We start from the raw sequence: 57,671 nt of genomic DNA on the forward strand, positions 1-57,671 counted from the left end.
AGGCCGCGCGACCTACACAATGGAATTCCATCATTTCGCGGAAGCACCGCGTAATGTTGCGGATGAAATTATTGCACGGCGCGCGAAGTAATTTAAAAGCCCTTTCCCTCGCGGAGAGGGCTTTTTTTATAGGCTATTTTTCCAGCGCCTTTACCATTTTCCCACTGGTCACAAACGTCCCGGCCCCCAGATGATGCAGGGTGTTCAGCTTATCGCCGTCAAACTGCCAGCGTCCGGCGACAAACGCGCGTTCATCTGCGGCTGCCGAAACAACCTCACCAAACAGCGTATCGTATTTTTCTGCGGCTGCGGTAACCGGGAGTAAACGACACTCCATCCACGCCAGGCATTTCTCTTCAATTACCGGCAGGCCGAGTACCGGACCTTGTACAACCGGGATCCCGTAGCAGTTGAACTTGTCTTCGTCGCGCCCGCTCACGCTGCCGACGGCGTAAGTCCAGTTAGCCGCTGCCGCACCGGGGATGACGATGCCGAACTTCCCGCTGCGCTCAATCAGTTCGCGCGACCAGGTGCTTTTGTCCACCACAATTGCGATACGCGGTGGCTCAAACTCCACCGGCATCGACCAGGCCGCGGCCATGACGTTACGACGGTCGATAGACTCATCGCGGCTGGTAATCAGCACCGTAGGACCATGGTTCAGCAGACGGCTGGCATGCTTTAATTCAACGGGACGAAACGCGCTCATGAACATTCCTCGCAGCAGGTATGCTGGCATTAAACGTCTGATGGGTAGCCGAAATCAAGATGCACCCGCAAAAAGCACTTTTGCGCATATGGAGGCCGGAAAATAGTTTATAAACAGGGAACATCACATCATGGAAGCGAATCATGTCCCCATTTCTGAGTGCTTATTTTGCCCGTACGGGCTGGCAACAGCCTGTTCAGGTTGACATCGACACCCTGCGGGCGCTGCATCTACACCACAACTGCGCGATCCCCTTCGAGAATATTGACGTCGTGATGCCGCGCGAAATCCATCTGGAAGATCAGTGCCTGGTCGACAAACTGGTGACGGCGCGTCGTGGAGGCTATTGCTTTGAGCAGAACGGCCTGTTCGAACGCGTTTTGCGTGAAGTGGGCTTTACGGTTCGCAGCGTGCTGGGCCGCGTGGTCTTAGCCAGTCCGCCACAGATGCCGCCGCGTACGCATCGTCTGCTGCTGGTTGAACTCAACGGCGAGCGCTGGATTGCCGACGTCGGTTTTGGCGGACAGACGCTGACGGCGCCGATTCGTTTGCTCGCCAACGAGGTGCAGGAGACACCCCACGGGCTGTACCGTTTGCTGAGCGAGGGCAACGACTGGATCCTGCAGTTCAGCCACCACGATCACTGGCAGTCGATGTACCATTTTGATCTGACAACACAGTATTTCAGCGATTACGTGATGGGCAACTTCTGGTCTGCGCACTGGCCGCAATCCCATTTTCGCCACCATCTGTTGATGTGTCGCCATCTGCCTGACGGCGGAAAGCTGACCCTGACCAACTTTAACTTTACCCACTGGCAGAAGGGGCATGCGGAAGAGCAGGTCCATCTTCCCGACGCGAACGCGCTGTATCAGGTGATGCAGTCACGGTTTGGACTGGGCGTTGACGATCCAAAACACGGGTTTTCGCTGGACGCGCTGACGGCGGTGATGGCCGGGTTTGATACACATCCTCAGGCCGGGAAATAGACCGGTGGCGCTGCGCTCAGGCGTAGCGCCACCCGGTAACACTCAGCGGCGCGATCTCACCACCTGATACCTGCGCGTTAAATACTCCACCGGCGCGCTCCAGACGTGCACCAGTCGGGTGAAGGGGAAGATCAGGAAAATGGTCATGCCCAGCACCAGATGGACACGGAAGATAAACGCCACGCCCGCCAGATGTTCGGACGAGCCACCGCGGAAGGTCACTATCGACTGCGCCCAGTCCACCAGCTTGAGCATCTCGCTGCCGTCGGGATATTTCGCGGAGAACGGAATGGTGGTGAGCCCAAGAATACACTGCACCAGCAAAATGCAGAGGATCAGGATATCTGCCGTGGAGGAGGTCGCCCGGATACGCGGGTTCGTCAGCCGGCGAATCAATAATCCCGCACCGCCCACCAGCGTGAGCACGCCGCAAACGCCGCCCAGAATCATCGCCATCAGCTGCTTCTGCGACATCGGCAGAAACCACGAATAAACCCAGTGCGGCGTCAGCATCCCGAAAAGATGTCCGAAGAAGATCCCCAGGATCCCGATATGGAACAGATTTGACCACAGCACCATGCCGCGCTTATCCAGCATCTGGCTGGAGGAGGCGCGCCAGGTATACTGCCCGTAGTCATAACGCAGCCAGCTTCCCACCAGAAAAACCGTGCCGCACAGATAGGGGTAAATATCGTAGAAAAAGACGTTCAGAAACTGGATCATTTTGGGCCTCCCGCACTGACGTCGACATACTGCGGGGCAACGTCCTGGCTAAAGCGTCGTTGATATTGCTGCATCGGTGAGGTATCACACGATGTGGCGTTGTCCTCGATAAACTTGACCTGTTCCTCTTCCCAGACGGCGTCCAGCGCCTGGCGGGTATCATCCCGTTTCTCGGTGGAAACCTGTTTCGCCACGCTGTCGCTGGTCAGACGCGTGCCTGCGAGCGTCAGGAGCGCATCGAACAGCTGATAATGCGCTACGCCGCGCTGCTTCAGGCGACCGCCAATCAGCGCCAGGATCGGCGCAACGTTTTGTAGCCCTTCGCGGGCCTCGTCGTCGGTGACGAGGCTGAGATACTCCAGGTAGAGCGGCAGATAGTCCGGCAGCTCACGACAGTCCAGCTGCAGGCCGGCTTTTTCGTACTGGCTCATCAGGTCGACCATCGCCTGGCCGCGATCGCGGGATTCAGCATGAACGTGCTCAAACAGCAGCAGCGAGGTCGCACGACCCCGCTCAAACACCTCGCACCATTCGGCCTGCTTATCCAGCAGCTCGGTATCCAGATGCTGGCGGGCAAAGGGCAGTAACGCAGGGAGATTCTGTTCTATCAGGAAAAGTGCTTCCTCGCGATTTTCCCATAATGTTTCATCGGGATACTCAATCAGCAGGGCGATGATTTTGAGGATCTGCATCACTCTCCCTCCCCGTGGTCGCGCACTTCGGTGATGTTGATGGCATCAATGCGGCTACTGTTAAAGAGGTTGAATTTGGTGTCGGAACCGTGGCACCCGTCGCCAAAGGAGAAGCCGCAGCCGTTGCGTTCCGGGAAGGCGTCGCGCGCCATTTCGCGGTGGCTGGTGGGGATCACGAAACGATCTTCGTAGTTGGCAATCGCCAGATAGCGGTACATCTCTTCGACCTGCTCGACGCTAAGGCCCACTTCTTCGATGGCGCGGGTATCGGTCACGCCTTCAACGGTCTGAGAGCGTTTGTAATGACGCATGGCCATCATGCGTTTCAGGGCGCGCAGCACCGGAGCAGGATCGCCCGCGCTGAGCATGTTGGCCAGATACTGCACCGGTATGCGCAGGCTTTCGACCGCCGGTAACACGCCGTCGTTGAGCGGCAGGCCACCCGCGTCTGCGTAAGACTGGATCGGTGACAGCGGCGGAACGTACCAGACCATCGGCAGGGTGCGGTATTCCGGATGCAGCGGCAGGGCCAGCTTCCAGTCCATCGCCATCTTGTAAACCGGGGAACGCTGGGCGGCGTCAATCACGTTCTGCGGAATACCTTGCTTGAAGGCTTCTTCAATGACCGCCGGGTCATGCGGATCAAGGAATACGTCACACTGGCGTTCATAGAGGTCGGTTTCATGTTCGGTGCTGGCCGCTTCTTCAATGCGATCCGCGTCATACAGCAGCACGCCCAGATAGCGAATACGCCCGACGCAGGTCTCCGAACAGACGGTTGGCTGGCCAGACTCAATGCGCGGGTAGCAGAAGATGCATTTCTCCGACTTTCCGCTTTTCCAGTTGAAGTAGATTTTCTTGTACGGGCAACCGCTGATGCACATGCGCCAGCCACGGCATTTGTCCTGGTCAATCAGCACAATGCCGTCTTCTTCACGCTTGTAGATGGCACCGCTCGGGCAGGTGGCCACGCAGCTCGGGTTCAGGCAGTGTTCACACAGGCGCGGCAGGTACATCATGAAGGTGTTTTCAAACTGTCCGTACATCTCCTTCTGGATCTTGTCGAAGTTGCGGTCGCGGGCGCGTTTTTCGAACTCACCGCCAAGCAGTTCTTCCCAGTTCGGGCCGTCAACAATTTTGTCCATCCGTTTGCCGCTAATCAGCGAGCGCGGGCGGGCCGTCGGGAGGTGATCGCCTTGTGGAGCACGGTGCAGATCCTGGTAATCAAACGTGAAGGGCTCGTAGTAATCATCAATGCCGGGCAGGGACGGGTTGGCAAAAATTTTTGACAGCACGCCCACGCGCCCGCCGAGACGCGGCGTCAGCTTGCCGGTGATCCCGCGTACCCAGCCGCCTTGCCACTCCTCCTGATCTTCCCAGTTTTTCGGGTAGCCAATCCCCGGTTTGGTTTCGACGTTGTTGAACCACGCATATTCCATACCTTCACGCCCGGTCCAGACGTTTTTACAGGTGACCGAGCAGGTGTGACAGCCAATGCATTTGTCGAGATTCAGCACCATTCCAACCTGTGAGCGTATTTTCATTTTTTCGCCTCCTGTACCTGATCCCGACCTTCGCCATCCAGCCAGTTAATGTTTTTCATTTTGCGGATCATGATGAACTCGTCGCGGTTAGAGCCGACTGTGCCGTAATAGTTGAAGCTGTACGCCAGCTGGGCGTAGCCGCCAATCATGTGTGTCGGTTTGGGACAGACGCGCGTCACCGAGTTATGGATCCCGCCGCGACGACCGGTGACTTCTGAACCCGGAATATTCAGGATACGTTCCTGCGCGTGGTACATCATGGTCATGCCCGGCGGGACGCGCTGGCTCACCACTGCCCGGGCGGTCAGGGCCCCGTTGGCGTTGAAGGCTTCGATCCAGTCGTTGTCTTCTATGCCTAACTCTCTGGCATCGGTTTCGCTGATCCAGACGATAGGCCCCCCGCGTGACAGCGTCTGCATCAGCAGGTTTTCACTGTAGGTCGAGTGAATGCCCCATTTCTGGTGTGGCGTCAGGAAGTTCAGCGCCTTCTCCGGGAAGCCGTTCGGCGGGATTTCGCGCATATGGCTAACGCTTCGGGTATCAATCGGTGGGCGATAGGCCACCAGACTCTCCCCGAACGCGCGCATCCACGGATGGTCCTGATACAGCTGCTGACGACCGGAAAGGGTGCGCCAGGGAATAAGCTCGTGAACGTTGGTATAACCGGCGTTATAGGAGACATGCTCACTTTCAAGGCCCGACCAGGTGGGGCTGGAGATAATTTTCCGCGGCTGGGCCTGAATATCGCGGAAGCGGATTTTCTCATCTTCTTTGTTCAGCGCCAGATGGGTGTGATCGCGACCGGTCAGTTCGCCCAGCGCTTGCCAGGCTCGCACTGCCACCTGGCCATTCGTTTCAGGGGCGAGGGCGAGGATCACTTCAGAGGCGTCAATCGCCGTTTCAATACGCGGGCGTCCTTTTGCCGGGCCATCAAGCTTGACGTAGTTCAGCTTGCCAAGGAAATCGACCTCGCTCTGGGTATTCCATGAAATGCCTTTCCCGCCGTTGCCGAGTTTGTCCATCAGCGGGCCGAGTGATGTAAAGCGCTCGTAGGTTTCCGGATAATGCCGTTCGACCACCGCAATCGTCGGCGCCGTTTTACCCGGAATGAGATCGCATTCGCCTTTGCGCCAGTCCTGAATATCAAACGGCTGTGACAGTTCCCCCGGGGAGTCGTGCTGCAGCGGCTGCAGTACCACGTCCGTTTCGGTGCCAAGATGGCCGACGCACACCTCTGAGAAAACGTTGGCAATACCTTTGTAGATCTCCCAGTCGCTGCGGGATTCCCAGGCCGGGTCGACGGCAGCTGAAAGCGGATGAATAAACGGATGCATATCCGACGTATTCATGTCGTCTTTTTCATACCATGTCGCGGTGGGCAGCACGATATCGGAGAACAGGCAGGTGCTGGACATGCGGAAATCGAGCGTCACCAGCAGGTCAAGCTTGCCCTCGATGGCCTGAGTTTGCCACTCCACCTCTTCGGGCTTCACGTCATCCGTCGACCCTAAATCCTCGCCCTGGATGCCGCTTTCGGTACCGAGCAGGTATTTGAGCATGTACTCGTGACCTTTCCCCGAAGAGCCGAGCAGGTTAGACCGCCAGACAAACAGATTGCGCGGGTGGTTTTTACCGTTGTCAGGCTGTTCGCAGGCGAAACGTATATCGCCCGATTTTAATGCCTGCACGGTGTACTCCTGCGGGGTCATGCCGGCGGCGTCGGCCCGGGCTTTAATGTGCAACGGATTGAGGTTTAGCTGCGGTGCCGAGGGAAGCCAGCCCATACGCTCTGCCCGGACGTTAAAATCGATCAGGTGACCGGTGAATTTTGTCGCGTCCGCCAGCGGAGAGAGTAACTCCTGCGCGGTCAGTTTCTCATAACGCCACTGGCAGGCGTGGTTGTAGAAGTACGACGTACTGTTCATCTGGCGCGGGGGACGGTTCCAGTCCAGCGCAAACGCCAGCGGCAGCCAGCCGGTTTGCGGACGCAACTTCTCCTGACCCACATAGTGTGACCAGCCGCCGCCGCTTTGACCCACGCAGCCGCAGAACACCAGCATGTTGATCATCCCGCGGTAGTTCATGTCCATGTGGTACCAGTGGTTCACCCCGGCACCGAGGATAATCATCGACCTACCGTGCGTTTTGTGCGCCGTGTCGGCAAACTCACGGGCAATTTTCTCTATCAGGTAAGCAGGAACGCCGGTGATCTGCTCGCCCCAGGCGGGAGTATAAGCTTTGATCTGGTCATAGCTGCCCGCCGCGTTGCTGTCTTCCAGACCACGATCGAGGCCGTAGTTAGCGAGAATCAGATCGTAAACGCTGACCACCCGTTTCTGGCTGCCATCGGCCAGCGTCAGGGTTTTACTCGGTACACGGCGCGTCAGGACCGGCTCCTGCTTGACGCTACGGAAGTGTGGATTTTCATTGCCGCCAAAATAGGGGAATGCCACCTCTGCCACGCTGTCGTGGGTAATCAGCAGTGAGAGGGTGAGCTCAGTTTCATGTTCTGCTGCCAGCGGCGCCAAGTTCCATTTGCCTTTTTCGCCCCAGCGGAAACCAATGGAACCGTTCGGCACCACCAGATCGCCGGCGATATCAAAGGCGACGGTTTTCCACTCAGCATTATTGGCTTCACCCAGCCCGTCCGTGAGATCAGAAGCCCGCAGCATCCGCCCCGGCACCACGCGGCCATCGGCCTGTTCATCCAGCAGCACCAGCATCGGCATGTCGGTGTAGCGGCGACAGTAGTTGAGGAAGTACTCGCTGGGGTTGTCGAGATGGAACTCTTTGAGGATCACGTGGCCCATTGCCATCGCCAGCGCGCTGTCGGTGCCTTGCTTGGGTGCCAGCCACTGATCGCTCAGTTTGGCGACCTCGGAAAAGTCCGGGGTGATGGCCACGGTTTTGGTGCCTTTGTAGCGGACCTCGGTAAAGAAGTGGGCATCTGGCGTACGCGTCTGCGGAACGTTAGACCCCCAGGCAATGATGTAGCTGGAGTTGTACCAGTCTGCGGATTCCGGCACGTCGGTCTGCTCGCCCCACGTCATGGGCGAGGCGGGCGGTAAATCACAATACCAGTCATAAAAGCTGAGACAGGTGCCGCCCAGCAGAGAGAGATAACGCGTCCCGGCGGCATACGAGACCATCGACATTGCCGGAATCGGTGAAAAACCGGCCACGCGATCCGGGCCGTAGTGTTTAATGGTCCAGACGTTGGCGGCAGCAATCAGCTGGTTCAGCTCTTTCCAGCTGGAGCGGATAAATCCGCCGTGTCCGCGAGCCTGCTTGTAGCTCCGGCTCTTCTGCGGATCGTTCTGAATGGCATCCCAGGCCAGCACCGGATCGCTGTGTTGCGCCAGCGCGTCACGCCACAGTTCGATCAGCGTGCGGCGCACCAGCGGGTATTTCAGCCGGTTGGCGCTGTATAGGTACCAGGAATAACTTGCACCGCGCGGGCAGCCGCGCGGCTCGTGGTTAGGCAGGTCGGGGCGGGTACGCGGGTAGTCGGTCTGCTGGGTTTCCCAGGTAACCAGGCCGTTTTTGACGTAGATTTTCCAGCTACAGGAGCCCGTGCAGTTCACGCCGTGGGTGGACCGCACAATCTTGTCGAACTGCCATCGCTGTCGGTAGCTGTCCTCCCAGTCACGGTTGGTGTTGTACACCTGCCCGTGTCCATTGGCGAAGCTGTCGCCTTTTTGTTTGAAATAGCGAAAGCGATCCAACAGTTTACTCATGACATTTCTCCTGCTTCGATAGCCTTTTTGGAGAGGGCTGCCCACTCTCAGGCGAATGTGTAATTGTTATTGTTGTGAAGATTTGCGGCCATAAACCAGCCAGGTCACCAGGACGCAGACGATGTAAAACACGAGGAAAACTTTCATGGCACCCACAGGCGAGCCGGTCATGGCCAGCGACGTGCCGAAGGCTTTCGGAATGAAGAACCCGCCGACGGCACCGATGGCGGAGATAAAGCCCAGCGCTGCCGCGGTTTCGGTGACTGCTTCATGCTGCGCCTGCTCGTCACTTCCCCCTTGTTGCTTCACGCGGGTGAGGGTGATTTGGCGGAAAATGATGGCAATCATCTGAAACGTTGACCCGCTGCCCAGTCCGGCGGTGAGGAACAGGCCCATAAAGACCAGATAGAAGGCGAGAAAACTGCCCGATCCGGAACCGGGAAGCGTCAGGAAAAGCAGGGCGCTGAAAAGCGCCATAAAGACGAAGTTAATCAGGGTGACGCGTACGCCGCCGAGTTTGTCTGAGATCATCCCGCCCGCAGAACGGGCCAGCGCGCCAATCAGTGGACCAAAGAAAGCCAGATGGAGGATATTGACGTCAGGAAACTGGGTTTTCGACAGCATGGCGAAGCCTGCTGAAAAACCGATAAACGAACCGAAGGTTGCCAGGTAGAGGAGGCTCAGGAGCCACAGGTGAAAACGTTTTAACACCGGTAGCTGGCTGGCAATCGTGGCCTTAGAGCTCGCGATGTCATTCATGCCGAAAAACGCCGCAATCGTGGCCAGCAAAAGAAGGGGCGCCCAAATCCACGCGGCATTGGCCAGCCACATCGTTGAGCCGTCATCCTGCGGCACGCCGTTTACGCCGAGAAAGGTGAACATGGGCAGGAAGATCACCAGCGGCGCGACCAGCTGCATTACGCTCACGCCCAAGTTCCCCAGCCCGCCGTTAATCCCCAGGGCGCTACCCTGTTTCGTTTTCGGGAAGAAGAAGCTGATATTGCCCATGCTGGAGGCGAAGTTAGCGCCGGCAAAACCACACAGCAGCGCGATGACGATAAAGATCCAGTAGGGAGTGGCAGTGTCCTGAATCGCGATCCCTAACCAGACGCAGGGAACAATCAGGATCACCGTGCTTAACACCGTCCAGTAGCGTCCACCAAAGAGAGGAACCATAAACGAATAGGGGACGCGCAATATCGCACCGGACAGGGAGGGTAAGGCTGTTAGCATAAAAAGCTGGTCGGTGGAAAAATTAAATCCAACTTTATTCAGATTGACCGCAATGGCACTAAATAACATCCATACGCAAAACGCTAATAACAGGCAAGCCACAGAAATTAAAAGATTTCTTCGGGCAATATGTTTTCCTTTATTTTCCCAGAATTGCGCGTTTTCGGGTTTCCAGTTGCTCAGCAGATAAGGATTATTCTTCTCACTTTGTTGTGACATGTCGCCCTCTTGCTTAACCATAAAAAGAAAAAATGGAGTAAAAACAGGTGGATGTCTGACAGTGTGTTTCTGGAATTATTGGATGGTTTGGGATACATCTGAAAGGATAGATAAAAAAGCGAATCCCTGAGCCGGGAGGGGAAATAAGGGTTCGCTTAATGTGTTACGAATTGTAAGTGAGGGCTGTTAATACTCATAAGTGAGTATTAACACAATTCCAGAGAGATTAATTTATCAAGATGGTTATTAAAGGCAGCGTCGTCCATCTCTGGGATATCTAATATATAAATGCCGTCCAGGCCACACACCAGACCAATTAAACGCCAGGCAATATTTTCTGGCCGATCGCCCGGGGTAAAATCTCCCGCGTCAGTGCCTGCTTTGATAAGGGCGACGGTCTCCTGGTGCCACATCTCCATGGTCAGTACATATGCACCCCTGATGTCCGTATCCCGGCTTGCCAGGATCTGCGCCTCACGCCACAGGCGAATATAGGGCTCAAACCGGCCATCATCGCTGCCGAGCATGGCATGTAGCTGCTGTCGCCAGCTGGCCTGCTTGCCGACCACATCCGCATCCAGCAGTTCACGGATCAACCGCACAAAAGCCAGCGATTTTAGCTCCCCGCCAGAGGTGAAATGATGGTGGACCTGTCCGGTGGCGACGCCAGCTTCGGCGGCAATTCGCCGTACCGTCATTGCGGAAAGTCCGTCAGAGAGCGCCACGCGCATAGCGGCCTGTAAAATCTCTTCCCGCCTTTCATCCTTGCTCAGATATCGCATTTTCACTCACTCTTAATGGGACTGAAACAAGTGTAACAAAAAGCTGGACACTCGTTCAACTTTACGTAGGATCGCAAGCTGGACATGTGTCCATGATTTAAAAGAAAAGGAAATTTATGTTTCGTCAGTGGTTAGCGTTAGTCATTATCGTGCTGGTGTATATCCCGGTGGCGATCGACGCGACGGTACTGCACGTAGCGGCGCCGACGTTGAGTATGACGCTGGGTGCCAGCGGTAACGAATTATTGTGGATCATCGATATATACTCGCTGGTGATGGCGGGGATGGTGCTGCCGATGGGCGCGCTGGGTGACCGCATTGGTTTTAAACGGTTGTTGATAATTGGCAGTACGCTGTTTGGCTTGTCATCGCTGGCAGCCGCGTTTGCGCCTTCAGCAGGATGGCTGATTGCTGCCCGCGCCTCGCTGGCGATTGGGGCGGCGATGATCATCCCGGCCACGCTTGCGGGTATCCGCACGTTATTCGTTAATGCGCGCGATCGCAACATCGCGCTTGGGGTCTGGGCCGCGGTCGGTTCAGGCGGTGCGGCGTTTGGTCCGCTGATTGGCGGTATGTTGCTGGAGCATTTTTACTGGGGATCGGTCTTTTTGATCAACGTGCCGATCGTGGTCATCGTTGTTTCCCTTGCCGCGCGTCTGGTGCCTCGTCAACAGGGACGCCCGGAACAGCCGCTGAATATTGCCCATGCAATCATGCTGATTGTGGCGATATTGCTGCTGGTCTACAGCGCGAAAACCGCGCTCAAAGGGGTGCTTTCTCCCTGGCTGGTGGCAATGACGCTGCTCACCGGAGCGGTGATGCTGATGATCTTTGTGCGGATCCAGCTTCGCGCCCGCGTGCCGATGATCGACATGCGCCTGTTCTGTCATCGCATTATTTTAAGCGGTGTCGTGATGGCGATGACCGCCATGATCGCGCTCGTGGGGTTTGAGCTGTTGATGGCCCAGGAGCTGCAGTTTGTGCATGGCTTTACGCCGTTTGAAGCGGGGATGTTTATGCTGCCGCTGATGGTCGCCAGCGGGTTTAGCGGGCCGATTGCCGGTGTGCTGGTCGGTCGTCTGGGGCTGCGGCTGGTGGCGACAGGCGGAATGGGGCTGAGTGCCGTCAGCTTTATCGGTCTGTCGATGCTCGACTTCAGCACGCAGCACTGGCAGGCATGGAGTCTGATGGTGCTGCTGGGCTTCAGTGCCGCCAGTGCGCTGTTGGCCTCAACCTCGGCAATTATGGCGGCTGCGGCAAAAGAGAAAGCGGCTGCCGCAGGGGCGATTGAAACTATGTCCTATGAGCTGGGCGCAGGGTTGGGTATTGCCATTTTTGGTCTGCTGTTAACCCGCAGCTTCTCGGCGTCAATTGTCCTGCCGCAGGGACTGAGCGCGACGCTGGCCGATAAGGCCTCGTCATCGATTGGCGAAGCGGTAAACGTGGCGCAGAGCCTGACTCCAGGGCTGGCGGAGTCGTTAATTGCGGCGGCAAAAACGGCCTTTATCACGTCACACAGCGTGGCGTTAGGCAGTGCCGGCGCAATGTTACTGGTGCTGGCGGTCGGGATTTGGTTTAGCCTGGCAAACGTACCGAAACAGTAAAAAACAGGCCCGGTGGCGCGATGCTTACCGGGCAACCCTCAGTGTGCGTCATGGGGAGTCAGCAGGCAGCGCTTGTCGTGTGCTTCAATTTCGGTGCCGCTAAAGCGCGCGTATTGCCCGGTCAGGCCGAAGAATGCGGGTTGCGTTTCTGTATAGATTTCAGCGGCAAGTATCAGACGGCGACGTTCGTCTTCGCTCATCTCAAGCTGCGTCCAGGGAATGAAATAGCGCGTCGTTGAGCGTGCGGTCAATGTGAACCACAGCGGGCAACCACATCCGGGACAAAACCAGCGTTCGCCGCGCGCAGATGACGTGAAATGAGAAGGGGCTATCGACTCTTCTTCCACAAGCGGTTGACCCTGCGCTTCCAGATACATGGCCATTCCCCCCGACCATTTCTGGCACTGGGTACAGTGGCAGGCATAGACGTCGAAGTTGTTGAGGGAAACGCTGAATTGGCTCATCCCACACAGGCAGCGTCCTTTGAAAATATGCATGGCGTGCTCCTTTATTACGCCAGTCAAACCGAATAAAAAAAGCCAGCCACGAAGGCTGGCTTTTTTATACTAACAAATCTTAGAACTGGTAGGTCAGACCAACAGCAACGATGTTGTCGGTAGAAACGCCAGCTGCTTTAGTGAAGCTGCTGTCGTCAACCAGGTTGATTTTGTAATCAACGTAGGTAGACATGTTTTTGTTGAAGTAGTAGCTCGCGCCAACGTCAACGTATTCAACCAGATCCTGGTCGCCGTAAGTACCAATGTCTTTACCTTTGGATTTCAGGTAAGCAATGGATGGACGCAGACCGAAGTCGAACTGGTACTGAGCAACCACTTCGAAGTTCTGCGCTTTGTTAGCGATGAAACCGCTACCGAAGTTGGTCATGTTACGGGTTTCAGAGTAGGTGGTTGCCAGGTAGATGTTGTTGGCATCGTATTTCAGACCCGCAGCCCATACTTCCGCGTTTTCGCCGCCTGCATTCAGATTGCTTGCAGCAGCAACCTGACGGTCAGTACGGTCAGATTTCGCGTAGGTAGCACCTACACCGAAGCCTTCGAATTCATAAGTAGAAGACAGACCCCAGCCGTCACCGTTCGCTTCGGTGATGTCGTTACGGTCGTTTTTACCCTGGTACTGAGCAGCCACGTTCAGGCCATCAACCAGACCGAAGAAGTCGGTGTTACGGTAAGTTGCAACGCCAGTCGTACGGCCAGTCATAAAGCCATCAGTCTGAGTCCAGGTATCACCACCGAATTCTGGCAGAACGTCAGTCCATGCGCCGATGTCGTAAGCAACACCGTAGTTACGACCGTAGTCGAAAGAACCGAATTCGTTGAATTTCAGGCCCGCGAATGCCAGACGGGTTTTGTTGCCGTCAGAACCCTGAGATTCAGAGCGGTTGCCTTTGAACTCGTATTCCCACTGGCCGTAACCGGTCATCTGGTCGTTGATCTGAGTTTCACCTTTGAAGCCCAGACGAACATAGGTTTTGTCGCCGTCGTTGCTAGCGTCATCAGAGAAATAGTGCAGACCTGTTACTTTGCCGTACAGATCCAGTTTGTTACCGTCTTTGTTAAAAACTTCAGCCGCGTTTACAACGCCTGCTGCCAACATGGAAGTCACTGCCACTGCAACTAATTTAAGTTTCATCTTAAATATTCCTTATAATTTTCTTCAGTATTTCCTGAGCCACTTTGAACGATTTCTAAACGAGGCTAATCATCAATGGCATGCTATTTTTAAGAATCTTGTAGTAGGGTTTCAATAATAAGTTTCAAAATATTAGCAATAATTTCAATTAGTGTGATCCGGATCGGATAAATTGCGGCTGTAACGAATGAGATGGTGGGGATTTGTGCATTTTTTGATGAATTATTCAACAAAACCATTGGCCGCAATATAGTTTTCGGCCGTTTTAGTTTCTTTTGTTAATTGTCGGTATTTTCTGTCTTTTTGCTCGTTTGATATAAATGTCAGTTGTTTAAAATCAATGGGTTAACTATTCCATTGTACGGGATAATCGTTGTTGGATATGAAACACACAGAAACACACTATTGCACTTTGTGCTATATACATTGTTAATATTCGCAAGGGATTAATAACGTAACGGTGTCAAGTTATGTCAATAAAAGACGACAGGGATTTACGAAAGGGCGGTAATATAAACAGAATCTAAACGGCTTTTCTAACGCGCCGATCATTATTTTGACGCGCGATCACATATTAAATTTATGTTAATTTCCGCCGGGCGATTATGGACCCGGCAGAAGATAGCGATATTATTTTCGCGTGGCGTACCAGCACAACAATGACCCGGCACAAACCATTAATGCGCCTTGCCAGAAAGAAAACGAGAGGGGGGAATTCAGCAATACGGCAGCAAGTGCTGCTGAGAGTACAGGCGTGAAATAGGATACCGCTGCGAGTACCGTGACGTTGCCATGAAGAATACCGATATTCCATGCCGCATAGCCAAACCCCAGTGCGACGCTGCACATGATGAGCTTTACGACCACCGGGAGAGTAAACACCATTTGCGGCTGTTCGCTGAACGCATATTTCACCCACAGACTGAGCGCGGTGAGCAGCACGAAAAGCGTTATCCCGTTTTGCCCGTTGGCAAACTTACTGGTGACGGTGCAGTAAGCCGCCCAGATAAAAGCCCCGGCGAACGCCAGCGCGTAGCTGAGCGGGCTTGAGATGACATTACGCATGATGTCATCAAGATGTAGCCCTTGTTCTCCGCCTAATACCCAACAGACGCCCAACAATGAGACGGCTAAGCCCGGGATCACCCACAGGGTGGACCGTTGGCCGTTAAATAAAATGGCAAACACTATCGTCAGGCTTGGCCAGAGATAATTGACCATTCCCACTTCGATAGCCTGGGAGCGCGTTGCGGCATAGCCTAACGACAGGGCGAGGCAAATTTCATAGCTGACAAACAGCACGCTGCCGGCAATAAGATACCGGGGTGAAAACCGTCTGATATCAGGAAATCCTACCGTCACCAGGCACAGTAATCCGCTGAGGGTGTATATCATTGCGGCGCCTCCCACCGGTCCCAGCCCCTCACTGACGCTACGAATGAGGCCAACCATGGTGCTCCACAACAGTATCGCCGCCAGTCCCGTGAGCGTTGCTCTCTTTCTGTCCATAACCCTGCCACCGCTATAAAAATCAAAGGAAAAATTTATAGCATTAATCCTCCTGCCATCGCGAATTATTCTCTTAAGTCTTTAATCAAAAAGAGGTATTTAAATTCCGTGGGGGTGACTATTAAGGGGGTGAAGACAAGTGACCTTGATTTGACGCAAAAAAATCAGGGGCTTTACTGCTAGTTTGCGGCGCGAAGTCTTATATGAAAACGAGGACAACAATGGACGTCAGCCGCAGACAATTTTTTAAAATCTGCGCGGGCGGTATGGCCGGAACAACAGCCGCAATGCTGGGATTTGCACCCAAAATGGCGCTGGCTCAGGCACGCAACTATAAACTGCTGCGCGCGAAAGAGATCCGTAACACCTGCACATACTGTTCCGTAGGTTGTGGGCTTTTAATGTATAGCCTGGGCGATGGCGCGAAGAACGCCAAAGAAGCGATTTATCATATTGAAGGGGACCCGGATCATCCGGTGAGCCGTGGCGCACTTTGTCCGAAAGGGGCGGGTCTGCTGGATTATGTCCACAGCGAAAACCGTCTGCGCTATCCGGAATACCGTGCGCCAGGATCTGACAAATGGCAGCGTATCTCCTGGGATGAGGCGTTTTCCCGAATCGCAAAACTGATGAAAGCTGACCGCGACGCCAACTTTATCGAAAAGAACGCGCAGGGCGTTACGGTGAACCGCTGGCTGTCGACCGGCATGCTGTGCGCGTCCGCGGCAAGTAATGAAACCGGCATGCTGACGCAAAAATTTGTGCGTTCCCTCGGCATGCTGGCGGTAGATAACCAGGCGCGCGTCTGACACGGACCAACGGTAGCAAGTCTTGCTCCAACATTTGGTCGCGGTGCGATGACCAACCACTGGGTTGATATCAAAAACGCCAACGTCGTGATGGTGATGGGCGGTAATGCCGCTGAAGCCCATCCGGTGGGTTTCCGCTGGGCGATGGAAGCGAAAAACAATAACGATGCGACGCTGATCGTTGTCGATCCGCGCTTTACGCGTACGGCATCGGTGGCGGATATCTATGCGCCTATTCGCTCCGGTACGGACATTACGTTCCTCTCGGGCGTTCTGCTGTATCTGATTGAAAACAAAAAAATTAACGCTGAATACGTTAAGCATTACACCAACGCCAGCCTCCTGGTACGGGATGATTTTGCCTTTGAAGAGGGGTTGTTCAGCGGTTATGACGCGGAAAAACGGCAGTACGATAAATCGTCCTGGAACTACCAGTTCGATGAAAACGGCTACGCCAGACGCGATGAGACCCTGAGCCATCCGCGCTGCGTATGGAATTTGCTGAAACAGCATGTTTCCCGCTATACGCCGGACGTCGTGGAGAATATCTGCGGTACGCCAAAAGCAGATTTCCTCAAGGTGTGTGATGTACTGGCGTCAACCAGCGCCGCCGACAGAACCACGACGTTCCTGTATGCGCTCGGCTGGACGCAGCATACCGTCGGTGCGCAAAACATCCGCACCATGGCAATGATTCAGCTGTTGCTCGGAAACATGGGGATGGCCGGCGGCGGCGTGAACGCCCTGCGCGGACACTCCAACATTCAGGGCTTGACCGATCTGGGCCTGCTGTCGACCAGCCTGTCAGGCTATCTGACGTTGCCGTCTGAAAAGCAGACTGATTTGCACAGCTATCTAGCGGCCAACACGCCAAAAGCGACGCGTGCCGATCAGGTGAACTACTGGAGTAACTATCCGAAGTTCTTCGTCAGCCTGATGAAGTCGTTCTATGGCGATGCCGCGCAGAAGGAAAACGACTGGGGCTTCGAGTGGTTGCCGAAATGGGACCAGTCCTACGACGTCATTAAGTATTTCAACATGATGGATAAGGGCAACGTTACGGGCTACATCTGCCAGGGCTTTAACCCGGTGGCGTCATTCCCGGACAAAAACAAGGTCGTTCGCAGCCTGAGCAAACTGAAGTACATGGTGGTTATCGATCCGCTGGTGACCGAGACCTCCAACTTTTGGCAGAACCACGGCGAGATGAACGACGTCGATCCTGCATCGATTCAGACCGAAGTGTTCCGCCTGCCGTCCACCTGTTTTGCAGAAGAAGACGGGTCGATTGCCAACTCCGGCCGCTGGCTGCAGTGGCACTGGAAAGGCCAGGATGCACCGGGTGAAGCGCGTAACGACGGCGAAATCCTCGCCGGGATTTACCATCGTCTGCGTGAAATGTATCGCACCGAAGGCGGAAAAGGCGCTGAACCGCTGCTGAGGATGAGCTGGAATTACAAACAGCCGGACCATCCTGAATCCGAAGAGGTCGCCAAAGAGAATAACGGCGTTGCGCTGGCGGATCTGTTTGACGCGAACGGCACGCTGCTGGCGAAGAAAGGTCAGTTGCTCAACAGCTTCGCGCTGCTGCGGGATGACGGCACGACCGCGTCGTCATGCTGGATCTACACCGGTTGCTGGACGGAGCAGGGTAACCAGATGGCGAACCGCGATAACGCCGACCCGTCAGGGCTGGGCAATACGCTGGGCTGGGCGTGGGCATGGCCACTAAACCGTCGCGTGCTGTACAACCGTGCTTCTGCGGATATCAACGGCAAACCGTGGGATCCGAAACGGATGCTGATCGAATGGAACGGCAGCAAATGGACGGGTAACGATATTCCGGACTTCAGCACCGCCGCACCGGGCAGTGAGACCGGGCCGTTTATCATGCAGCCGGAAGGGCTGGGACGCCTGTTTGCCCTCGATAAGCTGGCGGAGGGGCCGTTCCCGGAACACTACGAGCCAATGGAAACGCCGCTCGGTACCAACCCGCTGCACCCGAACGTCATATCCAGTCCGGTGGTGCGTATCTATGAAGAGGACGTCCTGCGTTTAGGCAAGAAGGACAGGTTCCCGTATGTCGGGACTACCTACCGCCTGACCGAGCATTTCCATACCTGGACCAAGCATGCACGGCTTAACGCCATTGCCCAGCCGGAACAGTTTGTGGAGATCAGCGAAACGCTGGCGAAAGCGAAGGGTATTGCCAACGGTGACCGCGTGAAGGTGAGCAGCAAGCGCGGCTTTATTCGCGCGGTTGCGGTGGTTACGCGTCGTCTGCAGGCGCTGAACGTGCATGGTCAGCAGGTGGAAACCGTCGGTATTCCGCTGCACTGGGGCTTTGAAGGGGTGGCGCAAAAAGGCTACCTCGCCAATACCCTGACGCCAAACGTCGGCGATTCCAACTCGCAAACGCCGGAGTACAAAGCGTTTCTGGTCAACATCGAGAAAGCGTAAGGAGCGAATACATGGCAATGGAAACACAGGACATTATTAAACGCTCCGCGACCAACTCTATCACCCCCGCGCCTCGTGCGCGGGATGATAAGGAAGAAGTCGCCAAGCTTATCGATGTCACTTCCTGCGTGGGATGTAAAGCCTGCCAGGTGGCCTGCTCGGAGTGGAACGATATCCGCGATGAAGTAGGACACTGCGTCGGGGTTTACGATAATCCGGCGGACCTGAGTGCCAAATCCTGGACGGTGATGCGTTTTAGCGAAACCGATCAGAACGGCAAGCTGGAGTGGCTGATCCGTAAAGATGGCTGTATGCACTGCGAAGATCCGGGGTGCCTGAAGGCCTGTCCGTCAGCCGGGGCCATCGTCCAGTACGCCAACGGGATTGTCGATTTCCAGCAGGATAACTGCATCGGTTGCGGCTACTGCATTGCGGGCTGTCCGTTTAATATTCCGCGCCTCAGTAAAGAGGATAACCGGGTCTACAAATGCACCCTGTGTGTCGATCGCGTGAGCGTCGGGCAGGAGCCTGCCTGCGTGAAAACCTGCCCGACCGGGGCTATCCACTTCGGGACCAAAAGAGAGATGCTGGAGGTAGCCCAGCAGCGCGTGGACAAACTGAAAGCGCGCGGTTACGCCAGTGCGGGCATTTATAACCCGCAGGGGGTGGGGGGAACGCACGTGATGTATGTTCTGCACCATAACGACCAGCCGGAGCTGTACCACAATCTGCCGAAAGATCCTGCGATCGATACCTCGATCAACCTGTGGAAAGGGGCGCTGAAACCGCTCTCTGCGGCGGGCTTTATCGCTACTTTCGCCGGGTTGATTTATCACTACATCGGTATCGGACCCAACAAAGAGGTGGATGACGACGAGGAGGAACCTCATGAGTAAGTCATGGATTGTGCGCACGAAGTTTGTCGACCGCGCCTGTCACTGGACGGTAGTGATCTGCTTCTTCCTGGTGGCGGTCTCGGGGATCTCCTTCTTCTTCCCGACGCTGCAGTGGCTGACGGAAACCTTCGGGACGCCACAGATGGGGCGTATTTTGCATCCGTTCTTCGGCGTGCTGATTTTCGTGGTGCTGATGTTTATGTTTGCGCGCTTCGTACATCACAATATTCCGGATAAGCATGACATTCCATGGCTGAAGGGGATTATTGAGGTTCTGAAGGGCAATGAGCATAAGGTTGCGAAGGTCGGGAAATACAACGCCGGGCAGAAGATGATGTTCTGGACCATCATGAGCATGATTTTTGTGCTGCTGGTCACCGGCGTCATTATCTGGCGGCCGTACTTTGCGCACTACTTCCCCATTCAGGTGATTCGCTACGCGCTGCTCATTCACGCGACGTCAGCCATCATTCTGATCCACGCCATCCTGATCCACATGTATATGGCCTTCTGGGTCAAAGGGTCGATTAAAGGCATGATTGAAGGGAAGGTGAGCCGCCGCTGGGCGCAGAAACACCACCCGCGCTGGTACCGTGACGTTGAGCGGCTGGAAGCGAAACAGGACAGTACGAAAGAGATGCCGTAAGTCCCGCGTTCGCGGGTCAGCGAATGACCCGCGAACGCTTCAGTCAAAAACGCTCTTCAACATACCGGAACGGGTATTGGGTCGGCTTCACTTTACCAATCTTACGCTTCGGCAAACTCACCGCTTCGATGTGAATGGCTTTGTACGGGATTTGCGCCAGCAGGTGCGAAATAATGTTCAGGCGCACGCGTTTTTTATCTTCCGAACGGGCGACAAACCACGGCGCCCAGGCGGTGTCGGTGGCAGCAAACATCGCATCTCGCGCCACCGTATATTCATCCCACAAATTGAAAGACTTAATGTCCATTGGCGATAATTTCCAGGTCTTTCGCCCGTCGTTAATACGATCGCGCAGACGACGCTCCTGTTCTTTCGGCGTGACCTCCAGCCAGTATTTGAGCAGGATGATCCCGGCATCCACCATTGCTTTTTCCATCACCGGCGTGCCATCAAGAAACTTATCGACCTGCTCCGGTGTGCAGAATCCCATCACCCGTTCAACGCCCGCGCGGTTGTACCAGCTGCGGTCAAAAATGACGATTTCGCCGGCGGCTGGCAGGTGGGGGACATAACGCTGGAAATAGAGCTGGGTCTTCTCTTTTTCCGTCGGGGCGGGGAGCGCAACAACCCGGAAGACGCGTGGGCTAACGCGTTCAGTGATGGCTTTAATGGTTCCGCCTTTACCGGCACCGTCGCGCCCTTCAAAGACAATGCAGACCTTTAAACCCTTTGCGACGACCCACTGCTGGAGCTTAACCAGTTCAACGTGGAGGCGACGAAGCTCTTTTTCATACTCTTTCGTTTTTAACGGCTCATGCTTTATGACATCAACTGCGACACTGGTTTTCTTCTTGCTTCCCATGATTGTCATCCTCAGGTTGTCCGGCGCGGGAAAAAGCGGGGCCGCACTATGAAGTGTAATCCACCTGAATTAATGGATTAACGTGTCAGCCAGCTGATTTGAACTGGCTCACCATACAAGATTGTTCAATAATGCCCGTCGCGCGTTGTTAACCAGTGGTTGTGGTATGAAAAAGACAATTTTTTCGTTGGCACTTGGCACGTTTGGCCTGGGAATGGCTGAATTTGGCATTATGGGCGTATTAACTGAACTGGCCCATGACACCGGAATTTCAATTCCCGCCGCCGGGAATATGATTTCGTTTTACGCCTTTGGTGTGGTGATTGGTGCCCCGATTGTGGCGCTGTTCTCAGGCAAATTTTCGTTAAAATCCACGCTGTTGTTTCTGGTGGTGCTGTGTGCCGTCGGTAATGCAATTTTTACCTTTTCTACGTCGTATGCCTGGCTGGCGATAGGGCGGCTGATTTCCGGTTTTCCGCACGGCGCCATTTTTGGTGTCGGGGCGATTATTCTCTCGAGAATTGCGCCTCCGGGGAAGGTGACGGTCGCCGTGGCGGGCATGATAGCCGGCATGACGGTTGCCAATCTGGTGGGCGTACCGCTTGGCACCTGGCTGGGTCATGAATTCAGCTGGCGCTATACCTTTTTCCTGATTGCCCTGTTTGATGCTCTGGTGATCATCTCGGTACTGGTCTGGGTGCCGCACATCCATGATCGCTCCGAAATCAAATTGACCGCGCAATTTTCCTTTCTGAAAAAACCGGAGCCGTGGCTGATTTTTGCCGCCACCATGTTTGGCAATGCTGGCGTGTTTGCGTGGTTCAGCTTCGTCAAACCGTTTATGGTCAACGTCTCTGGCTTCTCCGAAGGCGTCATGACGGTCATCATGATGCTGATGGGGCTGGGTATGGTGTTAGGTAATCTCCTGAGCGGGAAGTTATCGGGTCGCTTCAGTCCACTGCGTATTGCCGCCACCACCGACATGGTCATTGTCGCGTCACTGCTGTTGCTATTCGCCTTTGGGGAACATAAAACGGCGTCGCTGGTGATGGGCTTTATCTGCTGTGCCGGGCTGTTTGCACTCTCTGCGCCGCTGCAGATCCTTCTCCTGCAAAATGCGAAGGGCGGTGAGATGCTGGGTGCCGCAGGCGGGCAGATGGCATTTAACCTCGGCAGTGCGATAGGGGCGTATTTTGGCGGGATGATGATCACGCTTGGCTTTAGCTGGAGCTATGTCACGCTGCCAGCGGCTGTGCTCTCATTCTCAGCCATGAGTTCACTGCTGATCTACGCACATCTTCGGGCCAGAAAGGCAGACGCCGGTTCGTTCGCTTCCGCACGTTGAACCGCGCCGGTAAGGCGCGGTAGAAGGGCGCTAGACAAATTTCGCCAACGGATCGGCAGCGGCAAACGCCACGGCTTTGTCCGCTGCTGGCGGGTAGATAAGTTCATTGGTGATGGCGATTTTGATTTTCTTTGCGTCATCACGCACCGATTTGACGGCCTGGTCCCACCCTTCAGTGTAAACGGCACCCCAGGCACCCAGGTCCAGACAGGTCACGTAGTTAACCTGGCGGTAAGGATAAGGCGTGCGATTCAACAGGCTGGCTGCCGCGTTGTGGCCGGCAAATTTACCCAACTGGATCGCGTGCTGGCAGGTCATTAGCGCCGTGTTCCCCATCTCGTCCGTTCTGGCGTAGGCCATATCTCCCGTCGCGTACACGTCCGGATGAGCCGGAACCTGCAGCGTTTCTGTCACTTTCAGACGCCCCTGGTTATCGCGTTCGCCGTTAATCTGTTGTCCAAGCGGGTTTGCTTCAACGCCTGCCGTCCAGACTACGGTTGCAGCGGGGATACGTTCGCCGTTTTTCAGCGTTACGCCGTTCGCATCGATGGCCTCAATTTCACTGTTCAGACGCCACTCAATCCCCAGTTCCTGGCTCGCGTCTTCAATGGTGTTACGCAATGCTTCACTGTATCGTCCGCCAATGACATGCCCCCTTTCAACTACGATAACTCTTGTCGCCGTATCATCACCGAAGCGAGCGCGCAGTCGGGCAGGAAGCTCGGTTGCCAGTTCAATGCCGGTAAAACCGCCGCCACAGACAACCACGGTATTGCGCGCAGCGGTGGAAGGGCGCGAGACCAGGGAGTCAAGATGCTGCTCAAAGGTCTGTGCGGATTCAAGCTGATCGATATCAAAGGCGTACTCAGCCAGCCCGGCAATCGGTGGACGCTTGCTCTGACTGCCGGTGGCCAGCACTAACCGCTCGTAACTCACTGCGGCAGTTACGCCATTCGCATCACGATAGGAAACATTTTTCCCTTTTATATCAATGGATTTTGCTTTACCGGCGATAAAATCAATACCCAGTTCAGCGAACAGTCCGGTCAGCGGAGAGACCAGCGACGTCACGTTCTCTTCATAGAAGCGCGGGCGAACACGCAACTCGGGGGCGGGTGCCAGTACGGCGATCTTCAGGCTGTTATTGCCCTCCAGCGCATTCAGACGCGCGGCACTGACGGCAGCCCACATGCCGGAAAAACCACTGCCCACAATTAAAATCTGCTTTTTCATCTTCGATCCTTTTGATCATCACGCTGTATACCTGACATAACTGCAACTATACTTGTCGCAGTTAACTGCGACAACTTCTTTCTGAGTTAAATTTTAATGCTGCATAAAATCAGCATGTTAATGAAAAAGGGGAGGGTAGTTGTGATTGTGGGCAATAACGCCGTTATAATGACCCTGATAAATAACTTCGGAGTTAACCATGGCGTTTTACAGTTCCGGTGTGGAATACGGCATTCACAGCCTGATGTGCATGGTGGATGCAAAAGGCAATGAGCGTGAGATGAGCGTCCGGGAAATGGCCGCCCTGCAGGGTGTGCCGTATGATTACCTGGGAAAAATCTTCACCCGTTTGTCACGTGCCGGGCTGGTGAGCAGCACGGAAGGTAAGGGCGGCGGGTTTAAACTGGCGCGCCCGGCGGAGTTGATCACCGTACTGGATGTGGCGCACGCCATTGACGGTGAGAAGAACATGTTTGAGTGTCGCGAGGTGCGTCAGCGGCTGGCGGTGTTTAATGAAACGCCTCCTGCCTGGGTGTGCAATGGCCCGTGCGGCGTACGTTCGGTCATGGACAGCGCACAGCAACGGATGGAAGAGGAGTTAGCGCGACATACCATTCTCGATCTGGCGCGCAAGATGTACCGCAAAGCGCCGGATACCTTTCAGATTGAGGTTCAGGAGTGGATTTCTGACCGGCGATCGTCGTAGTGAAATGCCGGGTAAGGCAAAACCACCCCCCGGCAACCGGCGATTAAGAGCGTAAATCAATCACCATACGACCGCGGATTTGACCCTGCTCCATCTCTTTAAAGATGGCATTGATATCTTCCAGCGGACGCATTGTCACTTTTGGCACCACTTTGCCCTCTGCCGCAAACTGGAATGCCTCCATCAGGTCCTGACGGGTTCCCACCAGCGAACCGACGACCTGAATGCCGTCCAGAACCAGGCGTGGAATATCCAGGCTCATCGCTTCCGGCGGCAGGCCAACGGCGACCACGCGGCCACCGGCACGCACGGCATCCACTGCTGAGTTGAAGGCTGCTTTTGCCACGGCAGTTACCACCGCAGCATGTGCGCCTCCGGTTTTCTCCTGAACAATTTTCGCTGCATCTTCGCTGCGAGAGTTAATGGTTAAATCTGCCCCCATGCTGGCGGCCAGTTTCAGCTGTTCATCGTTCACATCAATGGCGATGACCTTGGCGTTGAATACGTTTTTAGCGTACTGCAGCGCAAGGTTACCCAGACCACCAAGACCGTAAATCGCAATCCACTGGCCCGGCTTAATGTGGGACACTTTTACCGCTTTGTAGGTGGTGACCCCCGCGCAGGTGATGCTGCTCGCCGCTGCGGAATCCAGACCGTCCGGCACTTTTACCGCATAATCGGCGGTCACGATGCACTCTTCAGCCATCCCACCGTCAACGGAATAACCCGCGTTTTTCACATCGCGGCACAGGGTTTCGTTGCCGGTATTACAGTATTCGCAGTGTCCACAGCCTTCAAAAAACCATGCCACGCTCGCACGGTCGCCAATTTTCAGCGAGTTGACGCCTGGGCCAATCTCTTTAACGATCCCTATTCCTTCGTGACCCAGGATCACCCCGGTCTTATCGCCGAAATCACCGTTCTTCACGTGAAGATCGGTATGACATACGCCGCAGCATTCCATCTTCAGCAGGGCTTCACCATGCTTAAGCGGACGTAATGATTTTTCGGTGACATTGACCTGATGATCCTGAGTGACAACAGCAGCCTTCATATGTTTCTCCTTGTTCATGATGAGATTCTGCATAGCAGGTGTACTACTTCTTAAGGATTAATACTTAGGCGCGTTAATGCAAGGTGGCAGCAACATAATGTCATCATTTGATTCGATTTCGGATTAAGAATACAGCGATCCTCTAATATTCAGGGGGGCGTTCAGGGGCAGAGCGACCCGGCGAGACGCTCGCCGGGCGCGGACTTACAGTTTTGCTTCTATCGCCTCAATCTCCTGGCGCCATTGCGCCTGCAACTGCGGCTTCTGGTGCTTCGGTTTGCGGGCCAGGTCTTCCTCCAGCAATGTCTCCAGCGCGATCAGCCGTTCAAGCAGGTCGTCAAACTGCGAAGGGCGATCGTGCTGTTGTTTCGGTGAACACGGCGATGTTATCAGGCCCGCACTTTCACGCAGCCGTTCAAAGACCGCTTCGGCGTCATGCCATTCACTCAGCCTGCCGTCCTCAATCAGCCAGAAACGGTTGCAGCTTTGGCTGATTAATTGGCGATCATGGCTGACCAGCAGCACGCCACCTTCAAATTGCTGCAGGGTTTCCGTCAGCGCCTCTTTGCCTTCCATGTCCAGATGGTTGGTCGGTTCATCCAGCATCAGCAGGCTATAGCGCGCTAACGTCAGGCCAACAAACAGCAGGCGAGAGCGTTCTCCACCGCTGAGCGTACTGACTTTCTGACCGTGACGTGGCCACGCAAAGCCGGCACCGATCAGGGCCATCTTGCGATTCTGCGGATCGGGTGCAAACGGCTCCAGTGCGTCAAACAGCGATGCATCGTCCGGGAGCTGGTTCAGCGTCTGATCATAATAGCCAGGCGATACGCGTGGGTGGAGTTTCAGCCCATCGTCAGCCTGCTCGCCGCGAAAATGCCGCCAGATCAGCTTCATCAGGGATGATTTACCGCAGCCGTTACGTCCAACGATGGCCACGCGATCGCCGCTTTTGAGACGCGCGATGTCAATGCTAAACAGCGCAGGCAGTCCGGGAGCCGGCGGCACCGCGAGGTTTTCCAGCTCCAGCAGACGATCGGCCCGTAGCGCGTCGCCGCGCAGGGTTAATGTCCACTGACTTCCCGCCGTGACCTCCGTCTGGCTCTCTTTCAGCCGTTCAACCTGCTTTTCCATCTGTTTCGCTTTGCGGGCCAGGTCTTCGTTGTCGTAGACTTTGCCCCAGGTCGCCAGTCTTTTTGCGCTGGCCGCGACGCGGTCGATCTCCTTTTGTTCTGCCTTGTGGCGCTGCGCATCACTTTCGTCTTTCGCATCCAGCGCTTTGCGTGCGGCGGTGCAGGGAAGGGCAAAGTAATGCAGCATCTTATCGCGCAGGATCCAGCTGCCGTTGGTCACGGCATCCAGCAGCTGCCTGTCATGTGAAACCAGCACAAAGCTGCCTGACCAGGCCTGTAAAAATTGCTCCAGCCAGAGCATGGTGGGTAAATCGAGGTGGTTACTCGGTTCATCCAACAGCAGCAGGTCCGGCGCATTAATCAAAGCCCGCGCCAGCAGCAGACGCGTATGTTGCCCGCCGCTCAACGTTGCCGAGGTTAATGTCCAGTCCTGCGGCGTAAAGCCCATACTCGCCAGCAGCGTTTCCGCTTTCCAGCGCAGGCTCTCGCGTTCAGCCGCAGGCAGTTGTGCCAGCACGGCATCCAGCATGCTCAGGGGATAAATCCCGTCCGGCAGGTGTTGTTCTACGCGCGCCATGATGCAGTGCCCGGCCAGCGCGACCGTTCCGGCGGCAGGCGTGTCCGTACCGTCCAGCACCTTCAGCAACGTACTTTTACCGCAGCCGTTGTCGCCCAGCAGACCGATGCGATCGCCTTTTTTCAGCGTAAAGGAGAGCGAGTCGAAGAGCGTACCAAACGCCGTATCAACACGTAGAGATTGTGCAGTGAGTAAAGTGCTCATTGTGGCTTACCCAAGAGTTACAGGCATGTTTATGCCTCGTCAAACATCGCTGACGATAACTCAGTAAGCCCGAGAGAAGGGATTTCAGGGGTTGGTGTCTTCGCTCAAGCAGAAGTTATCGCAGCACGATACCGATAACGCTTGAGCTGGTGCGATCACCAAATGTATGTGAAACATTGAAAATTTCACAGTACAGCATAATTGGCCTCCTTATATATTCAGTAGGTTAATGGATGAAGGCAGTGTAGCGGGGATTTTACGGCCCGGCAAGCGCGGGCAGAATGGCAGGCCGGGAGGCATGATTGCCTGACCCGGCCTGTTCTTTAGATAGACGTTCTGCGATAGCTGCGGTATTCCGGCATCCAGAAGTTGTCGTCAATGGCCTGCTGCAGCGCATCGGCGGAGGTTTTCACCGCCACGCCTTGTTGCTGTGCCATTTTTCCTACTGCGAAAGCGATCGCGCGGGACACCTTATGAATGTCTTTCAGCTCTGGTAACACCAGGCCTTCACCGTTATTCACCAGCGGTGAGTGTTTCGCCAGAGTTTCGCTGGCGGACATCAGCATTTCGTCGGTAATGCGTGACGCACCGGACGCGATAACCCCCAGACCAATCCCCGGGAAGATGTAGGAGTTGTTGCACTGCGCGATCGGATAGGTTTTATCCTTCCACACCACCGGGTCGAACGGACTGCCGGTTGCCACCAGTGCGTTACCTTCGGTCCAGGCGATGATGTCCTGCGGCGTTGCTTCTACACGGGAAGTCGGGTTAGAGAGCGGCATCACGATAGGGCGTTCACAGTGCTTGTGCATTTCGCGAATAATCTCTTCGGTGAAGAGACCGGTTTGCCCGGAAACGCCGATAAGAATGTCCGGCTTCACGTTGCGCACCACGTCCAGCAGGGAGAGCACCTCGTTGTCGGTATCCCAGTTTTTCAGGTTCTCACGTTTCTGAACCAGTCGGGTCTGGAACGGCAGGAGGTTAGGCATACCGTCGGTCAGCAGGCCGAAACGGTCAACCATATAGACGCGGGAACGGGCCAGTTCTTCACTCAAGCCCTCGCGCTGCGTCTGAGCAATAATCTGCTCGGCAATACCGCAGCCCGCAGAGCCTGCGCCCAGGAAGACGATTTTCTGGTAGCTCAACTGGCTGCCTGCCGCACGGCTGGCGGCGATCAGCGTCCCAACGGTCACGGCGGCGGTGCCCTGAATGTCGTCGTTGAATGAGCAGATGTCATCGCGGTAGCGGTTCAGCAGCGGCATGGCGTTCTTCTGCGCAAAGTCTTCAAACTGCAGCAGCACGTTCGGCCAGCGTGCCTTAACGGCCTGGATAAAATCATCAACAAACTGATAATACTCATCGTCGGTAATGCGCGGATGACGCCAGCCCATGTACAGCGGATCGTTGAGCAGCTGCTGGTTGTTGGTACCCACATCCAGCACTACCGGCAGGGTGTACGCCGGGCTGATACCCCCACAGGCGGTGTACAGGGAGAGCTTACCGATAGGGATCCCCATTCCGCCAATGCCCTGATCCCCGAGACCGAGAATACGTTCTCCGTCGGTCACAACAATTACCTTGATGTTGTGGTTCGGCACGTTCTGCAGAATATCGTCCATATTGTGGCGGTTCTGATAAGAGATGAATACGCCGCGGGAACGACGGTAGATCTCAGAGAAACGTTCACACGCCGCACCCACCGTTGGGGTGTAGATCACCGGCATCATCTCTTCGAGGTGGTTCTGAACCAGGCGATAGAAGAGGGTTTCATTGGTGTCCTGAATGTTACGCAGGTAGATGTGCTTGTCGATTTCAGTCTTGAAACCCTGATACTGGATCCACGCACGTTCAGCCTGTTCTTCAATGGTTTCCACCACTTCGGGCAGCAGACCAAGCAGGTTGAAGCTGCTGCGCTCTTCCATGCTGAAGGCGCTGCCTTTGTTGAGCAGGGGGAATTCCAGTAAAACCGGACCGGCATAAGGGATATATAAGGAACGATGTTTTTTCAGTTTGTTGTCCATGTCACTCACTCTTTTTTTGAAGATCCGTCCCTGACACTGCTGTTTGTCATCTTTCTGGCCTGTGCGGTGGGGTGCGGTCAGGCGGTATTATAAAGGAGCTAAATGTTAATTACCGCAACACATAAACAAAAACACCATCGGTTTTGCCGATGGTGTTCAGGATCTCTTACTGGAACTTACTTGCCAGCGTGGCGTTTTCTGCCGGTGGCATGGGTGACTTGCGTTTCACTGTCGCCCTCAATCACCACTTTACGTTGGTTAGAAAGCTTGTAGTTCAGTCCCAGAATATGGCGTGCCTGACGGTTCGATTTCATCTTTACTCCTCAATCCTGTTGATAGTTTTAAGGACAAGTTTGCTTACGCAAACGAAATGTAACCCCTTAGGTTGCAGATCCAGCTTAGCAGGTTTTTACAAAGAGGCATTCTGTCCACTGACCACGTAGTTAATGGTCTGTTGGTAGATGTCACTGAGGATGTCATTGTCTGTGGATTCCACCCATTTGGTCAGTTCCATCAAAATGTCATCTTCAGTCACAGCACCGTGTTCGGCGTGAAGACCTTGTGCGATTGCGTTAACGAGTTCAGGTTGTGCTGCTGCAGTATTTGCCGGGTAATAAGTAAACATGCTGCCTCCGTGTCGTTGTCTGTGTAATGGTACGGCTCGCAAAAAATGTAATTCACAAACAGAATGGCAAATATTTCCCTTGCTGTGTCTAAGATTCATCTTAGAAATAAAAATGACATAAGTGCATGCTTTTAGACACTTTTAGAAATGGAGAAATAATAGCAGGGGACGAGGGGGGATATTTTGATGCTGCTCCTGCTATCCGAGAAAATAGCAGGAGCAGAGATTAATTTACCATTTCATTTCGCCGGTATTCACTTTCGCACTTAATTCCAGCGAGCTCTCTTCGGCCAGGCCCGGATACGCTTTTTTCATGGCGCTAATGACGCCAGCAGAATCTTTGTGATTAGCCAGCGTCTGCTCGAACCGCTGCAGATATTCACGGGTAAAATCGATAGCGCCGGTACCTGACGGTGGCGTCCCCAGATAATGACCCGGGATCACGCGCTCAGGTTTGTGCGCCGCCATGTTTTCCAGCGTGTCCTGCCACTGCTGGCGACGTGCCCGGGTCTGGGTATCGGCCGTCCACAGATGGATGCCCCATGAAACGCCCGTGCCGCCAAGAATCGTCTTCGCCGACGGGATCCAGACATAGGCCGCGTAGCTGTCTGGCTGTTCAATATCGATTTTCTCACCATCAACCATAAACGTGGTGGAGGTCAGCACCTGAGGAACGATCAGCGTTGTTGGCGCGCCGTCTTTCATCTGTGGGCCCCAGAAGGCCAGCTTGGCATCTTTGGTGGCCTTGATATGGTCAACCACCTGCTGAGTCGCCACGACTTTCGCATTCGGGAACGCTTTAACCAGCGGCTGCAGACCAAAGTAGAAGTCCGGATCGCCGGAGGTGATCACAATCTTGTTCAGGGTTTTACCGCTGCGGCGAATTTTCTCCACCAGTGCTTCACCGTCTTTCACGCTGAACTGCGCGTCAAACAGGACGGCCTCTTTCGGGCCGGACACCAGCGTCGACGAGACCGCAAAAATGCCTTTCTCCTGCGGGTTCCAGGTATCAATGGTCAACGGTGCGGCAAAGACCGCCGGCGTGAAGAGGGTGCATAGCAGTGCAAGGCGAGTGAGCTTCATCATCATGTCTCTTTTTATCAGGAAGGACCCTATTGTACCGAACTCTACATTTGCCAGAATTCCTGAAACAAGACATGCTTAGTTTCATAAATCGAGCAAATGGAGCGTTATATGGATCGCGTTATTGCCGCACAGGTCTATAACCGGATTTGCGAGCTGGGAAGTTTGAGTGCCGCAGCCCGTGCGCTGGGCATTTCCCGGCCCATGGTAAGCCGTTATCTTGAGCAGATGGAGAAGTGGGCGGGGACCCGGCTGGTGAACCGCTCAACGCGCAAGCTGACGCTGACCGCAGCAGGGGAAAAGGTACTGCAGAAAACGCGTACCCTTTCGCAACTGTCGCAGGAGATTGAAGGCCAGTCGGAGAAAGATTTACCTTCCGGCACCTTACGGGTAGCCTGCGCGCACTTTACCGCCATGCACATGATTGCGCCGGTACTGCCCGGGCTGCTGGCGCGTTATCCGCAGCTCAGAATTGAACTGGATGTGAATAACCATCCCGTGAGTCTGGTGGGCGAGCGTATTGACGTAGCCGTGCGTATTACCGATAACCCGGAGCCGGGCATGATTGCCCGCAGGCTAGGTGAGTGCCGTTCGGTGCTTTGCGCCTCGCCGGACTATCTTGCGCAGCACGGCACGCCCGTGACGCCTGAGGATTTGGCGCAGCACAATTGCCTGCATTACAGCTTCTTCGCGGGTCAGTCGTGGCATTTTGTGACGCTGGAAGGCGAAAGCGTGAGCGTCGCGGTGAGCGGCAATCTTAGCGCCAGCATCTCGTCGTTATTGATGGACGCGGCGGTTAAACATTGCGGTATTGCAATGCTGCCCGAGCACGAAGCGCAAGGGGCGCTCGAGCAAGGGCTGCTGGTCCCGGTGCTCACAGACTTAGTGCCTAAGCCGCTCGCCATTCACGGGATTTATCAGTCGCGGGAATATCAGCCTGCGGCCCTGCGCGTCTTTCTTGATGAAATTGCAGGGCATCTGAACTGATGCCCGCGCAGTGAGCCTGTGGCTTATTTCGTCGTCAGCCAGGGCGACGTCGTGCTCCAGAAAATAATATCTGCGCCGAGATACGCTTCTGCGAACTGAACAAATTCATCTTTGGTGAAGGGCTTGCCGGTAGCCGGGTTTCGGTAGGTGAGCGTGGGCTCCTGAACGGCCATGGCGACCAGCGGCAGTTTGTTTTTATACTGGTTAAAGAACGGATAGGCGTTTTTCATTTGCGCCTTGCGGTTGGGAACAATATCCGGTCCGCCAAGCCCGATATTATGGGCACTGGCGTATTCAAACAGCCGCCCCATGTAATTATGGTCATTGTTCCATTCACACGGCCAGAAGTTCACATATTGTACGACATGGGATTGCGTGAAAACCTTTCGCGCAAAGGCGAGGTTTTCCATTTCTCCGGCAAAATAGTTGTCGCACGAAAATCCTGTCGGCGGCTTTTTCTCATCAAGGTCAATCGCGGTTTCCGGTAAGTTCACACCATAAACCTGGCCATCAAAACGCTTCGCCAGGGCTGCCAGTAAGGCCTGATACCGTTCACGCACGGCAGGATCCCACTGCCGGGCTACCCAGCCTGAACCTGTTGGTTTCCCTTCACCAGGGTTGTCAAACTGCGGAGAAATACCGCCGCTGTACTTCGTGTCTGCCATCAGATAATCAGGGACATACCGGGCATCTTTTTCGAAGAAGCGATCCTGAATTTGAATAAACAGCTTTTTATCGCTGGCCTTCAGGCGCGCCAGGTCTCGCTCTATGGGTGAGAAGTCATATCTGTCTTTCTCAGGCTCCAGTGCACGCCAGTTATAAACAATCTGCGCGCCACCGATATCACGACGGGCGATAAGCGCGGCGGCGGCATCAAGGTCGCCCGAGCTGGTATAGATAAAATTCTCCGGCGTGCTGGCAAAGAGGGGGAACGTCACGGCGAGCGTGGTCAGTGCCACGACAAGCCTGGTGTTTAGCATCATAGGCCTTTCCCTTTTGATGGTTCGAAGTGATGTATCGCATCAACGCCAACCAGAATACTCTGTCTTCCAGGACGCGTCAGATCTCTGGTCTATACTTAACCCTTTGTAAGCCAAAAGGAGAGCAAGAATGACAATTCATAAGCACGGTTCAGCACACTGGTCTGGCGATATTAAACGCGGAAAAGGAACTGTTTCTACCGAGAGCGGCGTTCTCAATCAACAGCCTTACGGCTTCAACACCCGTTTTGAAGGCGAAAAAGGGACCAACCCGGAAGAACTGATTGGTGCCGCACACGCAGCCTGTTTTTCAATGGCACTGTCGCTGATGTTGGGTGAAGCAGGCTACACAGCCGATTCCATTGATACCACCGCCGACGTGTCACTGGATAAAAAAGAGGGCGGTTTCGCCATTACGAAGGTCGCACTGCAGAGCAAGGTTACTGTCCCCGGCATTGACCCTCAGCAGTTTGATGGCGTTATTCAGAAAGCGAAAGCCGGCTGCCCGGTTTCCCAGCTGCTGAACGCGGAAATCACGCTGGATTACACGCTCAATTAAACCTCAGCCGGGTTAACACCCGGCTATCCCTTCCGCGCGGCAGGAAACACCTCTGCCAGCCAGGCGATAAACACTCTCAGTCGATGTGTCAGATGCCGGTTCTGCGGATAAACCACATGAAACGGATAAGCGTCAGGTCGCCAGTCGCTAAGAATTTCAGTTAACGTCCCCGCCTGTAAATGCCTTTTTGCCGAATACTGAAACGTCTGAATAATGCCTAAACCTGCCACCGCCGCCGCCAGATGAGCGTTGCTTTCATTGACCCCAAGGAAGTGCGGAATACTTATCTCCAGCCTTTCTCCCTTTTCCCTGAAGCGAAACGGGAACGCCCGACCGGTGACGGGAGAAAGGTAGCTAATCAGCTTATGCCCATTGCACAGTTCCCGCGGGTAGGCCGGTACGCCATGATGTTTTAAATAATCGGACGTCGCGCAGGTGACCATTTCAGCGTCGCCCAGATGACGGGCAATAAGGGATGAGTCGTCCAGAGGGCCGCCGCGGATCACGCAGTCAACGTTACCGCTGATCAAATCCACGGGCCGGTCGGCCACGCCAAGATCGATGCGTATTTCCGGATAACGCTGCATAAATTCCGGGAGCAGGGGGATCAACACGTCGCGCGCGGTTGACCCGCCCACATCCACCCGCAGATGGCCTTTCGGCGTCGCGCGAGAAACGCGAAACGACGTATCGATATCTTCAATATCAATCAGCACCCTGAGCGCTTTTTCATAGTACCCGGCACCTTCCGGTGTGGTGACTACCCGTCGTGTCGTGCGGTGTAAAAGCCGGATCTCCAGGTGCGCTTCGAGCGATTTCACCAATTTGCTCAGGGTGGCGATAGGCATATTCAGAGAATCAGCCGCACGCGTAAAACTTCCGGTTTCCACCACCCGCGTAAATGCGCGCATTGCCATGAGCTGGTCCATTCGTACTCCGGATTATTTCCACCTGTGAATAGTGATTTTCATTTTTGCCCGTTTTTCATTAATCCTGCAACCGATAGAGTTTATTCAACGCAAGCGAAAACCTCTTCAACCGTTTTTGCGGGCATCCTGAAAACATGATTAAAGGTGAATAATATGAATACATCTCTCGCAGGTAAAATTGCCCTGGTTACGGGCGGTAGCACAGGTATCGGTCTCGCCACCGCGCAGGAACTGGCGGCTCAGGGCGCGAAGGTTTATATCACCGGACGTCGTCAGGCGGAGCTGGACGCTGCTGTTGCACAAATTGCCACCGCGGCGGTCGGCATCCGTGCGGACGTCTCTCAACTTTCCGACCTCGATAAAGTCTATGCGCAGATTGCAAAAGACGAAGGGCGTCTGGATATTCTGTTCGCCAATGCGGGGGGGGGCGACATGCTGCCGTTAGGCGCTATCACTGAAGAGCAGTTTGACCGCATCTTTGCAACCAACGTTCGCGGTGTACTGTTCACCGTGCAAAAAGCGTTACCGCTGTTATCTGCCGGATCGTCGATCATTCTGACCGGATCCACGGTGTCCATTAAAGGAACCGCAAACTTTAGCGTATACAGCGCCAGTAAAGCCGCCGTGCGCAACTTTGCCCGTTCGTGGGCGCTGGATTTGCAGGGGCGCGGTATTCGCGTCAACGTGGTGAGCCCGGGCCCCATCAAAACCCCGGGGCTGGGTGACCTGGTGCCGGAAGAACATCGTCAGGGGCTGTATGACGCGCTGGCCGCCCAGGTGCCGCTGGGACGCTTAGGCGCGCCGGGGGAAGTGGGGAAAGCGGTGGCGTTTCTGGCCTCAGATGCAGCAAGCTTTATCAACGCCACCGAACTGTTTGTCGACGGTGGAATGGCGCAAATTTAAACGTGAAACAGCGCCACCCTGCGTGGCTACTCGCTCAGATTGCGCCAGCAGCGCACGCTACAGCCCTCAACTGAAGGCTGTAGCGACTGCGGGCGCTCGCATCCTTGCGCTGCCTGCGGACAGCGGTCCCGGAAATAACAGCCGGTGGGAAGGTGGCGATTGCCAGGAAGCTCTGTTTTACGCAGCGCAAGGTTTTCATCCAGCGGTTCACCGGTTCTGGGAACGGAATCAAGCAGCAGCCGGGTGTAGGGATGGCGCGGCCTGACAAGCACCTGATCGGTAGTTCCCAGTTCCACGATCTGGCCCAGATACATCACCGCCACACGATCGCTCATGTGTCTGACTACCGAGACGTTATGTGAGATCAACACATAGGTGAGGTTCCGTTCCTGCTGCAGTTTTACCAGCAGGTTGAGGATTTGCGCCTGCACGGAAATATCCAGCGCGCTGGTGGGTTCGTCGAGCACGATGATGTCTGGATTGGACGACAGCGCCCGGGCGATAGCAATGCGCTGGCGCTGCCCGCCTGAAAAGGCATGCGGTAGCCGGTCAAGATATTCCGCACGAATACCCACCTGTATCGCCAGCGTCTCTGCCAGCTGGCGCCGTTCGCGTTCACTGCTGCGTTTTTGCACCCACACCGGCTCGGTGATGATGCGCCACACCGGTAAACGCGGGTCGAGGGAAGAGAGCGGATCCTGAAAAACCATCTGCATGCCGCCCGCGTGATGCGTCCGCTGATAGTCGCCGGTGCTGGGCCTGAGCATGCCCATCAATAGCTGTGCCAGCGTGCTTTTCCCGCAGCCGGATTCCCCAACAATGCCCAGCGTTTCGCCGCGACGGATCTGCAGGTCCAGCCCATTGAGGGCATGCACCTGTTCCGTGACGCGGCCCAGCCAGTTTTTGCGCGCGGGAAAGTTGACATGCACGCTATCCAGTTCAAGCAAAATGTCAGACATGGTGTTTCTCCCGTTGCGGGTACCAGCAGGCAGCCATCTGGCCCTCTGCACCATTGGGAAGCAGGCGCGGTGCCTCACCGCATTTCGTCCCGGCGGCAAAGCAGCGCTCGCGGAACGCGCAGCCTTGAGGAAGCTGGCTGAGATTAGGCACCGTGCCGGGAATGGCCGGAAGCAACTCGCGCGGCGCACCGTTTTCAGGTGCACATTGCAGCAGACCTATGGAGTAGGGATGAACGGGATGGTGGATCAGCGTTTGCGTGGCACCGCTCTCAATTACGCTTCCTGCGTACATCACATACATCCGATCACAGAGCTGGGAAACCACGGCCATATCGTGGCTGATAAACAGCACCGAGGTTCCGCTGGCCCGCGCCTTGTGCTTCAGCAGACGCAGGACCTGCAGCTGCACGGTCACATCCAGCGCCGTGGTCGGCTCGTCGGCGATGATAAGTTCAGGCTCGCAGGAGAAGGCAAGGGCGATCATCACCCGCTGACGCATGCCGCCGGAGAGTTCAAACGGATAACGCGCCATCACCGCTTTCGCGTCCGGGATTTGCATCTCCTCCAGCAGGGCAATCGCTTTTTGCTGCGCCGCGCGACGGTCGAGCGGCTGATGCTGGCGGATCACTTCCACCATTTGCTTACCAATCCGTCGCGTTGGGTTCAGGGCGGTCATGGGCTCCTGAAAAATCATCGCCACTTTTGCCCCGCGCCACTGGCGAAGCTGTTTTTCCGATGCGGTCAGAACATCTTCTCCCAGCAATGTCACCTGACCGTGATGAATTCGGTAGCTGCCTTCCGGCAACAGGCGCATGGCGAGCATGGCGGTAACCGACTTCCCCGACCCCGACTCGCCCACTACGCCGACAATCTCACCCCGTTTAATCTCCAGCGAGACGTGGTTCAGCGCATGAACCTCACCGCGGTATATCGGGAAACTCAGATGTAAATCCTCGATGGTTAAAACCGAGTCGGTCATGACTGTTTCCCTCCTGATTTCGGATCCAGCAGGTCGCGGATGCCGTCACCAAAAAGATTAAAGCCCACGGCGGTAATCAAAATGGCCGCACCAGGAAAAGCGCAATACCACCACTGGTCGAGAACATAGTTGCGCCCTACGGCAACCATCGCGCCCCATTCGGCGGTGGGTTGCTGTGCGCCCAGACCGATAAAGCCCAGCGTGGCGGCCATCAGAATGGCGCTGCCAATATCCAGCGAAGCCTGCACAATCAGCGGCGGCAGGGCGTTGCGCAGAATATGCCAGCTGATTAAATGCCAGCGTGATGCGCCGAAGGTGCGGGCCGCCTGAACATAGGTAAACTGGCGCACGACAAGGGTTTGCCCGCGTGCCAGACGCACGTAAAACGGAATACGTACAATCGCGATGGCGAGCATTGCGTTAAACAGGCTCGGCCCCAGCGCCGCCGCCAGTGCCATGGTCAGCACCAGCGAGGGAATGGAGAGCATCACGTCCATAATGCGCATAATAATGGCGTCGCCGCGCCCGCCCAGTACGCCAGACAAACAGCCCAGCAGCGAGCCAATACCGCCCGCAATCACCACGACGGCCAGCCCCGCGCTGATCGACTGCTGGCTGCCGGCGAGCACCCGGCTGAACAGATCGCGGCCAACCTCATCGGTGCCAAACCAGTGTTCGGCAGACGGAGCCTGCAGACGCGCGGTCAAATCCAGCGCATTGGGGTCATGCGGCACAATCCACGGTGATGTCACCATCAGCAGGAGCATCAGGATCATGATCGCGGCGCCAATCAGCGTGAGGGGGCTTTTACGCAGCATCCAGAACAGTTTTGCCCAGTTGATGCCTGCTTTCGCTGTTTTAACCGGGACGGGCGTTTCCTGAGTCAACATCATTCGGCACCTCCGCGCCCGATTCGCGGGTCAACCCACAGATAGAGCAGATCGACCACCAGATTAACCAGCACATAGGCCAGTGAGACCACTACCGCGAAGCCCATGACGGCAGGGAAATCGAGCGCCTGAATAGAGGTGACGACCCAGGCGCCCATTCCCGGCCAGGCAAAGACGGTTTCGGTGAGGACTGCGCCATACAGCAGATCGCCCAGTGCCAGTCCGAGCACGGTAATCGACGGGATCATCGCATTGGGCAGGGCATAGCGCAGCACGATGTACCAGCCGGGCAATCCACTGGCGCGTGCGGTTCGTATGTAATCTTCACTGAGCTGCTCCAGCATGGCCGAGCGGACCTGACGCGCCACAATGCCGAGATGAACAAATGCCAGCGTCATCGAAGGTAAAATCAGATGCTGCAGGGCATTGAAAAAGACCTCCCCGTTGCCTTCCAGCAGCGCATCCACCAGATAAAAGCCAGTAACGCGCGTCGGTGGATCGAGCCAGTCGTCAAGCCTTCCGCCGCCCGGCAGAAGTTGCAGATGCCCGTAGAAGAGGACAATCACCCCCAACCCAAGCCAGAATGCGGGCGTTGAAATGCCCGTCATCGCCATTAACCGCACCAGATGATCCAGCCAGCGGTCGCGGTAGACCGCCGATAAAATCCCCAGCGGCACGCCGATAACCAGCGCCAGTAGCAGGGAACAAAAAGCCAGCTCCAGGGTGGCCGGAAAAAAGGCCTTCAAATCTTCCGCAACCGGACGTCCGGTGCGGATAGAGGTGCCTAAATCGCCATGGGCCAGCGCATCCACATAGCGACCAAACTGGATATACAGCGGTTGATCCAGCCCCAGCTGCTGGCGGATGCCTTGCACAATGTCGTCGCTGGCGCGGTCTCCGGCCAACAGGCGGGCCGGATCGCCGGGGATCAGGTGTGAAATAATAAAGGTGATGATACAGACACCGGCCACCACCAGGATTAACCCCCAGCAGCGCTGGCGCACAATGCTCCAGAACGTCATACACTTTCCCCCGGCGAGAACCGTTATTTACTCATGGTGGCAATGTTAAAGACCTGCTCCAGCATTGGATTAAAGGTGAAGCCTTTCACCTCTTTGTTCATCGCCAGCTGGTAGTTCTTCTGGAACAGATACACGTAGGCCGCCTCGTCGATCACCACCTTCTGCGCCTGCTGGTAATCGTGGGTACGCTCCGCCTGATCGGTGGTTTTCAGGGCCGCCTTCAACAGGTCGTCAACCTCTTTGTTCTCGTAAAACGAGCGGTTACCCGGCAACCCTTTTTTGTCCGACTCAAACCAGTAGTTCATGAACATGTACGGGTCGGCAAAGTCCGGGCTCCAGTTACCAATGGCGATGTCATAGTCACCTTTCCCGACACGATCGCGCATGGTGGCGTTAGCCAGTTTTTCCAGCTTCACGTTGATGCCGATCTTGCCGAGGCTCGCCTGCGTGGACAGGGCGATCGGCTCCCAGTTGGGGTCGTTGTCTGAATAGAGGAATGTCAGGCTTGCCGGCTTGTCTTTAACTTTCTCCAGCGCGGCTTTGGCTTTGGCCTCGTCAAAGCTGTACTGCATTGCCGTGGCGTCAAACCCCCACATGCCGTCCGGTATCGGGCCGCGCATCTGTTTACCATTGCCGCTCAGGATGCCTTTCACCATCCCCTGATAATCCGTTGCCCAGGAGACGGCCCGACGTAAATCCACCTGATTGAGCGGGGCTTTGCTGTTATTCAGATAAAGATAGGTCACGCGCAGGGACGGATATTCCGCCACCGCCACTTTGCCTTCTTGCTTAAGGGCTGAAAGCTGATCGACGGGCAGTGAATCGGCGATATCCAGATCGCCACGGGAAAGCTGCAGGCGGCGTGAAGCGCTTTCACCAATAATTTTCACCGAAACGCGCTTGAAATGCGGCTTCTCACCCGCCCAGTGTGGATTCGGAACGAGTACCAGCTGCTGACCTTTCTGCCAGCTTTTCAGCATGAATGGCCCGGACCCGGCGGTGTTTTGCGCTAAATAACCGCGTGCATCATCGGCAGCGTTCGCTTTTAGCACCGCCGGGTTAACGATCGACGCACCGTCGTTGGCCAGGGTGTAGAGGAACGGGGCAAACGGCTGGCTGAGGGTGAATTTCACCGTGTGCGGATCGACCGCATCAATTTTGAGATCTTTCGGGAACGCTTCAGATGGCCCCTGGCTAAGCTTCAGCAGACGTTCAAAGGAGAGTTTTACCGCCTCGGCAGTAACCGGCGTGCCATCGGCGAATTTTGCGTTATCGGTAAGGGTAAAGGTCCACTCTTTCTGATCCTCTGACGCTTTCCAGCCCGTTGACAGGTCGCCCTCCACCTCGGTGGAGCCTGGCTTGTACTTCACCAGACGCTGATAGGCGGGGTAAGTCACCGTCCAGTCGTTGTTATCAATGGTCACCGCCGGGTCGAGCGTTTGCGGGTCGGCCGCTTTCCCGATCACCAGCATATCTTTCGGGACGGCAGCCAGCGCAACCGGGGCGCTGAGTGCCAGCGAGGCGGCGATCAGGGTAGTAAGAAGCGTTGTTTTCATGGCAGTGCTCCAGTTTTAAAGAGGGGTGTGCGTCAACGGGAAACAGGCAAAACGATCGTCAAGCAGGGGATAGCTGGCCGCGTTCGGCAGCTCGAAGTGCCACCATTCGCTGCTGATCCCCACAAAGCCGCCACCGGACATGATGGCGTTAAGCAGCAGGCGATTGCGCTGCGCGTGCGGCGGCACGGACGGGTGCCAGGCGTGCGAGCGGTCGTGCATTTCGTCAAAACCGGCCCCCATATCCAGCACGGTGTTCTGTTCGTCCATCAGCGTAACGTCGATGGCCGTCCCGCGGCTGTGGTTGGAACCAATCGCCACATCAACCACGTATTCCGGGTTCGGGCAGGCATCCCACAACTGAGCCTGCGCTTCCTGCGGGCGATAAGCGTCGTAGACCACCAGCTTCAGCCCGGCCAGTGCGGCGATGCTGATGGCTTTCGCCAGCGCGGTGGCCGCATCGGTATGCAGCAGGCACAGCGCCTCCTGATAAATCGGACGACCCGTGATGTTGTCGGCTGTGGCGTATTTCAGATCGATATGCAGCGCAGGGAAGGTCTTCGCCACATCAATCAGTTCACTCTCTGGGGGCATAGCTCCGCTCCTTTAGCGTTCGAATTGACCAAACTCTTGTTGTAATTGCCGGTTTACCGCCAGCCGCTGTGGAAGGGCATCACCCAGCGCTTCCACGACACCTGACAGCAGCAGGTTGAACAGACAGCTCACAGGTGCCAGCGAATCCCAGAAATGGCCGGTTTCGGTTTTCACCTGCAGTAAATCAAGCGGGTAATCCCGCGCCCACGGGCACCAGATATCGGTGATCAGGGCCAGCGAAATACCTTTTTCGCTGGCGACCCGACAGTACTGCCGCGCAATGGTGGAATAGGTGCGGGTATCGGTCAGCACCACGTAGGGGTGGGCGAAACCGGAGTTCAGGGATTCAACCCAGCTGCCGGACGCGCCTTCGGCGTAGCTGACGCGCGGGCGAAGGTACTCAAGATGACTGAAGAAGGCATTGGCTATCCCGCGTGTCGACTGGATCCCCAGCACAAAAACCGCATCCGCGTGGGCAAGCTGATGAACCACCTGGCGGAATGCGTCGGTGTGCGCCAGCTGATAAACCTGGGTGATGGCATCCACCTCCAGCGACAGAGAGTGCTGAAGGCGGTTGGGCAGAGGGGACTGCTGCTGCCAGGAGTCCAGCCGCTCGTTCATACCCCAGGGCTGATGCGGGTCGCGCAGGCTCTTTTTGGCATCTTCCAGATTGCGGTAGCCGAGTTTTCGCAAAAAGCGTCCTACGGTAATGCCGCTGGTGCCGGTCGCCAGACCCACGCTTTCAGCCGTTTCAAACGGGATCTGTGCGGCATGCGCCAGCAACCAGCTCGCCACCCGCTTCTCGCTGGGGGTCAGCTGGCTGAAAGTGGCTTCAATACGGCTCAACACCTCGGGTTTCGTCGTCATACCGCCTCGCTGTTAACAGGCTGTCAGTCATCAGGTTTGTGTTATTTGATTAACAATGCATGACGCGTGCCATGTCCACAGCGCGACGGGACGCCGCTGTGCTGCAAACTTCATGCAATATTTAGTTAACCAATGATCAACATTTGTGCAGCGTAGTTCACTTTTGGTGCACTGGCTGAGTGGGGAGGTATGAATTTCGTGAATACGTCAGCGTCTTCACATTTTTGATAAGATAGAGACAACGTAAATATGAAAGGGATCCCGGCATGGCGAACTTGCCCTGGCGTATCAGCGTGCGCCTGATGGCGCTCGCAAAGAAAATGGCGATGATCGCAGGAGTGGTACTGATCGTCCTGCTCGCGGTTCGGGTTTATCTCTCGCAGCAGGGACCGGAACTGCATCTCTGGCATACCTGGCGGGCAGATGAGATGTCCGTACGCGAGATCGATAAGGCGAATTTTGCCCAGTATGTCGCCCGGGAAAACGCCATTTTTACCGATCTGGATAACGCGGTAACGCGCAAAACCCAGGGTGAGGAGCGCACGCCGTTAAACCGTTACTACCGTCAGAGCCTGGTTTGGCCCGGTAAATTTTCACCCGATGCCAACCGCTCCTTTGTGCTGATGCCTGCCGGAACGCCACGCGGGGCGGTGGTGTTGCTGCACGGGCTAACAGATTCGCCTTACAGTGTTCGGCATCTTGCCCGTGATTATCAGCAGCACGGTTTTGTGGCGGTGGTTCCACGCCTGCCCGGTCACGGCACCGCGCCCGGCGCGCTGACCGACGTTGACTGGGAGAGGTGGCTGGCGGCGACGCGCCTTGCCGTGCGCGAAGCCACGCGGCTGGCGGGAGACAATGTTCCCCTGCATCTGGTGGGTTACTCCAACGGTGGGGCGCTGGCGATGAAATATGCCCTTGATGCGCTGGACACGCCTGCGCTTCGCAAACCGCAACAGCTCATCCTGCTCTCGCCAATGATTGGCGTCACGGCGTTCGCCCGGTTTGCAGGATTGGCCGGATTGCCGGCGATGTTACCGCCGTTTGCCAAAGCGGCATGGTTAAACATCTCGCCGGAATATAACCCGTATAAATACAACTCCTTCCCGGTCAATGCGGCGCGCCAGTCATGGCTCTTGACCCAGGCCCTGCAGGAGCAAATGGGGCGGGATGCCCGGGAGCACAGACTGGACCAGCTGCCACCGGTACTCGCATTCCAGTCGGTGATGGATTCAACGGTCAGCACCCGCGCCGTGGTCACCGGCTTATTTGACCTGCTTCCGGCGAACGGCAGCGAGCTGGTTGTATTTGATATCAATCAGGCCGCCAGCTTCCGTCCTCTCTTTAAACCGTCGTCGTGGGCGGCGACCTCTGAGTTACTGCCTGTGGCGAAAAGACGTTACGGTGTCACGATTATTACCAATGCCAGCGCGGACAGTTTCGCCGCGGTGGCGAAAATAACCCCTGCGGGAGGCACCGATGAGACCGCGGTACCGCTAGCGATGTCCTGGCCGCAGGAGGTCTATTCACTGTCGCATGTCGCCGTGCCGTTCCCGCCTGATGACGATCTCTATGGCCGACATCCTGCGGAGAAAAACCGGTATGGCATTAGCCTCGGCACGATTGCGCTGTGGGGGGAAACCTCCGTGCTGAGCGTAGGCAAAGACGCGTTAATGCGGGTGACGTCGAACCCGTTTTATGCCTACATGCAGGAGAGGATTGACAGACGCATCGGGGATGAGAAAAAGTAGCCTCTCCCGCAAGGGGTTAATCTGTTAGGTCGCGCAGATGAAGTATGTTAAACAGTAATGTCCAACGCATACCTCTTATCGGAACACGTTTTTGTGCTGACTACTCTTATTTACCGCAGCCAGTTGAATTTATCCTGCCGATCCGCCGAACTCCAGACGCTGGTTGAACAGGCCAGGACGCGCAATGCCGGGTTGAATATTACCGGCGTTCTTCTTTCAAAAGGAGATGATGTCCTGCAACTCCTCGAAGGCTCGGAAGAGAGTGTGGTTAGGTTGTTTCAGAAGATCCGTGAGGATAAGCGGCATAGCGGCGTGGTTGAGCTTATGCGGGATTACGGCCCCCGCAGACGTTTTGAGAATGTCGGTATGCTGCTGTTTGACCTGCAGAACCAGTCGCCGAAAGACGTTCTGCAGTCGGTACTGCACTACAGCAAACTGGACAGTTATCTGACATCTGATGATCGGGTGTTCAAATTTATTCAGACGTTTATTACCGGCAAACGACCGGCCCCGTCGGGGGCGCGTTTTGCCCCGGAGAAATGGACGCTCTCGCGTGAGAAATCGCCGTTTGGCGAGAGTCTGGGTCTGCTGGACAAACAAACCTGCCAGTTCGCCCTCCAGCCCATCGTCGAACCGCTGGAAGGGAAAATCAGTTCACTTGAAGCCCTTATCCGCGGTAATGACGGGGGAAGCCCGGAGCATTTTTTCAGCCGCCTCGATCAGGACAAAATCTATGAAGTCGATCTCCAGACCAAGGCCTGGGCTTTTGCGCTGGCCGACAAACTGGGGATCGGGAGCCATAAAATCGCGGTGAATCTTCTCCCGATGTCGCTGGTGAAAGTGCCTGGCGCCGTGGAGTTTCTGGTTGAACAGATTAAACAACATGGGCTTCAGCCGGAGCAGGTGGTCATTGAAGTGACCGAAAACGAGATGATTTCCGGGTTCAACAAGTTCAATAGCGCCATTAAACACCTGCGCGCTGAAGGTATTGGCCTGGCGATCGATGATTTCGGTTCCGGATACGCCGGGCTTTCACTGCTGACCCGATTCCAGCCGGATAAAATTAAAATTGACCGCGAAATTGTCAGCAATATCCATCTCAGTGGGCCAAAACAGGCGATTGTGCGCTCGATAGTCAGCTGCTGCACCGACCTTGAAATCACCCTGGTGGCGGAAGGCATCGAGAAGCTGGAAGAGTGGTGCTGGCTTGAATCTGCCGGGATCAGACGTTTTCAGGGCTTTCTGTTTGCCCGTCCAGCGCTGAATGGCGTAGGCGATATTAGCTGGCCACACCTGGTGCGTTAAGCCAATTTTCCTTCCGTATTATTTCCCCTTCGTCCTGACTGTGCTTAAATAGCTAAAACGGTTTAACATTGTTTAGCTGAGAGGATCACATGCAAAAAATCTGGGTACTTGGCGATGCGGTAGTGGATTTATTACCGGAGGGAGAAGGCCGGTTGCTGCAATGCCCAGGCGGCGCGCCGGCGAACGTGGCGGTCGGTATTGCCCGTTTGGGCGGGAAAAGCGCCTTTATCGGCAGGGTCGGTGACGATCCTTTCGGTCGCTTTATGCATAAAACGCTGGCCGACGAGCAGGTTGACGTAAAGTGGATGCGCCTCGACCCGGCACACCGCACGTCAACCGTGGTCGTGGACCTTGACGAACAGGGCGAACGCTCTTTCACCTTTATGGTTCGCCCGAGCGCCGATCTGTTTCTGGCATCAGCCGACCTGCCGCCCTTTAGCGCAGGAGAGTGGCTGCATGTCTGCTCCATTGCCCTGAGTGCTGAGCCGAGCCGTTCTGCAACGTTTCAGGCCATGAACGCGGTCAGGGAAGCGGGGGGTTATGTCAGTTTCGACCCCAATATTCGCCCGGATCTCTGGCCGGATGAGGACGACCTGCGCCGCTGCCTCGAACAGGCGCTGCAATGCGCTGACGTCGTCAAACTCTCCGTCGAAGAACTGGCTTTTCTAACCGCCGACCTTGGGGTCACGGAAGGGCTGGCCGCGCTGATGCGTCGCTGTCCGGCCCGGCTGGTGCTGGTTACTCAGGGCAAAGACGGGGTCATCGCCTGGCATGACGGAACGATGAAGCATTATCCGGCAACCCCCGTTGAATGCGTGGACACCACCGGCGCAGGTGATGCCTTCGTGGCGGGACTGCTTTATGGACTGGCTTCCGCTGGGAGTATCGACAGCCACGATCTTCCACGCGTGATCGCATTAGCCCAGCGCTGCGGCGCGTTAGCCACCACGGCTAAAGGGGCGATGACCGCGCTGCCTTATCACCCGCAACTGTAATTCCTCCCGCAACGGGCCGTCTGTCGACGGCCTGAATTGTCGCCTCGATCACACTTACTAAATCGGTTTAGCAAAAAAGATTGCCGATCCAAAATTGGCAGGTTTAGTATCATCAACCTAAACCGGTTTAGCAATTTAGCACTTTCAATGACTTCTTTTAGGGATGCGACAAAATGTATAAAAAACGCAGACTTGCCGTGATGATAGGCATGCTGGCCGGGAGTACCTCTGTTTTTGCCCAAACGGATATGACGAGTATCGAAGCGCGTCTTGCTGCTCTGGAGCAGCGTCTTCAGGCTGCGGAAACCCGCGCGCAGGTTGCGGAGAAACGCGCCACCGACGCAGAACAAAAAACGCAGCAGTTGGTGACTGCCCAGCAGCAGGCGCAAACAACAACCCAGCAAGTGGCGCAGCGTACCGCCGCACTGGAGAAGAAAGCCGATCAGAGCAGTGGGTTTGAATTTCATGGCTATGCCCGTTCTGGCCTGCTGATGAACGATGCGGCGTCGAGCAGTAAAAGCGGCCCTTATCTGACGCCAGCCGGGGAAACCGGTGGTGCGGTCGGGCGTCTGGGGAATGAAGCCGATACCTATGTTGAGCTGAACGTGGAACACAAACAGACCCTGGATAACGGGGCGACCACGCGCTTCAAGGCCATGCTGGCGGATGGTCAGAAAACCTATAACGACTGGTCCGCTGACACCAGCGATCTCAATATTCGTCAGGCGTTTGCTGAACTGGGCAATCTGCCTGATTTTACCGGCGCGCTGAAGGGCAGTACCTTCTGGGCCGGCAAACGCTTCGACCGCGATAACTTTGATATTCACTGGCTGGATTCCGATGTGGTGTTCCTGGCCGGTACCGGTGGTGGCGTGTATGACGTGAAATGGAATGAATCGCTGCGCAGCAACTTCTCTCTTTACGGGCGTAACTTCGGCAGCGAAGAGCAAATCGACAATAACGTTCAGAACTACATCCTCAGCATGAACCACTTCGCCGGGCCGTTCCAGCTGATGGTGAGCGGCCTGCGGGCAAAAGACAACGACGACCGCAAAGACAGCAATGGCGATCTGATAAAAACCGACGCCGCCAACAATGGCGTTCATGCCCTGGTCGGATTGCACAATGAAAGTTTCTACGGCCTGCGTGAAGGCTCAGCCAAAACGGCGCTGCTGTACGGCCACGGGCTGGGGGCAGAGGTGAAGAGCATCGGTTCCGATGGCGCATTGCTGTCTGAAGCCGATACCTGGCGCTTTGCAAGTTACGGTGTCACGCCCCTTGGTGGCGGCTGGCATATCGCGCCTGCTGTACTGGCCCAGAGCAGTAAAGACCGCTATGTCAAAGGCGACAGCTATGAGTGGGTCACACTCAATACCCGCCTGATTAAAGAGGTCACGCAGAATTTCGCCCTGGCGTTTGAGGGCAGCTATCAGTACATGGATTTAAATCCGGAAGGGTATAAAGACCGAAACGCCGTCAACGGAAGTTTCTACAAGCTGACCTTTGCCCCAACGTTAAAAGCGGGCAAGATCGGCGATTTCTTCAGCCGTCCTGAGTTGCGTCTGTTCGCCACCTGGATGGACTGGAGCAGCAAACTGGATAATTACGCCAGCGATGATGCCTTTGGCAGCAGCGGTTTCAACGCCGGCGGGGAATGGAACTTTGGGGTACAGATGGAAACCTGGTTTTAACCTTTTACGCTCCCGCAGTGCGGGGGCGTTTTTCACATCATAAAAATACAGTCAGGCAGAGGTATCTATGGATTTTGATAATATCGCCCGCGCGCTCATTCCGCTGCTCGGTGGCAAAGAGAACATCGCCAGTGCGGCGCACTGCGCAACGCGTCTTCGACTGGTGCTGGTCGACGACACGCTTGCCGATCAGCAGGCCATCGGCAAGGTTGACGGCGTTAAAGGCTGTTTTCGCAACGCCGGGCAGATGCAGGTGATTTTTGGTACGGGGGTGGTTAACAAGGTCTACGCCGCGTTTATCCAGGCGGCAGGGATTAGCGAATCCAGCAAGTCCGAAGCGGCCGACATGGCGGCACGCAAGCTGAACCCGTTCCAGCGCATTGCCCGACTGCTCTCGAACATCTTTGTGCCGATCATTCCTGCGATTGTGGCCTCCGGTTTACTGATGGGCCTGCTCGGGATGGTCAAAACCTACGGCTGGGTCAATGCCGATAACGCACTCTATATCATGCTGGATATGTGCAGCTCAGCGGCGTTTATCATTCTGCCGATCCTGATTGGCTTCACGGCCGCGCGTGAATTTGGCGGTAACCCATATCTGGGGGCGACCCTCGGCGGCATTCTGACGCATCCGGCGCTGACTAACGCCTGGGGCGTGGCGTCTGGCTTCCACACCATGAACTTCTTCGGCCTTGAGATTGCCATGATTGGCTATCAGGGAACGGTGTTCCCGGTGCTGCTGGCCGTCTGGTTTATGAGTATCGTGGAGAAAAACCTGCGTCGTATTATTCCGGATGCGTTAGATCTGATCCTGACGCCGTTCCTCACCGTTATTCTCTCCGGCTTTATTGCCTTGCTGATCATTGGCCCGGCCGGGCGTGCGTTAGGGGATGGCATCTCCTTTGTTCTGAGCACCCTGATCGCCCATGCGGGCTGGCTGGCCGGGCTGTTATTTGGCGGGCTTTACTCGGTTATCGTTATCACCGGTATTCACCACAGTTTCCATGCCATTGAAGCCGGGTTGCTGGGGAATCCGTCGATTGGCGTTAACTTCCTGCTGCCTATCTGGGCGATGGCCAACGTGGCGCAGGGGGGAGCTTGTCTGGCGGTCTGGTTTAAAACCAAAGACGCGAAAATTAAAGCCATTACGTTACCGTCTGCGTTTTCGGCCATGCTGGGCATTACCGAAGCGGCAATATTTGGTATCAACCTGCGTTTCGTGAAACCGTTTATCGCCGCGCTGATTGGCGGTGCGGCAGGCGGGGCGTGGGTGGTCTCGGTGCATGTTTATATGACCGCCGTCGGGCTGACTGCCATCCCGGGCATGGCGATCGTGCAGGCAAGCTCGCTACTCAACTATATTATCGGCATGGTGATTGCCTTCGGCGTGGCGTTTACCGTCTCGCTGCTGCTGAAATATAAAACGGATTCTGAATAATGACGTTACCTTCCCGCTGGCCTGCAATCCTGCAGGCCGTCATGAAAGGCCAGCCGCGTGCGTACGCCGACAGCCATTATCCGCAATGGCATCCGGCACCGGTGACGGGGCTGATGAACGATCCTAACGGGTTTATCTGGTTTGCCGGGCGTTACCACCTGTTCTATCAGTGGAACCCGCTGGATTGCGACCATCGCTATAAGTGCTGGGGACACTGGAGTTCCGCAGACCTGGTGCACTGGCAGCACGAACCGATGGCGCTGATGCCCGATGAGGAGTATGACCGCAACGGCTGCTATTCCGGCAGCGCCGTCGATAACAACGGTGTCCTGACGTTGTGTTATACCGGCAACGTGAAATTTGATGATGGCAGCCGCACCGCCTGGCAGTGCCTTGCCACGCAACAGCCCGACGGTACATTCAAAAAACTCGGTCCGGTTCTTGCGCTGCCGGAAGGCTACACCGGGCACGTGCGTGACCCGAAAGTGTGGCAGCACGACGGGGTGTGGTTCATGGTACTGGGGGCGCAGGATCTGCAAAAACACGGCAAGGTGCTGCTGTTCACATCTGCCGATTTGCACTACTGGGCGTCTTGCGGAGAGATTGCCGGTCATGGCGTGAACGGCCTGACCGAGGCGGGATACATGTGGGAGTGCCCGGACCTGTTTGACCTCGACGGGACACACGTACTGATCTGCTGCCCGCAGGGGCTGGCGCGCGAACCGCATCGCTATCTCAATACTTATCCGGCCACGTGGACGAGCGGGGCGTTCGACCATACGCGCGCTTCGTTTGAACATGGCGAGTTGCACGAGCTGGACGCCGGTTTCGAGTTCTACGCTCCCCAAACCACGGTGGCGGAAGACGGACGGCGGATCCTGATCGGCTGGATGGGCGTGCCGGACGGAGAAGAGATGCTTCAGCCCACACGGGCGCAAGGGTGGATCCATCAGATGACCTGCCCGCGAGAATTACACTTCCGTGACGGCAAACTGTGGCAGATTCCGGTGCGCGAACTGCAGGCACTGCGTGAAGAAGAATGTCGCTGGCAGGGTAACGCCAGCGATGCCCCGGTTTTTGATGCGACGCGCCTTGAGTTTGAGCTCACCTCATCTTCAGTAGCCGTGGATTTCGCCGGTGCGTTGCGCCTTATCGTCGAGGACAGCGGGTTGCGTCTGGAACGCGCTAGCCTGAAAAACGGGGAGACATTGACCCGTTACTGGCGGGGCGACGTTCATCATTTACGCGTTCTGTGTGATAGCTCCAGCGTTGAAATTTTCATCAATCATGGCGAAGGGGTGATGAGCAGCCGCTATTTTCCTGACCATCCGGCACGGGTGCGATTCGAAGGTGGGTCCGACATCACATTACGCTACTGGTCGCTACGCGGCTGCATGGTAGAATAAGGGTTTTGGCAGCCGGATCTAAGTCGTTGTGAGAAAAACAAAACGCGTCACAATTAAAGACATCGCGGAACTGGCGGGGGTTTCAAAAGCCACCGCCAGCCTGGTACTGAACGGGCGCAGCAAAGAGCTTCGCGTGGCGGAAGAGACGCGTGAGCGCGTGCTGGCGATTGCGAAAGAGCATCACTACCAGCCCAGCATTCATGCGCGCTCGCTGCGTGATAACCGTAGCCACACCATCGGTCTGGTGGTGCCGGAGATCACTAACTACGGCTTTGCGGTATTTTCTCACGAACTGGAGACGCTGTGCCGTGAGGCAGGCGTTCAACTGCTCATCTCCTGCAGTGATGAAAACCCGGGGCAGGAGACGGTGGTGGTTAATAACATGGTGGCGCGTCAGGTGGACGGGCTGATTGTGGCCTCCAGTATGCTCAATGATGCCGACTACCAGAAGCTGAGCGAACAGCTGCCGGTCGTCCTTTTTGACCGCCATATGAACGACAGCACATTGCCGCTGGTGATCACCGATTCCATTACCCCGACGGCGGAACTGGTGGCCGACATTGCGCGCCAGCATCCTGATGAAATTTACTTCCTTGGCGGGCAGCCGCGGCTTTCCCCGACGCGCGATCGTCTGGAAGGGTTTAAGCAAGGGCTGCAAGAGGCCAATGTGGCGCTGCGCCCGGAGTGGATCATTCACGGCAACTATCACCCGAGCTCCGGCTACGAGATGTTCGCCGAGCTGTGCGCCCGCCTGGGACGCCCGCCAAAAGCCTTGTTCACTGCCGCCTGTGGTCTGCTGGAAGGGGTATTGCGCTATATGGGGCAGCACAACCTGATGCAAAGTGATATCCGGTTAGCCAGCTTTGACGATCACTACCTTTACGACTCGCTCACCATTCCGGTTGATACCATTCGCCAGGATAACCGCCAACTGGCGTGGCACTGCTTTGATCTGATTGGCAAACTGATCGACGGCGAAACGCCACAACCGTTACAGCGAAAACTGGATGCCACCCTGCAGCGGCGCTATAAAGCGAAAGCATAGCTCTGGCTGCTGAAGGGAAACGTTAATAACTTTAATTAATTTAAGTTTTGGATCGGCCGATAACGATAGGGAATGTTTATTCTTGAGGTATCGGTCCATGTCGTTAAAAAAATCATCCCTGATTGTCCTTTTTGCTCTGCTTTTCTTCTTTGTCGTCAGCACCATTACCAGCGTTGGCCTCATCATTAAAAGTAATAATTCCCTGGATAATGTGAACAAAGAAATCCAGGTAGTGCTGTCGATCATTGACCCCATCAACCACAGCCGTACCTTGCGCGTCAGGGTGATGGAGTACGTGAAGATGGTGGAAGCGGGGAACTCGGCTGACGAGTCAGCGAAACTTTCCGCGGTTAAAGAGGCCCTCACAAAAGCGGATCATGCCTTTGCGGCGTTTATGGCGTCTCCGCGCCTGTCGGATGAAGCGCCGCTGGTGAGCGCGTATCAGGATGCCTGGCAAAACTACCGTAACCAGGGGCTGGCACCGTTGATTGACGCCGCTGCTGCGCACGATGTCGCGAAGTTTAATGCGCTTATCCCGGAGGTGTCCCGCCTCGACCGTCAGTATGAAATCGTTCTCGACCAGGTGCTTGCCGTTCACCAGAAATATGCCAAAACCCTGAACGAGGATGCGAGCAGTAATTTCATCTCCGGTCTGGCGATCATTGCGGCGATTGCTTTGTTGTTTGTAATCGTGATTGTTGCCGTCAGCCTGCTGATGAAGCGCTTTGTTTTCGCACCGGTCAACCTGGCACGCGAACACTGCAGCCAGATTGCCGCCGGTAAACTGGACATTCCAGTGCCGGTAAAAGGCACCTCCGGCAATGAAATCGATCACCTGATGGGCTCAATGGAGCAGATGCGCCAGGCGCTTCTGTCGACTATCGCTCAGGTGCGTGACGCGAGCCATACCGTCACCCACGCCGCGCAGGAAATTGCTTCCGGGAATATCGATCTGGCTTCACGCACCGAGCAGCAGGCCTCCGCGTTAACCCAGACGGCGGCCAGCATGGAAGAGCTGAGCGCGACCGTGGCGAATAACACCGATAACGTTCACCAGGCAGGAAAACTGGTGCAGGACGCGGTGAACAATGCGCACACCGGTGAGGCCGTGACCCGCGAAGTGATCGAAACGATGAATACCATCGCGGCGAACTCTAAGCGCATCGAGGACATCACCAGCGTCATCAACAGCATTGCTTTCCAGACCAACATTCTGGCGCTGAACGCCGCGGTTGAAGCAGCACGCGCCGGTACACAGGGACGCGGCTTCGCCGTGGTGGCCAGTGAAGTGCGCACCCTTGCACAGAAAAGCGCGGTTGCCGCGAAAGACATTGAAAGCCTGATTGCCCAGTCGGTTTCCAGTGTCAAAAACGGCGCAGAGCTGGTGAACCGCTCAGGCGAGGTCATTGATTCAATTATCAGTTCCGTGAATAAAGTGAATACGTTGATGGAGCAGATCTCCGTGGCTTCTGAAGAGCAGAGCCGTGGGATCAGCCAGGTCGGACAGGCGGTGACAGAGATGGATGGCGTGACCCAGCAGAACGCCGCGCTGGTTCAGCAATCCGCCGCAGCCGCCGCTTCCCTGGAAGAGCAGGCGCAGCAGCTCTCAAGGAGTATTTCGAGCTTTAGTTTGCCGGTGCAGGCTTGATTGATAATGAGAGGCTCCTGAGGGAGCCTTTTTAATTTCTGGCGTAGCTGGAAAGCCGTGCCAGACAAGGCTTCACGTTTTACAACTAGCAGTCAAAAGGCATAAAAAGTGTTAAGCATTATGATGATCATTCTGCATACTTCAATTTCGTGATTTGATAGCAAAAATTCACGGTGCATTTACTACACAGATTTCCAGATGGACTTGAACGGCACGGAAAATATTGATATCAGCAATAAGCCTGTAGCACATCAAGTTCATACTCATCAAAGTGTAAAACGGCTAGCTGATGAGTCAGCGGGCTGAGGTACATGAAGGCCATTTACTTGAACTCATTAATGGTGATGAGGTCTTAGCGCAAGAGTTACTTTAAAAAGCATTTGTTTATGGTTGCAATTATAAACTTTCGAGCTGAAGTTAAGATTCCTTAAATCGTTTTGAGTGGCTTCAAACTTTGATAAATTCCTTTTATAAAAAAGTGACAAAATTGGTAGGTGGACTTGACATGGGAATGGCTGGGAAGTATATCTGCTAGTAGCATTCCTTGACCATAAACTGTTGCGCAGCTTATCAATTGTAATGATTGGTGGTATGGTTTATATGACAATTAAAACAACACTTTATTAGGAGTTGGCATGGCTGAGTTGACAAATTCTCAAACAATTATGGAGAAAATAATTCGAGAGGAGGCCGCGGAGCAAAATATTAATTATCCAGAGTATTTTGAAGTTTATACTGCCGCTCAAATCTTAAAAGATTACGATGTTACTTACTCAGATATAGAATATAGTGTGGTTGGAGATGGAGGAGATGGTGGGATTGATTCCATTTACACTTTCCTTAACGGTGAGCTCATAAAGGAAGATACAGACTACTCTAAGGGAGGGAAGCATAATAATATTGAACTTGTTATCATACAGTCAAAGACCTCTAAAAGTTTTAATGAAGATGCGGTTGTAAAATTTAACGAAGTGGCACGTGATCTATTTAATATCTCTACGGATATTACAACTGATGAAATCACCCGGAGGTACAATAAAGACCTTCGTGATAAAGTTTCCATCTTTCGGAATGTATATAGTGATTTAATGAAAGGATTTCCGGATCTGACATTTTCTTACTATTATTCAACTCTTGGTGAGGAAGTGCACTCGAATGTTCGTGATAAAGGCATTCCTTTAAAAGACACCATTTCAAGAATGTTTACCGGTTCAAAATTCTCTCTCGACTTCGTTGGAGCTAGCAAACTAGTCGAATTGAACCGTAAGGTTAAAAGTACGTCAAGGATGATGGAATTAGCTGAATCACCTATTGCTACAGTTAACGGAAGTTATCTTTGCTTAGTTAATTTAAAAAAATACCATGAGTTTATTTCTGATAATGATTCAATCTCGAGAAGTATCTTTGAATCCAATGTAAGAGACCACAACGGAGATGTAGTAGTCAATGTTGCAATTCAAGACACATTAAATAATGGCAAAGAAGACTTCTGGTTTTTAAATAACGGAGTCACTGTTATTACTTCAAAGGCAGTTTTATCTGGAAAAACTCTTACTATAGAAAACCCTCAGGTAGTTAATGGCCTTCAAACTTCACATGAAATATATAATCATTTTGCTAATGTGGGTGAAGAAGTTGCTGAAACAAGAAATGTTTTGGTTAGGGTAATTTGCGAAAGCAACCCAGAGTCTCGAGACAAAATAATCAGAGCGACGAATAGTCAAACTAGCATTCCCCCAGCATCACTTAGAAGTGCTGATGTTATTCATCGCGATATAGAAGATTTTTTCAAGGCAAATGGTTATTTTTATGATAGACGCAAGAATTTTTATAAGAATGAAGGTAAGCCTGCCTCACGAATTGTATCTATTCCATATCTGTCTCAATGCGTTATGACAGTGGTACTATTAGAACCGAATAATGCTCGCGCCAGACCTTCTACACTTATTAGTGATAATGCTAGATATGAACAAATTTTCAATAAAAAACATCAGTTATCTCTTTATTTGAACTCTTATCTGATCTTGAAAAAATGTTCTGAGCTATTGAAAGAATATGAATTTGAGAGTAAACGCGATTTCAATAACGTAATATATCATATTTCTATGGCGGTTGTCCTGAAAGTGGCGGGGGCTGAAGTGGGGAAAAGGAATATGCCTGGGTTTGTAAGTGGCTTTGAGTTGAAGGAAATAACTAAGGAATTATTTGACGAAGTGTTTCAAGTTGTCTGGGGTGAATATGCTCGACTTGGCGGTGATGATAATGTTGCAAAGGGTATTGTTTTTGTTGAAAACATTATTAAATTAATTAAGTGATTTATCAACGAATCCTTATCTCCACATTCTAAAGCCCTGAGAGGGGTTTTAGAGTTGGATGTTCGTTACCACGGAACCGGTCGATCGCTTTATCACCTCACTTGCAATGGTAGCGCCATCGCATCAAAAAAATATCATTACCTTATTATCATTGATCATGATTAATAAAGAGCAAGAACAAAAATGGGAAAGCGCAAGAGGCTCTGATTTATGTACTCACTGTCATCATTTTTTACTCATTATCCCTGAGATCGTTCTGCGTGTTTGCACGTCTGAGCAACTGGGACGTATCAGCACTTCCCCCGTTTAGGCGGCATGCTAAACCCGCTATTATCCTCACTCCTCTTCCTCACGTTGTTGTCAATCATCCTGGCCGTTATCGCCACCGCATTAGTTAAACGAATGTTTCGTACGAGATGATATGTCGGGAGGCGACGCATAGCGCCCACCCGTCGTGAGCGATATGCGTTAAAATCCGTAAGCACAAAAAATTTTATATTCTCCCCAGCAATATTTCCCTGCCTCATCCGTCTACCTCATCACAAGCCATACTCAATCACTGTAAATGAGGTAAACACCATGAGAGATTTCGATATGCACGGAAGAGGGCACGGACGCGGGTTTGGCCGCCACCGTATGGGTAAAGGGCTGGTGATAGGCGCGGTAATCGTCCTTGTACTGGGACTGGTGGTCATGACCCTGTGGAATGCCTTACTCCCGGCTATTCTTGGCGTGAAAGCCATCGGTTTCTGGCAGGCGTTGGGGATTCTGGTATTAAGCCGGATCCTGTTCGGTGGGCTGGGCTTCCGCCCGGGGATGTTCGGCGCGCACCGTCGTATGCACGAACGCTGGATGAACATGACCCCCGAACAGCGTGAGGCGTTTATTCACCAGCGTCGCGAAGGCTTTGGTCGCCATGGTCGCGGGCATTGCGGCTGGCACGGTCATCGCGAAGATAAACGCGACGACAGCACGCCGAAAACGCCGGAAGCAGAGTGAGCGAGATGAAAACCGGGCTGGCGGGAGAGTCATTGCTAATGTCGGCGCTTAATGCCTGCCGCGCCCGGCTGAAAGCCTTTATCCGCGGACGAACGTCCGTGCGCGATGATGCCGACGATATTTTGCAGGAAGTCACCTATCAGCTGATGAAAGTGGAGCAGCCGGTCGAAAACGTCGCCGCCTGGCTGTTTCGCGCGGCACGTAATGAGATGACCGACCGGGCGCGGAAAAAACGTGAGGTCTCTCTTTCAGGATATTTTACCGGGGATGATGAGGACTTCCCCGAAGATGAACTGGCGGAAACCCTGTTCGGTGTCCCGCATACGCCGGAGGAGGAGTACCTCAAAACGCTGCTGTGGGAAGAACTGGGCCAGGCGCTGTCTGAACTTCCGCTGCTTCAGCGCGAGGTTTTTGAAAAAACGGAGCTCCAGGGCTACAGCATTAAAATGCTGGCAGAGGAAACCGGGGCCAGTGAGCAGGCGCTGTTATCGCGTAAGCACAAGGCGGTGCTTTTCCTGCGCACGCGACTGCGGGACGTCTATGATGCGCTGACCGGTGACTAACGCCGACAGACAAAACCTTACATTGTCAGGACTTGTAGATTCATCACTATCGTTTATGATCGGGGCGTCTGGTAAATTTGGAACGTTATGCGCAACCGTCAGCTTCTGGGAAAATGGCTTTTGATAATCACGTGTCTGGCGATGGCTATTTGCCTGGTGCAGCGTGCGGTTTATCTCAACCATTTTTTGCAGGGACTGGATCCGCAAACGACCCTGATTGCTGATGCCCCGGCTCAAACCAGCGACGCTGA

General features: G+C 54.8%; 50 protein-coding genes (2 of these 50 cut by a window edge). 23 read left to right on the top strand and 27 right to left on the bottom strand.

Going from position 1 to position 57,671, the window contains the following annotated elements; translation table 11 throughout:
- Window positions 1-91, top strand: the final stretch of a protein-coding gene (gene fusA, locus F8561_RS11435) for an elongation factor G (RefSeq protein WP_014170234.1). Its footprint begins 2,009 nt before the window's first position; the window shows 91 of its 2,100 coding nt (coding positions 2,010-2,100); its start codon lies beyond the left edge, outside the window; its stop codon occupies window positions 89-91.
- A gap of 42 nt (window positions 92-133) precedes the next feature.
- On the opposite strand, the gene F8561_RS11440 is transcribed toward fusA, so the two are convergent.
- Entirely contained in the window at window positions 134-709 is a 576-nt protein-coding gene (locus F8561_RS11440) for a flavin reductase family protein (protein ID WP_151887462.1), read from the bottom strand.
- A gap of 143 nt (window positions 710-852) precedes the next feature.
- On the opposite strand from F8561_RS11440, the gene nhoA reads away from it, so the two are divergent.
- On the top strand, window positions 853-1,698 hold the full coding sequence (gene nhoA, locus F8561_RS11445) for an N-hydroxyarylamine O-acetyltransferase (protein WP_151887463.1): 846 nt from the start codon (window positions 853-855) through the stop codon (window positions 1,696-1,698).
- A 42-nt stretch (window positions 1,699-1,740) separates the two neighbouring features.
- Here nhoA and narI read toward each other — a convergent pair whose 3' ends face one another.
- The 6 genes from narI to F8561_RS11475 all read right to left on the bottom strand — a co-directional run bounded on the left by narI (window position 1,741) and on the right by F8561_RS11475 (window position 10,628).
- Window positions 1,741-2,421 (bottom strand): respiratory nitrate reductase subunit gamma, encoded by a 681-nt coding sequence (gene narI, locus F8561_RS11450; protein ID WP_044867584.1) that lies wholly within the window; start codon window positions 2,419-2,421, stop codon window positions 1,741-1,743.
- Window positions 2,418-3,113, bottom strand: a complete 696-nt coding sequence (gene narW, locus F8561_RS11455; protein WP_151887464.1) for a nitrate reductase molybdenum cofactor assembly chaperone — start codon at window positions 3,111-3,113, stop codon at window positions 2,418-2,420. Before narW ends, narI begins: the two co-directional genes overlap by 4 nt.
- A complete protein-coding gene (narH, locus tag F8561_RS11460) occupies window positions 3,113-4,657 on the bottom strand; it encodes a nitrate reductase subunit beta (RefSeq protein ID WP_151887465.1) in 1,545 nt (514 codons plus the stop codon). Before narH ends, narW begins: the two co-directional genes overlap by 1 nt.
- Window positions 4,654-8,394 carry a nitrate reductase subunit alpha gene (locus F8561_RS11465; protein ID WP_151887466.1) on the bottom strand — a complete coding sequence of 1,247 codons (3,741 nt, stop codon included), beginning with the start codon at window positions 8,392-8,394 and terminating at the stop codon, window positions 4,654-4,656. Before F8561_RS11465 ends, narH begins: the two co-directional genes overlap by 4 nt.
- 66 nt (window positions 8,395-8,460) lie before the next feature.
- The gene (locus F8561_RS11470) at window positions 8,461-9,846 is read right to left on the bottom strand and encodes a NarK family nitrate/nitrite MFS transporter (RefSeq protein ID WP_025204128.1); all 1,386 of its coding nucleotides are present in this window, start codon (window positions 9,844-9,846) and stop codon (window positions 8,461-8,463) included.
- Window positions 9,847-10,052: 206 nt separating this feature from the next.
- Complete coding sequence (locus F8561_RS11475) at window positions 10,053-10,628, bottom strand: TetR family transcriptional regulator (RefSeq protein ID WP_020884053.1); 576 nt, start codon at window positions 10,626-10,628, stop codon at window positions 10,053-10,055.
- 116 nt (window positions 10,629-10,744) lie between these two features.
- Here F8561_RS11475 and F8561_RS11480 point away from each other — a divergent pair, with 116 nt between their 5' ends.
- A complete protein-coding gene (locus tag F8561_RS11480) occupies window positions 10,745-12,232 on the top strand; it encodes an MFS transporter (RefSeq protein WP_151887467.1) in 1,488 nt (495 codons plus the stop codon).
- A 38-nt stretch (window positions 12,233-12,270) separates the two neighbouring features.
- Here F8561_RS11480 and F8561_RS11485 read toward each other — a convergent pair whose 3' ends face one another.
- The 3 genes from F8561_RS11485 to yddG form a co-directional block, all read right to left on the bottom strand.
- Window positions 12,271-12,729: a GFA family protein gene (locus F8561_RS11485; protein ID WP_020884055.1), complete on the bottom strand. Its 459-nt coding sequence runs from the start codon at window positions 12,727-12,729 to the stop codon at window positions 12,271-12,273.
- Window positions 12,730-12,808: 79 nt separating this feature from the next.
- Complete coding sequence (gene ompC, locus F8561_RS11490) at window positions 12,809-13,882, bottom strand: porin OmpC (protein ID WP_014170223.1); 1,074 nt, start codon at window positions 13,880-13,882, stop codon at window positions 12,809-12,811.
- 630 nt (window positions 13,883-14,512) lie between these two features.
- Complete coding sequence (gene yddG / locus F8561_RS11495) at window positions 14,513-15,391, bottom strand: aromatic amino acid DMT transporter YddG (protein ID WP_014170222.1); 879 nt, start codon at window positions 15,389-15,391, stop codon at window positions 14,513-14,515.
- Between the two features lie 221 nt (window positions 15,392-15,612).
- Between yddG and fdnG the strand changes: the two genes are divergently transcribed.
- From fdnG to fdnI, 3 genes are read left to right on the top strand one after another with little or no spacing between them, the layout of a single operon-like run.
- Window positions 15,613-18,660 carry a formate dehydrogenase-N subunit alpha gene (fdnG, locus tag F8561_RS11500; RefSeq protein ID WP_151887519.1) on the top strand — a complete coding sequence of 1,016 codons (3,048 nt, stop codon included), beginning with the start codon at window positions 15,613-15,615 and terminating at the stop codon, window positions 18,658-18,660.
- Window positions 18,661-18,671: 11 nt separating this feature from the next.
- Window positions 18,672-19,556 carry a formate dehydrogenase subunit beta gene (gene fdxH / locus F8561_RS11505; protein WP_151887468.1) on the top strand — a complete coding sequence of 295 codons (885 nt, stop codon included), beginning with the start codon at window positions 18,672-18,674 and terminating at the stop codon, window positions 19,554-19,556.
- Entirely contained in the window at window positions 19,549-20,202 is a 654-nt protein-coding gene (gene fdnI, locus F8561_RS11510; protein ID WP_151887469.1) for a formate dehydrogenase-N subunit gamma, read from the top strand. The genes fdxH and fdnI overlap by 8 nt, the downstream gene beginning before the upstream one ends.
- 43 nt (window positions 20,203-20,245) lie before the next feature.
- Here the strand turns inward: fdnI and ppk2 are convergent, their stop codons facing one another.
- Entirely contained in the window at window positions 20,246-21,064 is an 819-nt protein-coding gene (ppk2, locus tag F8561_RS11515) for a polyphosphate kinase 2 (RefSeq protein WP_032678226.1), read from the bottom strand.
- Window positions 21,065-21,230: 166 nt separating this feature from the next.
- On the opposite strand from ppk2, the gene araJ reads away from it, so the two are divergent.
- Window positions 21,231-22,409, top strand: coding sequence for an MFS transporter AraJ (gene araJ / locus F8561_RS11520; RefSeq protein ID WP_151887470.1), 1,179 nt, complete (start codon window positions 21,231-21,233; stop codon window positions 22,407-22,409).
- 30 nt (window positions 22,410-22,439) lie between these two features.
- On the opposite strand, the gene F8561_RS11525 is transcribed toward araJ, so the two are convergent.
- Window positions 22,440-23,642 (bottom strand): NAD(P)/FAD-dependent oxidoreductase, encoded by a 1,203-nt coding sequence (locus F8561_RS11525; RefSeq protein ID WP_151887471.1) that lies wholly within the window; start codon window positions 23,640-23,642, stop codon window positions 22,440-22,442.
- A 199-nt stretch (window positions 23,643-23,841) separates the two neighbouring features.
- On the opposite strand from F8561_RS11525, the gene F8561_RS11530 reads away from it, so the two are divergent.
- A complete protein-coding gene (locus tag F8561_RS11530; RefSeq protein ID WP_014170178.1) occupies window positions 23,842-24,348 on the top strand; it encodes an RrF2 family transcriptional regulator in 507 nt (168 codons plus the stop codon).
- 43 nt (window positions 24,349-24,391) lie between these two features.
- On the opposite strand, the gene adhP is transcribed toward F8561_RS11530, so the two are convergent.
- The 6 genes from adhP to F8561_RS11560 all read right to left on the bottom strand — a co-directional run bounded on the left by adhP (window position 24,392) and on the right by F8561_RS11560 (window position 31,045).
- The gene (gene adhP, locus F8561_RS11535; RefSeq protein WP_020884077.1) at window positions 24,392-25,402 is read right to left on the bottom strand and encodes an alcohol dehydrogenase AdhP; all 1,011 of its coding nucleotides are present in this window, start codon (window positions 25,400-25,402) and stop codon (window positions 24,392-24,394) included.
- A 204-nt stretch (window positions 25,403-25,606) separates the two neighbouring features.
- Window positions 25,607-27,316: an ABC-F family ATP-binding cassette domain-containing protein gene (locus tag F8561_RS11540; protein ID WP_014170176.1), complete on the bottom strand. Its 1,710-nt coding sequence runs from the start codon at window positions 27,314-27,316 to the stop codon at window positions 25,607-25,609.
- A 323-nt stretch (window positions 27,317-27,639) separates the two neighbouring features.
- On the bottom strand, window positions 27,640-29,337 hold the full coding sequence (locus tag F8561_RS11545) for an NAD-dependent malic enzyme (RefSeq protein ID WP_020884079.1): 1,698 nt from the start codon (window positions 29,335-29,337) through the stop codon (window positions 27,640-27,642).
- Window positions 29,338-29,513: 176 nt separating this feature from the next.
- Window positions 29,514-29,651: a stationary-phase-induced ribosome-associated protein gene (sra, locus tag F8561_RS11550; RefSeq protein WP_013096533.1), complete on the bottom strand. Its 138-nt coding sequence runs from the start codon at window positions 29,649-29,651 to the stop codon at window positions 29,514-29,516.
- A 95-nt stretch (window positions 29,652-29,746) separates the two neighbouring features.
- Window positions 29,747-29,962, bottom strand: coding sequence for a biofilm-dependent modulation protein (gene bdm, locus F8561_RS11555; protein ID WP_020884080.1), 216 nt, complete (start codon window positions 29,960-29,962; stop codon window positions 29,747-29,749).
- Between the two features lie 231 nt (window positions 29,963-30,193).
- On the bottom strand, window positions 30,194-31,045 hold the full coding sequence (locus F8561_RS11560) for a Vmh family MBL fold metallo-hydrolase (RefSeq protein WP_025204138.1): 852 nt from the start codon (window positions 31,043-31,045) through the stop codon (window positions 30,194-30,196).
- Between the two features lie 111 nt (window positions 31,046-31,156).
- Between F8561_RS11560 and F8561_RS11565 the strand changes: the two genes are divergently transcribed.
- Window positions 31,157-32,032, top strand: coding sequence for a LysR family transcriptional regulator (locus tag F8561_RS11565; RefSeq protein ID WP_020884082.1), 876 nt, complete (start codon window positions 31,157-31,159; stop codon window positions 32,030-32,032).
- A gap of 23 nt (window positions 32,033-32,055) precedes the next feature.
- Here the strand turns inward: F8561_RS11565 and F8561_RS11570 are convergent, their stop codons facing one another.
- Window positions 32,056-33,015, bottom strand: a complete 960-nt coding sequence (locus tag F8561_RS11570; protein ID WP_151887472.1) for a hypothetical protein — start codon at window positions 33,013-33,015, stop codon at window positions 32,056-32,058.
- A gap of 127 nt (window positions 33,016-33,142) precedes the next feature.
- Here F8561_RS11570 and F8561_RS11575 point away from each other — a divergent pair, with 127 nt between their 5' ends.
- Window positions 33,143-33,571, top strand: a complete 429-nt coding sequence (locus tag F8561_RS11575) for an OsmC family protein (protein ID WP_014170171.1) — start codon at window positions 33,143-33,145, stop codon at window positions 33,569-33,571.
- A gap of 23 nt (window positions 33,572-33,594) precedes the next feature.
- Here F8561_RS11575 and F8561_RS11580 read toward each other — a convergent pair whose 3' ends face one another.
- Complete coding sequence (locus F8561_RS11580; RefSeq protein ID WP_151887473.1) at window positions 33,595-34,500, bottom strand: LysR family transcriptional regulator; 906 nt, start codon at window positions 34,498-34,500, stop codon at window positions 33,595-33,597.
- Between the two features lie 153 nt (window positions 34,501-34,653).
- On the opposite strand from F8561_RS11580, the gene F8561_RS11585 reads away from it, so the two are divergent.
- Complete coding sequence (locus tag F8561_RS11585) at window positions 34,654-35,403, top strand: SDR family NAD(P)-dependent oxidoreductase (RefSeq protein ID WP_020884087.1); 750 nt, start codon at window positions 34,654-34,656, stop codon at window positions 35,401-35,403.
- A 26-nt stretch (window positions 35,404-35,429) separates the two neighbouring features.
- Here the strand turns inward: F8561_RS11585 and F8561_RS11590 are convergent, their stop codons facing one another.
- Genes F8561_RS11590 through F8561_RS11620 form a run of 7 tightly spaced genes read right to left on the bottom strand, consistent with a single transcriptional unit; the run spans window position 35,430 to window position 42,267 of the window.
- On the bottom strand, window positions 35,430-36,362 hold the full coding sequence (locus tag F8561_RS11590; protein ID WP_032680964.1) for an ABC transporter ATP-binding protein: 933 nt from the start codon (window positions 36,360-36,362) through the stop codon (window positions 35,430-35,432).
- Window positions 36,355-37,341 (bottom strand): ABC transporter ATP-binding protein, encoded by a 987-nt coding sequence (locus F8561_RS11595; protein ID WP_020884089.1) that lies wholly within the window; start codon window positions 37,339-37,341, stop codon window positions 36,355-36,357. The genes F8561_RS11590 and F8561_RS11595 overlap by 8 nt, the downstream gene beginning before the upstream one ends.
- On the bottom strand, window positions 37,338-38,234 hold the full coding sequence (gene ddpC / locus F8561_RS11600) for a D,D-dipeptide ABC transporter permease (RefSeq protein ID WP_020884090.1): 897 nt from the start codon (window positions 38,232-38,234) through the stop codon (window positions 37,338-37,340). The genes F8561_RS11595 and ddpC overlap by 4 nt, the downstream gene beginning before the upstream one ends.
- Window positions 38,231-39,253, bottom strand: a complete 1,023-nt coding sequence (locus F8561_RS11605; RefSeq protein ID WP_014170162.1) for an ABC transporter permease — start codon at window positions 39,251-39,253, stop codon at window positions 38,231-38,233. The genes ddpC and F8561_RS11605 overlap by 4 nt, the downstream gene beginning before the upstream one ends.
- 23 nt (window positions 39,254-39,276) lie before the next feature.
- Window positions 39,277-40,809, bottom strand: a complete 1,533-nt coding sequence (locus F8561_RS11610; protein WP_032680965.1) for an ABC transporter substrate-binding protein — start codon at window positions 40,807-40,809, stop codon at window positions 39,277-39,279.
- 15 nt (window positions 40,810-40,824) lie between these two features.
- The gene (gene ddpX, locus F8561_RS11615; protein WP_014170160.1) at window positions 40,825-41,400 is read right to left on the bottom strand and encodes a D-alanyl-D-alanine dipeptidase; all 576 of its coding nucleotides are present in this window, start codon (window positions 41,398-41,400) and stop codon (window positions 40,825-40,827) included.
- Between the two features lie 12 nt (window positions 41,401-41,412).
- Window positions 41,413-42,267 (bottom strand): MurR/RpiR family transcriptional regulator, encoded by an 855-nt coding sequence (locus F8561_RS11620; RefSeq protein ID WP_025204147.1) that lies wholly within the window; start codon window positions 42,265-42,267, stop codon window positions 41,413-41,415.
- Window positions 42,268-42,533: 266 nt separating this feature from the next.
- On the opposite strand from F8561_RS11620, the gene F8561_RS11625 reads away from it, so the two are divergent.
- The 12 genes from F8561_RS11625 to F8561_RS11680 form a co-directional block, all read left to right on the top strand.
- Complete coding sequence (locus tag F8561_RS11625; RefSeq protein ID WP_151887474.1) at window positions 42,534-44,015, top strand: alpha/beta hydrolase; 1,482 nt, start codon at window positions 42,534-42,536, stop codon at window positions 44,013-44,015.
- Between the two features lie 93 nt (window positions 44,016-44,108).
- Complete coding sequence (locus F8561_RS11630; RefSeq protein ID WP_192938259.1) at window positions 44,109-45,320, top strand: diguanylate phosphodiesterase; 1,212 nt, start codon at window positions 44,109-44,111, stop codon at window positions 45,318-45,320.
- A gap of 89 nt (window positions 45,321-45,409) precedes the next feature.
- Window positions 45,410-46,315 (top strand): aminoimidazole riboside kinase, encoded by a 906-nt coding sequence (locus F8561_RS11635; RefSeq protein WP_151887476.1) that lies wholly within the window; start codon window positions 45,410-45,412, stop codon window positions 46,313-46,315.
- Between the two features lie 173 nt (window positions 46,316-46,488).
- Window positions 46,489-48,006, top strand: coding sequence for a carbohydrate porin (locus tag F8561_RS11640; RefSeq protein ID WP_014170154.1), 1,518 nt, complete (start codon window positions 46,489-46,491; stop codon window positions 48,004-48,006).
- 67 nt (window positions 48,007-48,073) lie between these two features.
- Complete coding sequence (locus tag F8561_RS11645; RefSeq protein WP_014170153.1) at window positions 48,074-49,444, top strand: sucrose-specific PTS transporter subunit IIBC; 1,371 nt, start codon at window positions 48,074-48,076, stop codon at window positions 49,442-49,444.
- A complete protein-coding gene (locus F8561_RS11650; RefSeq protein ID WP_151887477.1) occupies window positions 49,444-50,850 on the top strand; it encodes a sucrose-6-phosphate hydrolase in 1,407 nt (468 codons plus the stop codon). The genes F8561_RS11645 and F8561_RS11650 overlap by 1 nt, the downstream gene beginning before the upstream one ends.
- Before the next feature lie 28 nt (window positions 50,851-50,878).
- Window positions 50,879-51,895, top strand: coding sequence for a LacI family DNA-binding transcriptional regulator (locus tag F8561_RS11655; protein WP_014170151.1), 1,017 nt, complete (start codon window positions 50,879-50,881; stop codon window positions 51,893-51,895).
- Window positions 51,896-51,992: 97 nt separating this feature from the next.
- Window positions 51,993-53,543, top strand: coding sequence for a methyl-accepting chemotaxis protein (locus F8561_RS11660; RefSeq protein WP_151887478.1), 1,551 nt, complete (start codon window positions 51,993-51,995; stop codon window positions 53,541-53,543).
- A 635-nt stretch (window positions 53,544-54,178) separates the two neighbouring features.
- Window positions 54,179-55,858, top strand: coding sequence for an AIPR family protein (locus F8561_RS11665; RefSeq protein ID WP_068794646.1), 1,680 nt, complete (start codon window positions 54,179-54,181; stop codon window positions 55,856-55,858).
- 579 nt (window positions 55,859-56,437) lie between these two features.
- Complete coding sequence (locus tag F8561_RS11670; protein WP_151887479.1) at window positions 56,438-56,857, top strand: hypothetical protein; 420 nt, start codon at window positions 56,438-56,440, stop codon at window positions 56,855-56,857.
- Window positions 56,858-56,862: 5 nt separating this feature from the next.
- Entirely contained in the window at window positions 56,863-57,420 is a 558-nt protein-coding gene (locus tag F8561_RS11675; protein WP_080271902.1) for an RNA polymerase sigma factor, read from the top strand.
- 87 nt (window positions 57,421-57,507) lie between these two features.
- Window positions 57,508-57,671, top strand: the 5' end (the start) of a protein-coding gene (locus tag F8561_RS11680) for a hypothetical protein (protein WP_040017533.1). Its footprint extends 208 nt past the window's final position; the window shows 164 of its 372 coding nt (coding positions 1-164); its start codon is at window positions 57,508-57,510; the stop codon falls past the right edge of the window.

The sequence above is a fragment of the Enterobacter sp. 198 genome, assembly GCF_009025585.1.
Lineage (GTDB): Bacteria > Pseudomonadota > Gammaproteobacteria > Enterobacterales > Enterobacteriaceae > Enterobacter > Enterobacter ludwigii.

Excerpts from the sequence above, each read along its gene's own strand:
- F8561_RS11440 (WP_151887462.1), bottom strand. The coding sequence starts at position 709 with ATGAGCGCGTTTCGTCCCGTTGAATTAAAGCATGCCAGCCGTCTGCTG.
- nhoA (WP_151887463.1), top strand. The coding sequence starts at position 853 with ATGTCCCCATTTCTGAGTGCTTATTTTGCCCGTACGGGCTGGCAACAG.
- narI (WP_044867584.1), bottom strand. The coding sequence starts at position 2,421 with ATGATCCAGTTTCTGAACGTCTTTTTCTACGATATTTACCCCTATCTG.
- narW (WP_151887464.1), bottom strand. The coding sequence starts at position 3,113 with ATGCAGATCCTCAAAATCATCGCCCTGCTGATTGAGTATCCCGATGAA.
- narH (WP_151887465.1), bottom strand. The coding sequence starts at position 4,657 with ATGAAAATACGCTCACAGGTTGGAATGGTGCTGAATCTCGACAAATGC.
- F8561_RS11465 (WP_151887466.1), bottom strand. The coding sequence starts at position 8,394 with ATGAGTAAACTGTTGGATCGCTTTCGCTATTTCAAACAAAAAGGCGAC.
- F8561_RS11470 (WP_025204128.1), bottom strand. The coding sequence starts at position 9,846 with ATGTCACAACAAAGTGAGAAGAATAATCCTTATCTGCTGAGCAACTGG.
- F8561_RS11475 (WP_020884053.1), bottom strand. The coding sequence starts at position 10,628 with ATGCGATATCTGAGCAAGGATGAAAGGCGGGAAGAGATTTTACAGGCC.
- F8561_RS11480 (WP_151887467.1), top strand. The coding sequence starts at position 10,745 with ATGTTTCGTCAGTGGTTAGCGTTAGTCATTATCGTGCTGGTGTATATC.
- F8561_RS11485 (WP_020884055.1), bottom strand. The coding sequence starts at position 12,729 with ATGCATATTTTCAAAGGACGCTGCCTGTGTGGGATGAGCCAATTCAGC.
- ompC (WP_014170223.1), bottom strand. The coding sequence starts at position 13,882 with ATGAAACTTAAATTAGTTGCAGTGGCAGTGACTTCCATGTTGGCAGCA.
- yddG (WP_014170222.1), bottom strand. The coding sequence starts at position 15,391 with ATGGACAGAAAGAGAGCAACGCTCACGGGACTGGCGGCGATACTGTTG.
- fdxH (WP_151887468.1), top strand. The coding sequence starts at position 18,672 with ATGGCAATGGAAACACAGGACATTATTAAACGCTCCGCGACCAACTCT.
- fdnI (WP_151887469.1), top strand. The coding sequence starts at position 19,549 with ATGAGTAAGTCATGGATTGTGCGCACGAAGTTTGTCGACCGCGCCTGT.
- ppk2 (WP_032678226.1), bottom strand. The coding sequence starts at position 21,064 with ATGGGAAGCAAGAAGAAAACCAGTGTCGCAGTTGATGTCATAAAGCAT.
- araJ (WP_151887470.1), top strand. The coding sequence starts at position 21,231 with ATGAAAAAGACAATTTTTTCGTTGGCACTTGGCACGTTTGGCCTGGGA.
- F8561_RS11525 (WP_151887471.1), bottom strand. The coding sequence starts at position 23,642 with ATGAAAAAGCAGATTTTAATTGTGGGCAGTGGTTTTTCCGGCATGTGG.
- F8561_RS11530 (WP_014170178.1), top strand. The coding sequence starts at position 23,842 with ATGGCGTTTTACAGTTCCGGTGTGGAATACGGCATTCACAGCCTGATG.
- adhP (WP_020884077.1), bottom strand. The coding sequence starts at position 25,402 with ATGAAGGCTGCTGTTGTCACTCAGGATCATCAGGTCAATGTCACCGAA.
- F8561_RS11540 (WP_014170176.1), bottom strand. The coding sequence starts at position 27,316 with ATGAGCACTTTACTCACTGCACAATCTCTACGTGTTGATACGGCGTTT.
- F8561_RS11545 (WP_020884079.1), bottom strand. The coding sequence starts at position 29,337 with ATGGACAACAAACTGAAAAAACATCGTTCCTTATATATCCCTTATGCC.
- sra (WP_013096533.1), bottom strand. The coding sequence starts at position 29,651 with ATGAAATCGAACCGTCAGGCACGCCATATTCTGGGACTGAACTACAAG.
- bdm (WP_020884080.1), bottom strand. The coding sequence starts at position 29,962 with ATGTTTACTTATTACCCGGCAAATACTGCAGCAGCACAACCTGAACTC.
- F8561_RS11560 (WP_025204138.1), bottom strand. The coding sequence starts at position 31,045 with ATGAAGCTCACTCGCCTTGCACTGCTATGCACCCTCTTCACGCCGGCG.
- F8561_RS11565 (WP_020884082.1), top strand. The coding sequence starts at position 31,157 with ATGGATCGCGTTATTGCCGCACAGGTCTATAACCGGATTTGCGAGCTG.
- F8561_RS11570 (WP_151887472.1), bottom strand. The coding sequence starts at position 33,015 with ATGATGCTAAACACCAGGCTTGTCGTGGCACTGACCACGCTCGCCGTG.
- F8561_RS11575 (WP_014170171.1), top strand. The coding sequence starts at position 33,143 with ATGACAATTCATAAGCACGGTTCAGCACACTGGTCTGGCGATATTAAA.
- F8561_RS11580 (WP_151887473.1), bottom strand. The coding sequence starts at position 34,500 with ATGGACCAGCTCATGGCAATGCGCGCATTTACGCGGGTGGTGGAAACC.
- F8561_RS11585 (WP_020884087.1), top strand. The coding sequence starts at position 34,654 with ATGAATACATCTCTCGCAGGTAAAATTGCCCTGGTTACGGGCGGTAGC.
- F8561_RS11590 (WP_032680964.1), bottom strand. The coding sequence starts at position 36,362 with ATGTCTGACATTTTGCTTGAACTGGATAGCGTGCATGTCAACTTTCCC.
- F8561_RS11595 (WP_020884089.1), bottom strand. The coding sequence starts at position 37,341 with ATGACCGACTCGGTTTTAACCATCGAGGATTTACATCTGAGTTTCCCG.
- ddpC (WP_020884090.1), bottom strand. The coding sequence starts at position 38,234 with ATGATGTTGACTCAGGAAACGCCCGTCCCGGTTAAAACAGCGAAAGCA.
- F8561_RS11605 (WP_014170162.1), bottom strand. The coding sequence starts at position 39,253 with ATGACGTTCTGGAGCATTGTGCGCCAGCGCTGCTGGGGGTTAATCCTG.
- F8561_RS11610 (WP_032680965.1), bottom strand. The coding sequence starts at position 40,809 with ATGAAAACAACGCTTCTTACTACCCTGATCGCCGCCTCGCTGGCACTC.
- ddpX (WP_014170160.1), bottom strand. The coding sequence starts at position 41,400 with ATGCCCCCAGAGAGTGAACTGATTGATGTGGCGAAGACCTTCCCTGCG.
- F8561_RS11620 (WP_025204147.1), bottom strand. The coding sequence starts at position 42,267 with ATGACGACGAAACCCGAGGTGTTGAGCCGTATTGAAGCCACTTTCAGC.
- F8561_RS11625 (WP_151887474.1), top strand. The coding sequence starts at position 42,534 with ATGGCGAACTTGCCCTGGCGTATCAGCGTGCGCCTGATGGCGCTCGCA.
- F8561_RS11635 (WP_151887476.1), top strand. The coding sequence starts at position 45,410 with ATGCAAAAAATCTGGGTACTTGGCGATGCGGTAGTGGATTTATTACCG.
- F8561_RS11640 (WP_014170154.1), top strand. The coding sequence starts at position 46,489 with ATGTATAAAAAACGCAGACTTGCCGTGATGATAGGCATGCTGGCCGGG.
- F8561_RS11645 (WP_014170153.1), top strand. The coding sequence starts at position 48,074 with ATGGATTTTGATAATATCGCCCGCGCGCTCATTCCGCTGCTCGGTGGC.
- F8561_RS11650 (WP_151887477.1), top strand. The coding sequence starts at position 49,444 with ATGACGTTACCTTCCCGCTGGCCTGCAATCCTGCAGGCCGTCATGAAA.
- F8561_RS11660 (WP_151887478.1), top strand. The coding sequence starts at position 51,993 with ATGTCGTTAAAAAAATCATCCCTGATTGTCCTTTTTGCTCTGCTTTTC.
- F8561_RS11665 (WP_068794646.1), top strand. The coding sequence starts at position 54,179 with ATGGCTGAGTTGACAAATTCTCAAACAATTATGGAGAAAATAATTCGA.
- F8561_RS11670 (WP_151887479.1), top strand. The coding sequence starts at position 56,438 with ATGAGAGATTTCGATATGCACGGAAGAGGGCACGGACGCGGGTTTGGC.
- F8561_RS11675 (WP_080271902.1), top strand. The coding sequence starts at position 56,863 with ATGAAAACCGGGCTGGCGGGAGAGTCATTGCTAATGTCGGCGCTTAAT.